We start from the raw sequence: 57402 nt of genomic DNA on the forward strand, positions 1-57402 counted from the left end.
GGGGACTTGAACCCCCACGTCCGTTAATAGGACACTAGCACCTCAAGCTAGCGCGTCTGCCATTCCGCCACTCGGACCGACGTCCACGAGGGACATGCCGGTAGCACCCGCTCCCGCGGGCGCTGAAGAAACAGTAGCGCATGCCGGGGCCGATTCCCAAAACGCCTCGACATCGCGGAGGAACGGCCGTCGGGGCCGATCGGGAGCCACGAACGGGAGCTGCCGGCCCCACGACAAAGGCCCCGAACCTTGCGGTTCGGGGCCTTCATCGTCTGTCTCAACGCAGAGTGTCCGAGGGGGGACTTGAACCCCCACGTCCGTTAATAGGACACTAGCACCTCAAGCTAGCGCGTCTGCCATTCCGCCACTCGGACTCATGCTTGCGCCCGCTCCGGCGGGTGCTGTGAAAGACTATCCCACCGAGGCGCCCGCCCCAAATCGGCACCCTCACCTGCACTGATCCAGGACCGGGGCAATGGTAGACATGCATGCATGGCCACACATCCGAGTGCTCACCGTCCCTCCCGGGCAGAGTCGGAGGTCGTCGACCTCGTCTCCCGGTTGATCCGTTTCGACACGTCCAACACCGGCGATCCCGCGACCACCCGCGGCGAGCGCGAGTGTGCCGAATGGGTGGCCTCGCTGCTCGAAGAGGTGGGGTACGAGACCGTCTACGTCGAGTCCGGTGCGCCGGGTCGCGGCAACGTCTTCGCTCGTCTCGCGGGCGCCGACCCTGCCCGCGGTGCGCTGCTGCTGCACGGGCACCTCGACGTCGTGCCGGCCGAACCCGCCGACTGGAGCGTGCACCCGTTCTCCGGTGCCGTGGAGAACGGCTACGTCTGGGGGCGCGGCGCGGTCGACATGAAAGACATGGTCGGCATGATGATCGCGGTCGCGCGGTACTTCAAAGCCGAGAACATCGTTCCTCCCCGCGATCTCGTGTTCGCCTTCCTCGCCGACGAGGAGGCCGGCGGCAAGTACGGGTCGCAGTGGCTCGTCGAACACCGGCCCGACCTGTTCGACGGCGTCACCGAGGCCGTCGGGGAAGTGGGCGGCTTCTCGCTCACCGTCCCGCGTCCCGACGGCAGCGAACGCCGCCTCTACATGGTCGAGACGGCAGAGAAGGGAATGGGCTGGCTGCGGCTGACCGCAACCGGTGTCGCGGGCCACGGTTCGTTCCTCCACGAGGACAACGCCGTCACCGTCCTCTCGCAAGCCGTCGCCCGACTGGGATCCCACACGTTCCCGCTCGTCGTCAACGATTCGGTCGCGGAGTTCCTGGCTGTGGTGGGGGAGGAGACCGGACTCGACCTCGATCCGTCGTCCCCGGACCTCGACGGCACCCTCGCGAAGCTCGGGTCGATCGCCCGGATCGTCGGCGCGACCCTGCGCGACACGGCGAACCCGACCATGCTGGACGCGGGTTACAAGGCCAACGTGATCCCCCGGACCGCGCATGCGATGGTCGACTGCCGAATTCTCCCCGGCCGCCTCGCCGAATTCGAACGCACCGTGGACGAATTGATCGGGCCGAACGTCACGCGTGAATGGATCACGAGCCTCGAGTCGTACGAAACCACCTTCGACGGCGATCTCGTGGACGCGATGAACGCTGCGATCCTCGCGCACGACCCCATCGGGCGCACCGTGCCGTACATGCTCTCCGCCGGGACCGACGCGAAGGCGTTCGCGCGACTGGGTATCCGGTGCTTCGGCTTCGCGCCTCTGCAGTTGCCGCCCGACCTGGACTTCGCTGCTCTGTTCCACGGGGTGGACGAGCGTGTCCCCGTCGACGCACTGCACTTCGGCACCCGCGTCATGGAACACTTCCTCATGCACGCCTGACCCAGTTGTATCCCGATCACGAAAGGACCGGTATGGCCTTCGATTACGACCCGTACAAGTTCCTGCCCGCGTTGCCGACGTTCGAGGTCACCAGCGAAGACTTCGCCGAGGGTGAGGAATGGAAACTTCCTCAGGCGAGCGGAGCGTTCGGGATCCCCGGCGGCGGTGACGTCTCGCCGCAGCTGTCCTGGTCCGGGTTTCCGGCGGAGACCAAGAGTTTCGTCGTCACGGTGTTCGACCCGGATGCGCCCACCGGTTCGGGATTCTGGCATTGGGCTGTCGCGAACATTCCGGTCACTGTCACCGAGTTGCCCACGGGCGCCGGGACTCCCGGAGCGCCGGGGCTGCCCGAGTCGGCTGTGACGCTCCGTCACGACGGCGGCGCGCACGGATTCATCGGCGCTGCGCCTCCGGCCGGTCACGGCTACCACCGCTACATCGTCGCGGTGCACGCACTCGACGTCGACGTTCTCGATGGTGTCACGGCCGATTCGAGCCCGGCGTTCCTCGGCTTCAACGTCTTCGGCCACGCCATCGCGCGCGGACTTCTCACCGGGACCTACGAGGTCGCCTAGATCTACAACGGCGGGTGACGTCGAGGCACGTGATGTGCTGCGATGTCACCCGCCGTGACGGTTCCGCCGGGGGCTACACCCGGGCTCCGGCGCCGACGGCATCGGCGATCGACCGGTAGCCGTGGGCACGCAGTTTGCGCGCGATGCCTTTGTTGATGCGGCGTGCCCACAGGCCGCCGCCGTAGATGAACCCGGTGTAGCCCTGCACCAGTGAGGCTCCCGCGAGGATGCGTTCCCACGCCTGCTCCGCGGTTTCGATGCCGCCGACGGACACGATCACGAGACGGTCACCGACGCGATGGTGGAGCCGTTGCAGAACCTCGAGCGAGCGAGCCGCCACCGGGGGGCCCGACAGACCGCCGGCGCCGATCTCGTCGATGCGCGCCCGGTCGGTGCGGAGACCGTCGCGGCGGATGGTGGTATTGGTGGCGACGATGCCGGCAAGTCCCAGTTCGAGCGCGAGATCGGCGACGGCGTCGATGTCGTCGTCCGACAGGTCCGGCGCGATCTTCACGAACACCGGCACCGTCACGGTCTCGAGGACGGCAGCGAGCAGTGGGCGCAGGGACGCGACGGCCTGCAGGTCGCGAAGTCCGGGAGTGTTCGGGGACGAGACGTTGACGACGAGGAAGTCGGCGAGTGGCCCGAGCAGGCGCGCGCTCTCGGTGTAGTCGGCGGTCGCGTCCTCTGCGGGCACGACCTTCGTCTTGCCGATGTTTGCGCCGATCGGGACGGTGCGGCGGCGCTGCCGGAGCCGGTTGGCGGCCTCACCTGCGCCGTGGTTGTTGAAGCCCATTCGGTTGACCAGCGCACGATCCGCGGGGAGCCGGAAGAGCCGGGGCACCGGATTGCCGGGTTGTGCCTGCGCGGTGACAGTGCCGATTTCAGCGAATCCGAAGCCCAGCGGACCCCATACGTCCACACCCGTGGCGTCCTTGTCGAAACCGGCAGCGAGCCCGAGCGGCGCCGGGAAGTCCACCCCTGCGACGGTGTTGCGCAGGATCGGGTCGTCGGTGACGAGAACCTTCGAGACGAGTGCCCGGGTGGGCGCGAACCGCGTCACCAGACGCATCGCGAAGAACGCGAGGTGGTGCGCACGTTCCGGGGGGAGAAGGAACATCAGCCGAAGAAGCAAGCGGTACACGGACAACTCCCTGCGGGCCCGGCGGCGGCCGGGGTTCGGATCAGCGGACAGTGGGGTGGGGAACAGGTTGGCCGGTCTTGCGGCGACGCAGCAACACCCGGCGACTGCCGTCGGGATAGAGCCGCAGGCGCGTCAACTCCCAGCCGTGGAACTCGGCGGAGATCGCCAGGCGAAGCGACGCACTCACCCGCGACACGTCGCGCGGGAGCCGCAGCGGTGCGTATTCGTATTCGTCGTTACTGGTGTCCCAGTCGACGGGGAGTCGGGTGAACCGGCTGAATCGCTCGTTTGCCATCTCTACCCTTCGATCGGGATCCTCTGCAGTCCGTCGCCGGTCGCCGAGGCGATCACCAGCGTCCCATCAGCCGGGTCGACGGCAACCGAATTCGGCTGTCGCACGGTCGCGAAACGATGGCGTTCCTCCGCGGTCCCGGTCGACAGATCGTAGCCCACCACCTCGTTGCTTCCGGTCAACGTCACCCATACCAGATCACGCTGTTCGTCGTAGGTAACAGCGTACGGAGCGGGGCCGACGGGGTAGCGCTGCCGCAGGATGAGCGAGTCGATGGTGTAGACGAGCAGTTCCTCGCCGGTCGTATCGGTGACGAGTACGCGCCCGTACGGATCGGTGGCCAGCTGCGTCGCGCCGCGTCCGGCCCGCAACGCCGCACCCAGATGCGCGTCCTCGATATCGACCGAGGTGAGCGAGGTCTGTCTGCGGTCGAGAGCGGCGACCGAGTCGCCGCTGACGGCGATCAGGTCGGTCGAGGCGAGTCCCGAGATGGTCTCTTCGACCTCGCCGGTGCCCGGCGCGACGACCAGGACCCGGCCGTCGGCCGTGCCCACCGCCCACCGGCCGTCGCTCAGGACCGCAGCCGAGAGTGCGTCGGCGTCCACGGAAACTTCGGTGACCGCACCGTCGGTGGTGTCGACCTGCGCCACGACGCCGGACCCGGGTGCGAGCACGGTGCCGTCCCGTCCGGCGACCACGGTCGCCGCCTCGGCAGGAAGGTCCACGACGCGGGGTTCGGCGGCGCCGTCGTCGAGCAGAAGCAGACGGGCTCCGTCGTCGGCGAGGGCGACCAACGTGCCGGTGTCGGGCTGGACGATCAGGGCATCGACCCGGTAGTCGAACGGGCGAACGTTGCCGGCGGCCTCGGGTGCCACGCTGGGGGCGGACGCGGGGGTGGCGGGTTCGATGGTCTGGATCGTGTCGGACGCATTCTCCGACGAGCAGCCGGCGAGTACCGCCACCGCGACTCCCCACACCAGCGCGGTCCCACGGATACCCGGTCTGCCCATCGTTCTCGCTCCTCGTCGTCGCGTCGCTTCACGCGCCGACACGTTCCGCGGCGGCGCGTTGCTTCCAGTGTTCCTGATCGCCGTTGCCTCGCCGCACCCGGCTCGGGGCGATCGCGGTGCCTGTGACGCCCGGCTCACATCCCGGAGGATGTGCCGGCGCGCCGCGGGAGCACGAGCGGAGTCCCGGTTTCCGGATGCTGCGTCACGCGAACCTGATAGTTGTAGACCCTCGCCAGGAGGTCTTCGGTCAGGACCGCGGCGGGTGGACCGTCGGCCGCGATCCGGCCGTTCTCGAGCACGCAGATCCGGTCCGCGTAGGCGGCTGCCAGGCCGAGGTCGTGCAGGACCACCACGACAGCGTGACCTCGGTCGGCGCGATCCCGCACGACCTGCATCACCGATTCCTGATGGCCGATGTCGAGGGCTGCCGTGGGCTCGTCGAGCAACAACGTTTCGGTGTCCTGGGCGAGTACCCGCGCGAGCGCGACCCGGGCCCGTTCGCCGCCCGAGAGCGCAGGAAAAGGCCGGTCGGCGAGGTGCGTGACGTCGCAGGTGGCGAAGGCGTCCGCGACGATCCGGTCGTCGTCGTCCTGCCGCGGGGTGCGCGACCATGCCGCACGGCCCATGCGCACCACCTGCCGGGCGGTGAACGGGAAACCGACGGCATGGTGCTGCGGCAGCACCGCGCGCCTGCGGGCAAGCGCCAGTGCAGACCAGTCGGCGAGCGGTCGTCCGTCGACCTCGATGCGTCCGCCACTGATCGGGAGGTCACCGGTCAGTGCGGCGAGCAGGGTGGATTTGCCGGCACCGTTGGGGCCGACGAGCGCGAGCACCTCACCGACCCGCACCTCGAGGTCGACGCCGCGGAGGATCTCCCGGGTGCCCCGGCTCAGCCGTACCCCGGTGGCGCGCACGGTGGTGGTGCCGGGCCCGGATCGTGCCGGTACCGCGCGGTCCTCCCGTCGGTGCAGCAGCCGGCTCATGCCCAGCCCCCCTGTTCGGCGCGGGTGCGGCGCAACATCCAGAAGAAGGCCGGACCGCCGATCAGCGCCGTGATCATCCCGAGTGGCAGGTCGGCGTTCTCGACGAGGGTGCGCGCGCCCAGGTCGGCTGCGAGGAGAACGACGGCGCCCGCCAGAACGCTCGCGCAGACGAGCACGCGATGCGCCGGGCCGAGGAGCATGCGCATCAGGTGGGGGACCACCAGACCCACGAACATGATGATTCCCGTGAAGGCGACTGCGGCGCTGACCAGCACCGCCACCACGACGATCGAGATCTGGCGGACCCGTTCGACCTCGACGCCGAGATGCCGGGCCACGTTTTCGCCGAGCGCGAGGAGGTCGAGTTTGGGAGCCAGCACGACGGCGGCCGCGACGCCCACGAGGGTCAGGGGCGCCACCACGGAGACGGTGTCCCAGGTGGCCCCGCCGAGGCTGCCGAGTTGCCAGAAGACGATCTGGTCGCGGGCGGCGGGATCGGCGACGAAGGTGAAGAAGGCGATGAGACCTCCGGCGACGGCGTTGACTGCGACCCCGGTGAGGATGACGGTGACGACCTCGGTACGTCCGTCGGAACGCGACAGCATGTAGACGAGCGCGGTGGTGACCAGACCGGAGAGCAGTGCCGCCCACGCGAGTGACCATCCGGAGGTGAACGCGCCGCCGAGCACGATGACCGCGGACGCGCCTACCGCGGCTCCGGAGGACACCCCGATCACGCCGGGTTCGGCGAGGGGATTGGCGAAGATGCCCTGCAGAAGCGCCCCGGAGCAGCCGAGCGCCGCCCCGACCAGCATGGCGAGCGCCACGCGCGGGAACCGCACCTCCCACAGCGTCACTTCGCCGGCGGGATGCGCGGGCATCGACCCGAGGTCCAGACCGATGCGGTGCAGCAGGCTTCCGACCACTTCCGCGGGACTTGTGGGCACCTGCCCGAGACATGCGGACACGACAGCGAGGATCAGCAGTGCTGCGCCGAGGCCCACGAAGACCATCGTGGTGCGTCCGATGCCTGCTTTCTCGACCGTCCCGCCGGGGGCCACCGGATCGTCGGCGGTGCCGCTGAGGGGGCCGCCGGGGCGACCCGCGGTCATGCGGTATCCGTCCGGTACAGCGCTTCGACGAGTGCCCCGAGCACTTTTCCGGTGTCGGGTCCGAAACTGAGCAACACCGAATCGTCCATGTCGACGATGTTCTGCGTCTTACCGGCGGGCGTTTGCGCCACGCCCGGAAGGGCTGCGAGACCGTCGGGGCCACCGACGGATTCGAGACTGTGCGTCATGATCAGGATGACATCGGGTGAGGACGCGATCATCGCCTCACTGGTGATGGGCACGAACTGGGATTCGAGGCCGGCGAGGATGCCGGCGTCGCGTGCGCCCGCGGCGGCGACCAGGGCATCTGCGCCCGATCCCGGTCCGCCGAGCATTTTGATCGCCGAACCCCGCAGGTACAGGAACGCGACGGTGAGATCGGGATGGTCGGACGGGACGGAGTCGCGTGCCGCGGTGATCTCGTCGAGAGTGCGCCGGGTCAGCGCCGCGCCGGCTTCGGGCACGCCGAGGGCTGCGGCGACCATCTCGATGCCGGGGGCGACGGTGTCGAGGTTGCGCTCGGGGTCGACGAACACCACCGGCACTCCGGTTGCGCGGATCTGTTCCTGCACCGCGAGCGGGCCGATGGAGGTGTCGGTGAGCACGACCGTCGGGCTCAACGCGAGGACGGCTTCCGCGTTGAGGCTGTGGCCGCCCGGCGTCACGTTGGGAATGTGTTCGCCGGCAGGGAAAATCGCGGTCGACCGCCCGACGATGTTGCCGCCGAGACCCAGTGAGTGCACGGTCTGGGCGAGGGTTCCGGAGCGGTCCGCGACGACGATCCGGGAGACGTCGGTGACGGTGACATCCACGCCGTCGGCGCCGCGCACGGTGGCGGGCAGGGTCGGCGACGGGGTTGCTCCGATCGGACGGGGGTTGCGGTCGTCGACCACGGCGGTGCGGTGACCTGTCGCATCGGAACTGGACGGGCCGTCTCCGGCGGGTGAACTACACGCACCGGCGAACGCGGTGGCGACTACGAGCAGCAGCACGGTCAGCGTCGTGCGGGGCGAGACGAGCATCGTCAGGCCCGAACCCGGTAGCGGTCGATGCGTGCAGCAAGGTCCTCGAACAGCGCACGGTTGAGGCCGTAGGCGAGGATTGTCTCGTCGATCACTGCCTGCTGCTGGTCGCTGTCGAGCGGGGCGGCATCCAGGGTGGCGCGGTAGGCGTCCTTGAACGGCTTGGGCTTGGGGATGGCGTCGAAGATGTAGAACCGCAGACCGTCCCGTTCGTAGCCGTAGGCACGCTCGAGCATCCGGCGGATGATCTGTCCGCCGGACAGGTCACCGAGGTAGCGCAGGTAATGGTGGGCGACGAACGCTTCCGGCGAGGACGCCGCTACCTGCTCGAGACGCTGGACGTACGCGGTGGTCGCGGGGAGGGGAGTGATCCGGCTGCGCCAGTCGTGGCCGATCAGGAAGTCGAGGTCGGCTTCGAGGGCAGGGATACGAAGCAGGTCGTCCGAGAGCAGCGGCCCGACGATCGGATCGGCGGTGTAGGTGCGGCCGATGCGTTCGAGCGCGTCGTAGAGGAACCACGACTGCGCGATCAATTCGGCGTGGGCTTCGGCGGTGAGCGTGCCGGCGAGCAGTTCGGAGACGAACACGGAGTTCTCGGTGTCCCGGTGCGCCTGCTGTGTATCGATCTTGATGCGCTCGGCGAATCCGGCGACCTCGATTGCGGCCATCGGCCGACCTCCCTGCATTCCGAATGATCCTACCTACGGAGAGGGTAGCCTAACCTTTGCTGATTCGGCGAGGGCGATGCAGCCGGTTATGCGCTCACATCGTCGAGCGCGGCAGCGATTGCCGGCGGCAGCGCGAGCTCTTCGGCCACGAGCACCCCGGTGAGCTGTGCCAGGTCGCGCGCACCCACCAGAGTGGATGCCACCTGCGGCCGGTCCCGGACCCACGCCAGCGCCACCGCGAGCGGCGACGTTCCCAGCCCGTCCGCTGCCGTTGCCACCGCATCGACCACGCGTACCGCGGATTCGGTGAGGTAGCGACGCACTTCCTCGGCGTGCACCTCGTCCGCGCCGCGCGAATCCGCCGGCATTCCCGATCGATACTTGCCGGTCAGCACGCCGCCGGCCAGGGGCACCGCCGCGAACACTCCGACACCGTGATGGGCCGCGGCCGGGACCAGTTCCTCCTCGACGCCGCGCGCGAGCAACGAATACTCGACCTGCGTACACACCATCGGGGCCGGTCGCCGTGCCGCCGCAGCGGCGGTCGCCAGTTGCCATCCGAGGTAACCGCGCACCCCGACATACCGGACGCGACCGCTCGCGACCGCGAACTCGAGTGCGGAGGCGACTTCTTCGATCGGAGTGTGCGGATCCCACGTCGCGACCTGCCACACATCGAGGTGGTCGGTTCCGAGTTCCCGCAGCGTCGTATCGAGCTGGGTGAGCAACCCGCCGCGCGAACAGTCGACGCGCCCGGACCCGATCTTGGTCGTGTCGATGCCCGAGCTACCGGACAATACGAGTTCGTCCCGGGGGACGACGTCGTCGAGCAGTTCCGCGAGGATGCGCTGCGACACCCCGTCGCCGTAGGCCGGAGACGTATCGACGAGCGTGCCCCCGGCGTCGACGAAAGCCGACAGCTGCGCCGCCGCCTCGTCCCCATCGGTGCCGCGACCCCACGTCAAAGTGCCCAAGCCGAGCCGCGACACGCGCAACCCGCTCGAACCGACAGTCCTGTATTCCATAGCGACCGCACTACCTCCCCGGCATCGGGATCGTGCGGTACCGCACCGCGCTCCCCGGGTGGCAAGCCTAGTGCCGAGGCGTACCGAGGGTGTTCCGGCGCGCCGAGAGCACCGTTGCCACGTAGCCTTCCGCGAGTGAGGAACCAGCGCCGCGCCCTCTCCTGCTCGGCCGGGCACACGGAGGTCTCCGCATGATCGGCGAATCGATGACCTGGCTACAGACGATCGTGCTCGGAATCGTCCAGGGGCTGACCGAGTTTCTTCCCGTGTCGTCGTCCGGTCACATGCGCATCGTCTCCGAGGTCTTCTTCGGGGAGGACGCCGGAGCATCGTTCACCGCGGTGACCCAGCTCGGCACCGAAGCCGCGGTGTTCGTGTACTTCGCCCGCGACATCTGGCGCATCGTCCGGGCCTGGTTCCGCGGGCTCGTGAACCGCGAGCGGCGCGCCGACCACGATTACAAGATGGGTTGGTACGTCATTCTCGGCACTATCCCCATCGGCATCCTCGGCATCGTCTTCAAGGACGACATCCGCACGGTTGCCCGCAACCTCTGGCTCGTCGCGACGATGCTCATCGTCTTCTCGATCGTGATCGCGGCAGCCGAGTACTTCGGCAAGCAGCGTCGCGGCGTCGAGCAGCTCACCCTCAAGGACGGTCTGATCATGGGGTCGGCGCAGGCGCTGGCGCTGATTCCCGGCGTCTCGCGCTCCGGCGGCACCATTTCGGCGGGCCTGTTCCTCGGCCTCACCCGAGAAGCCGCGGCCCGGTATTCGTTCCTGCTCGCGATTCCCGCGGTCGTCGCGTCGGGTCTGTTCAGCCTGCCCGACGCATTCGAGCCGGTCGGAGAGGGACTCAACGCATCCGGACCGCAGTTGCTCGTCGCTACCCTCATAGCGTTCGCTGTCGGTTACGCGGCCATCGCCTGGCTGCTCAGGTTCCTCGTCAACCACTCGATGTACTGGTTCGTCGGTTACCGCGTCGCGCTCGGCGTCGTGGTGCTCGGGCTACTCGGCACCGGCGTGATCTCTGCGACGTGATCGGCCGGTGACCCGCCGACTGTCTGCGGCGACGCCGCGTGGCGCGGCCTCTAGGCTGGATCCATGACGGTAATCCTGCTGCGCCACGGACGATCGACGGCCAACACCTCGCATGTCCTGGCCGGCCGTACCCCGGGTGTCGAACTCGACGAGGTCGGCCACATCCAGGCGAAGAATCTCGTCACCCGGCTGTCCGGGCTCGAGATCACCGAGATCGTGCGGTCGCCGCTGCTCCGGTGCCGGCAGACCGTGGAGCCGTTGAGCCACGACCGCGGACTGACCCCGGTGGTCGAGGATCGGCTCGCGGAGGTGGACTACGGCGGATGGACCGGCCGGGCCCTGAAGGACCTGCTGCAGGAGCCGCTGTGGAAAGTAGTTCAGCAGCACGCGTCGGCGGCGGTGTTCCCCGACGGTGAGGGCCTGGCCCAGGTGCAAGCCCGCGCGGTCGCGGCGATCCGCGAACACGACCGGCGCCTCGCCGACGCGCACGGCAAAGACGTCGTCTGGGTGGCCTGCACGCACGGCGACGTGATCAAGTCGATCCTCGCCGATGCGCTCGCCACCCACCTCGACGGATTCCAGCGGATCGTCGCGGAACCCGCGTCGATCTCCGTCGTCCGGTACACGGATACGCGACCGTTCGTGCTGCGCATCAACGACACCGGTTCGGACCTGTCCGGGCTCGCCGGGCCGTCCGCTCCCAAGTCGGTACCCGGCGGCGAGGTACCCGGCGGTGCTGCCGACGGCGACGAATCCGCAGGTGGAGAACCCGAAGGGAATACGGGCGGATAATGAGAATGTCCGGCATGGCAGAGTGGGTTGACTCGAGGAGGTGCGATGGCTCGCGCGATACACGTGTTTCGTACTCCGGACCGGTTCATCGCCGGCACCGTCGGTGAACCGGGGGACCGGGTGTTCTATCTGCAGGCCGTGCACGAGTCCCGGATTGTGAGCGTCCTGCTGGAAAAGCAGCAGGTGCAGATCCTGGCCGACAGGATGGGCCTGTTGCTCGAAGAGGTGCACCGCAGGTTCGGCACGGCGGTACCGGATGAACTGCCCGTCGACATCGATCCGCTGGTGACACCCATCGAAGCGGAATTCCGCGTGGGCACCATGGGCCTCGGCTGGGACTCCGACTCCGGGGCCGTGGTCGTGGAGTTGCTTGCCGTCACCGACACCGAACTCGACGAGTCCGTTGTCCTCGACGACACCGAGGAAGGCCCCGACGCCGTTCGGGTGTTCCTCACCCCGGTGCAGGCCCGCGAATTCGCCGCGCGCTCGGACATGGTGATCGCGGCAGGCCGCGCGCCGTGCCCGCTGTGTGGTGAGCCCATCGGCGGCGACGGCCACATCTGCATTCGCACCAACGGATACCTGCGTACTCCCGGCTTCGATCCGGCGTCCTGGTTCGGTGAGGAGAGCTGACGGTGACCCCCGTCGCCGACCTGCGCACCGTTCTGACCGAAGGTGAACTCACCGTCATCGGTCAGATCGCCCACGCCAGCAACGCGACGCTGGTGTGCGATGCGAGCTACGGCGGCACCGTCGTCCGCTGCGTCTACAAGCCCGTGCGCGGCGAACGGCCACTGTGGGATTTCCCGGACGGCACCCTCGCCGGCAGGGAGGTCGCGTCGTACCTGATCTGTGAGGCGCTCGGCTGGGGTGTCATCCCGCTCACGGTGCTTCGCGACGGTCCGTTCGGCCCGGGGATGGTGCAACGCTGGATCGACACCCGCGATCCATCCGACGGCCCGGCCGACCGGCTGGACGTGGTCGATCTCTACCCGGCCGGACCTGTGCCCGAGGGATGGCTGCCCATCCTCCGGGCCCGCGACCTCGACGGTGACGACGTCCTGCTCATCCATGCCGACGACCCGCGCCTGCACCGGATGGCGGTGCTCGATCTCGTGCTCAACAATGCCGACCGCAAGGGCGGGCACGCCCTCGAAGGTGTCGACGGCAACGTCTACGGGATCGACCACGGCATCTGCCTGCACCGCGACGACAAGCTCCGGACGGTGCTGTGGGGGTGGGCCGGCGACCCCATCGACCCCGCACTGCTCACCGACCTCGACAAACTCGCGCGCCGCCTCGAAGGTGAATTCGCCGACGTGCTGCGCGAGTACATCACCGCCGACGAGGTCGAGGCGCTGCGCCGGCGAATCGAGGCCCTCCTCGAGCATCCCGTCATGCCCCGGCCGCTCGGCGAGCGCCGGATTCCGTGGCCCGCCTTCTGAGATCCTGACCGCCGGGTGCCCCGGCAGGGGCGTCGCGCCGCTCCACTACTCTCGTATCCATGCAGTCTTGGTCCGACGTCGCGATCCCGTCCGTCCCCGGTGAGGGGCCCCCGTTGCGGTTGTTCGACACCGCGGATCGTGCGGTGCGCCCCGTCACACCCGGCGCGACCGCGACGATGTACGTCTGCGGCATCACCCCGTACGACGCCACCCACCTCGGGCACGCAGCCACCTACCTGGCCTTCGACCTCGTCAATCGCATCTGGCGCGACGCCGGACACGACGTGCATTACGTGCAGAACGTCACCGACGTCGACGATCCGCTGTTCGAACGCGCGGAGCGCGACGGCGAGGACTGGATGGTCCTCGGAATGCGCGAGACCGCGCTCTTCCGCGAAGACATGGAAGCGCTCCGGGTGCTGCCGCCCCGCGACTACATCGGCGCCGTCGAATCGGTGAACGAGGTCGTCGAACTCGTCGAGAAGCTCGTCGCATCGGGCGCCGCCTACACGGTCGACGATCCCGAGTACCCCGACGTGTACTTCCGGGTGGACGCCACCGAGCAGTTCGGCTACGAATCCGGGTACGACCACGACACGATGATGCGGTTCTTCGCCGAGCGCGGCGGCGATCCCGACCGTGCGGGCAAGCGCAATCCGCTCGACGCGCTGCTGTGGCGCGCGCAGCGGCCGGGAGAGCCGGCGTGGCCGTCACCGTTCGGTGACGGCCGCCCGGGCTGGCACATCGAGTGCGCGGCGATCGCCCTCAACCGCATCGGCAGCGGTTTCGACGTGCAGGGTGGCGGCAGCGACCTGATCTTCCCGCACCACGAGTTCTCCTCCGCACACGCCGAAGCCGTCACCGGTGATCGGCGTTTCGCGCGGCACTACGTCCACACCGGCATGATCGGTCTCGACGGCGAGAAGATGTCCAAGTCGCGCGGCAACCTCGTGTTCGTCTCCAAGCTGCGGGCGCAGGGCGTCGACCCCTCCGCGATCCGCCTCGGGCTGCTCTCCGGGCACTACCGCACCGATCGGGCCTGGACCGACGAGGTGCTTTCCGACGCGCACACCCGGCTCGCGCTGTGGCGTCAGGCGGCGGCACTGAAGTCGGCGCAGTCCGCCGACGACACGATCGCGCGGCTGCGCCAGCATCTCGCCGACGATCTCGACACCCCGAAGGCTCTTGCGGCCCTTGATGGTTGGGCTCGGTTCGCGGTCGAGCAGGGTGGCGACGATGCGTCGGCGCCCGGCCTGTTCGCGGACGCGGTCGATGCGCTGCTGGGTGTTCCTCTGCGGTAGTACCGGCATGGCCGAGCAGGGCGCGGCACACTGGGCCGATGAGGTTGTTGCTGCTGGCCGACACCCACGTCCCCGCGCGGGCACGCGGGCTCCCCGCGGTCGTGTGGGACGAGGTGGACCGCGCCGACATCGTCGTCCACGCGGGTGACTGGATCGGCGTCGGACTGCTCGATGCCCTCGAAGAACGTGCACGGCGCCTGGTCGCATGCTGGGGGAACAACGACGGACCCGCCCTGCGGGAGCGGCTTCCGGAGGTCGCGCGGGTGACGCTCGACGGGCTTCGTCTCGCGGTGGTGCACGAGACCGGCGCCTCGGCGGGCCGGGACAAGCGCATGGAGGTGGCGTATCCCGACACGGACGTGCTGGTGTTCGGTCACTCCCACATCCCATGGGACACCACAGCTCCCGGCGGTCTGCGCCTGCTCAATCCGGGCTCGCCCACGGATCGGCGCAGACAGCCGCACTGCACGTACATGACCGCGACGGTCGACGGCGGTGCGCTGGGCGACGTCGAGTTGCACCGTCTCCCGGCGAAATCGAGCGGACCGGCGGGTCGCTGATCAGTCGCGTCCGTCGGTCATGCGTCGCACGACTTCGAGGAGTTCGTCCACGTCCTCGGGCGGTGTCTCGCTCGTTTCTCCCGACATCGCAGCGTTGTAGTACAGGCCGTCGCCGATCAGCATCACCGCTCGGGCGACGGCGGGGTCCTCGAGCGCGTCGGTGAGAACGTCCAGCCAGCCCTGCCGGATGCGGTGCAGCGCCTGCCGGGCGCGTTCGTTCGCGCCCTGGCTCAGGCGGGTGGTCGCGATGATGGCTCGGTCGATGGGGGTGTCGGCGTACACCGAAGTGTGAATGTAGTACGCGGCAGGACCTTCCGGGGCTGTGCGCATGAGTTCGGCGTCGTCGGCGGCGAGCTGTTCGACATGTTCGGCAAGACCCTCGATCAGGGCCGCTTTCGACGGGAAGTGATAGAGGAGCCCGCCTTTGGAGACGCCGGCGGCGGCCGCCACCGCGTCGAGGGTGGCGGCGCGCTCACCGTGTTCGAGGAGGACCGACACGAATGCGTCCACAAGTTTGGTGCGGGCGGCAGGTGGGGGTGGCACCAGGCGATCCTACGACCTTCGTTACTATACCGTCCAGCTGGTACAGTAACGAACGTTCCGGCCTTGACTTCGAAAGCACGAGATCCATGTCCACCACCCCTGTTTCCCCGCCCGACCTCTCACCGAGCGCCAAGGCAGGTCCTCGTGAATGGGCCGCGCTCGCGGTGCTCATGCTTCCGGTGCTGCTCGTCTCCGTGGACAACACCGTCCTGGCCTTCGCGTTGCCCGAAATCTCGTCGGCACTGCAGCCCACCGGAGCGCAGCAGTTGTGGATCATCGATATCTACCCGCTGGTGCTCGCCGGTCTGCTCGTCGCGATGGGCAGCCTCGGTGACCGGATCGGGCGCCGACGCCTGTTGCTCATCGGCTCGACGGGATTCGCCGCCGTCTCCGTTGCGGCCGCCTATGCACCGTCCGCCGAACTGCTGATCGTCGCCCGCGGTGCGCTCGGTTTCTTCGGCGCGATGCTCATGCCGTCCACGCTGTCGTTGTTGCGCAACATCTTCCTCGACGGCGACCAGCGACGTTTCGCCATCGCGATCTGGGCGTCGTGCTTCGCAGCCGGCGCCGCACTGGGCCCGATCGTGGGCGGATTCCTGCTCGAGCACGCGTGGTGGGGCTCGGTGTTCCTGCTCGCCGTGCCCGTCTTGATCCCGCTGCTCGTGCTCGCACCGATGTTCGTTCCCGAGTCGAAGGACCCGAATCCCGGCCGGGTCGACGTGGTGAGCATCGGACTGTCCATGCTCGCGCTGGCACCGCTGGTCTATGCGATCAAGCGCCTCGCCGGCGACGGGATGGGTCTCGCCGCGCTCGTTCCCGCAGCAGTGGGGGTGCTCGCGCTGGTGCTCTTCGTTCGGCGGCAACTGCACCGGAGCGACCCGATGCTCGACGTCCGGCTGTTTCGGGTACCGGCCTTCTCGGGCGCCGTCATCGTCAACCTGCTGTCGGTGTTCTCGCTGGTGGGTTTCCTGTTCTTCGTCTCGCAGCACCTGCAGCTCGTCATCGGGCACAGCCCGATGCAAGCCGGGATCGCTCTCGTTCCGGGACTGGCCGTCATGGTCGTCGCCGGGATGTCGGTGGTGCTGCTGGTGCGGTGGATCCGGCCGTCGACGATCATCGTCGCGGCCCTTCTGCTGTCCGCAATCGGTTACGGGCTCGTGTTCCTGACGGCCTCGCCGTCTGCCGTCACACCGATCATCGTCGCGTTCGCCGTGCTCGGTGCGGGCATCGGTGCGGCGGAGACGCTTTCGAACGACCTGATCGTCTCGAGCGTGCCTCCGACGAAGGCCGGCGCGGCCTCGGCGGTGTCGGAAACCGCGTACGAGATGGGTGCCGTGCTCGGAACCGCCGTACTCGGCTCGATTCTCACGGCGTCGTACACGTCCCACTTCACCGTCCCGGCCGGGATCGATGCGGCGCAGGCGGCGGCCGCGCAACAGACGCTCGGCGGCGCGCACGCAGTGGCCGAGACACTGCCCGCGGTGCAGGCCGACGCCCTCCTGGCCGCCGCCGGATCCGCGTTCGACAGTGGGGTGACGATTACGTCGGCGATCGGAGCCGCGCTGATGGTCGTGTCCGCGCTCGTCGCCTGGCGCATGCTGCGTCCGCGGCAGGACGGGCACGTCCCGGGACCGGCTTCCCACGTATGAACCCGTAGGCGCCGAACGCTCGAGGTTACTTATTACTCCGCGTCACGTTAATCTGGGCGCCATGCGTACTTCCAGTGCTGCGCGACATCGGGGGAGAACATGAACAGTCGTGTCGTCACCAACGGACCGACCCGGCTTCACGTCGTGGAGGAAGGCAACCCGGACGGGCCGACTCTCGTCCTCGTCCACGGCTGGCCCGATACGCACGCTCTATGGGATCGGGTGACGCCGCTGCTCGCCGACACCTTCCGGATCGTGCGCTTCGACAATCGCGGCGCCGGGAAGTCCACCGTCCCCGATGCGGTGGAGGACTACCGGCTCGAGCACCTCGCCGCCGACCTGTTCGCGGTGATCGACGCGGTCAGCCCGGACGAACCGGTCCACCTGCTCGGTCACGACTGGGGTGCGGTCCTGTGCTGGGAAGCCGTGTGCGAGCCGATCGCCACCGGACGGATCGCGTCGTACACCTCGGTATCGGGGCCGAACCTGGACCATCTGGGCCTGTGGATGCGCCGGCGGGCAGGGGAGTTGCGGCTCCTCGGACCCGGCGAGCAGGCGCTGGCCTCGTCCTACACCCTGTTGTTCCAGATCCCCGGAGTGCCGGCGCTCGTGCTGCGGGCAGGGTTCGCCCGGCGCTGGCCTGCCTTCGTCGGATTCTTCGACCGGACGGACCCGGCGGCGATCGGGCCGGTCGCGCCGACCCTGCCCGACGACATGGCGCACGGACTGAAGTTGTATCGCGCCAATCTGCGCCGGCGGCTCGCCGGTCCGCGTGAGCGACGGACCGAGGTTCCCGTCCAGCTGGTCCTGAATCTGCGGGACCGGGCGGTGCGGCCGGTCGGGTACGAAGACACCGACAGATGGGTGACCGATCTGCGCGTGCACCCGCTGGATGCGGGCCACTGGTCACCTCGTTCGCATCCCGCGGAACTCGCCGACGCGACCACCCGGTTCGTGCGGGACGTCGAGGCCGCTGTCCGTCCGTAGCGGCCAGGACCCGGACGCTCAGGGTCCGACGGGATAACCGCTGGTGATCGCCACCCGGTTCCACGCGTTCATCACGACCGCGAGCCAGCCGACTGCGGACGCCTGCGCGGGCGTGAGCGACCCGTCGTCCCAGGTGTGTGCGTCCGGCACCGGCAACCGCGTGACCTGTTCGGCCAGCGCGAGGGCCGCGCGCTCCTGGGATGTGAAGTACTGCGACTCCCACCACGCGGCCACCACCGCCAGCCGGTCGCCGGTCTCGCCCTTCTCGACGGCGTCGCGGGTATGCATGCGCAGACAGAACGCGCACCCGTTGATCTGTGAAATCCGGATCTTGACCAGTTCTGCGAGCAACGGGTCCAGCTCGGCCTGCCGGACTGCTTCTTCGGCCTGCTCGTTGAGACTCACCAGTTGCTTGTATGCGGCGGGGTGTTGCTTCCCGAGGTTGACGACGCTCATCCGGCTTCCCTTCGAAGGTTGGAGGCAGAACAAGTCTGTCAACGACGGTCGCGTTCCATCAGGGATCGGCGCGTTCCGGTGCTCGTCGTTTGCGCGCCGGTCCGAGCGCAGTGTCGGGGTCTCACCCAGTGTCGGGGTAGGTCACGACACCGTCGGCACCGACCTTCGGTACAGCCCCCCACCCGCCGAGGACGTGGTGCCTCGGTGCCGCGCCGGTCATCAGGTGCACCACCGTCCATCCCCGCGCGGTCAACGTGTTGGCGATCAGAAGGCGGTGGCAACGCCACGGCATGGGCTCGGCGCACATGATCGCGACCCGGTGGTCGTGGGCGAGGTCGCTCAGATGCGCCAGCCCCGTCTCGAACGCGGGGGTGAGCGTGTAGTCGGCGTAGTTCTTGAAACTCGTGTTCCGCCACCCGGCGTTGATCTGCGGGGCGATGTCCTTCTGTTTCGGTCGCCGGCCACCGAGTTCGGTCAGGTGCAGGTATCCGATCTCGGCATCGCCGAGCCATGACGTCATCGCGTCGGCGTCGACGTGCGGACTGCGGCGCGAACCGGGCATCTTGCGTACGTCGACCACCAGGTCGATGTCCGCGGTCGCAAGCGTGTCGAGCAGGACGGCGGGTGGGCATGTCCAGTGCCCGATCGTCCACAGGGTGCCGGGTTCGCCGCTCATGGCCGGTTCCCTAGGCCTGGTGTGAACCCGGGGCCAGGAGTTCGGCGAGACTCAGCGGCGCAGCGCCGGTCAGCTGCTCGACCGCGTCGGTCACCGCGGCGAGCTCACCGGCGGCGATCGCGGTGTACGTCGAGACCCACGCGTCGAGTTGCCACGCGGGGGCCTTGTACTTGCGACGCGAGGCGTACGCCTGCTCGACCGTTTCCTCCTCGTACGTGGTCGCCCGCCCCGTCACGTCGGTGATCGTGCGCGCGACCTCGCTCAGCGTCATCGCTTCCGGACCGGTCAGGTCATAGGTCCGGCCGGCATGAGCATCGACCCCCGCGAGCACGGCGGCGGCGCTGCGCGCGATGTCCGCTCGTGCCACAGCGCCCACCCGGCCGTCCCCGGCCGGGCCGCGAATCACTCCGTCCTCGTCTGCGAGCGTGGGCAGGAAGTCGAGGTAGAGGGAGTCCCGCAGAAATGTCCATGCCATCCCGGACTCGCGCAGGTACTGCTCGGTGGCCCAATGGTCGCGGGCGAGCGTGAAGGTCGCGTCGGGGGCGGCCCCGAGATACGACGTGTAGACCACGTGCCGCACCCCGGCGGCAGCCGCGGCGTCGACGAAGGTGCGGTGCTGTGTGAGACGGTCCGCGCTCTCGGATGCCGAGACCATGAACAGCACGTCCGCCCCGCGTAACGCGGCGGTCGCGGCCTCGAGGTCGCCGTAGGACGCCTGCACGACGTCGCGGGCTCCGGTCGGCGCGCGCGCAGGATCGCGTACCACCAGACGCATGCGGGTCCCGGTCTCGTCGAGGTGGGCGGCGACAGCGCGGCCGATGTTGCCGGTGGATCCGGTAACCGCGATACGGGTGCTGGCCATGGCAGTGTCCTCTCGCGCCGCAGTCCTCTCGCGCCGCATTGTCCGAGACAGGGGCCGGGGCGTGGCCTTCGGCGGGTGAGCCGGCGATCTCTCCCGCAACCGTCACACACTGCGAGCCGGCAGGAGGTGCTTACGGAGAGCGAATGCTCATCCTTCGGCCCGGGACGGTGTTAGCTTGACGGCATGTCGTTGCCCGAACCACGGTCGCAGGGGGGCGAGCCGGGAGGCCACAAGGGCGCAGAACCCCACGGCGGCTCCTTGGCGGGCAAACTCAACTGGCTGCGCGCAGGTGTACTGGGCGCGAACGACGGCATCGTGTCGACCGCAGGCCTGGTCGTCGGCGTCGCGGCAGCTACGACGACGGAACAGACCATTCTGACCGCCGGTGTCGCCGGTCTCGCGGCGGGAGCCGTGTCGATGGCACTCGGTGAATACGTCTCGGTGAGCACTCAGCGCGACACCGAACAGGCCGCATTGGTCGCGGAACGGCGCGAGCTCGAGGTGATGCCGGAAGCCGAACTGGCCGAGCTGGAGGATCTGCTCGAGAGTTGGGGGCTCTCGGAGAGCACGGCCCGGACCGCGGCCGAGGAGATGACCGCCCGGGATCCGCTCGCTGCGCACGCGCAGGTGGAACTGAGGATCGACCCGACCGAACTGGCCAATCCGTGGCTCGCCGCGCTGTCGTCGGCGGTGTCGTTCACGCTCGGGGCGCTCGTGCCGCTGCTGGTCATCGTGCTCGCGCCGGACGGGGTGCGGATTCCGGTGACGTTCGCGTCCGTGCTCGTCGCGCTGGCGATCACCGGGACGACGAGTGCGTGGCTCGGGGGAGCCCGGCGCGGACGAGCCGTGGTGCGCGTCGTGCTCGGGGGCGCACTGGCAATGGTGGTGACGTACGCAATCGGGCAGATCTTCGACGTAGCGGTCTAGGCCCGACGAAAACGATCCGGCCCGCCCTGCAAAAGGGCGGGCCGGATCGGCCGGGTGGTCCAGGACCGGGAGTCCTGTGAGGTTACGGCCGCAGCAGCACGTTCAGGCCGCGCTCGAAGTCGGCGATCCGCCGATCCAGGGCGTGGTGCCCACCGTTGACGAGTTCGGAGACCCGAACGATTCCGGCCGTGTCCGCGACCTCGTTGAGGTTGCGCGAGGTCCAGTACCAGGCAGCGGTGGTGAAAGCGTTTTCCCCGGTAGCCAGCAGCTCGGGGTGCGAAACGAAGTCCACCCCGGTGTGCTCACTCAACTTCTGGTAGTTGTGGCGACCCGTGACCTGGATGGCGCCGCGACCCTTGTACCGCTCGCCGTCTCCCGGCTGGGTATTGCCGAGGTCGGCGCGGCCCTCGTAGGCGCGACCGGATGCGTACTCCTCGAACGTGCGGAACGAATCGGACTCGACGGCGAGCTGTGCGATGAACGCCGCCTGACGAACCGGGTTGTCGATACCGTGGCGAACCATCGCATCGTTCAACGGGGCGATGACTTCGTTGATCTTCTCGGGCGGGATGCCCGGCACGATGCGCGCCAGCTCGTCGGGGGTGACCACAGGCGCCGGGGCGGGCTCGGCCACAGGCTCGACGGCTTGCTCGGTTTCCTCGGAGGATTCCTCGGGTTCGACGGTGGTGTTGTCCACCTTCGACCATCCCGAGCCGGTGAGCGCGTCGATGTCGAGCGCCTTGAGCAGGTTGCCGGGCTCCTGGTAGCGGGTGGCCGCAGAGGTGACCGGATTGGCGTTGGCGGTGGCGGTACCGAATCCGACGCCGGCGGTGATGACGGCTGCGGCGGCGATGGCGCAATGGATACGGCGCGAGGGTGAAACAGGCATGAGTCGTGCTCCAAGATTCGGCCGAAAGCTGGGGCTCGGCCCTTTCAAAACGGGACCGCTGGCGTTACCGAAAGGAGATGTTTAAATTCCGTTCCAGCGGTTTTTATGTCACAACCAGGTAACGCCGCAGCTAGGGCGCGTTTCAAGGCATCGTGCCGAAGGCCATTTCAGCCCCGGGGACGTGACAGCCGTCGCAGCCGACCGCGATTCGTCGCCGCCGGAACCGCCCGGAGCGGCCGCTCGAGGTTGCCGCCGCAACGCCGAACCCGTCGTGTTGGGCGCTCCTGGGCAGACCGCGCTTTCGATCCTAATCCGTTCTGCCGCAACATAATTCGGTAGGAGCCCATCGACGTCCGAGCGCCCGGTTCGGTTCGTTCGCAGACTGCGCCTCGACGCGCTTGGTGCTGCCTCCCCGCCCTGCCCGGAATCGGGTGCGGAAGCCGCTTTCCATGGGGCGGCCGTGACCTTTTCGTGCCCGAGGACACAGCGGCGTGAAGGGGGGCCGTGACCTGCGGTTGATCTTCGCAGGTGCGTTGCCGGACGCATTCGACGCACCCGTGCGGGTTCGTTGGTCCGGGTGTTTTTCGGGGACCGGCCAGGACGGTGGCGGCGCCGTCTTGTTGCTAGCCTACCGTCCGGTAGGTAGGCTGATGTGCATGCGCAGTTCCCTTGCACTCGAAATAGCCGACCTGACCAAGTCCTACGGCGCTCGGAGGAACCGATGACCGACGGAACCGACACCCGCACGCAGATCATGGCCGCTTTCGCCGACCAGCTTGCCGGCACCGGCTACGCCGGGATCTCCCTCGTCGGCGTGGCCGGCACCGTCGGAATCAGGAAGCCGTCGATCTACCATCACTTCCCCGGTGGGAAGCAAGACCTGTATCGGGCGGTCGCCCGCGAATTCATCGGCAACCTGCACCTCCGTATCCGGAAGGCAGTCGACACCGAGGGATCTCTGGACGACCGTCTGACCGCACTCGCGGTCGCCTGTTCGGAAGACCACGGGTCCTCCATCTCGTTCGAACAGCGCATCTACGATGCCCTCGACCAGGTGAGCGACACGACTCGCGACGAGATCTCCGCGCTCTACGTCCGCGAGGTGCTCAGTCCCGTGGTCGTACTGTTCGAGGGGGCCGTGACCGGAGACGAACTCACCGGCGACCCGCAGTTCCTGATGAATGCGTTCCTCCATCTGGCCCGCGCGACGGACTTGGCCGGAGGAACCGACAATGCACGCCGGATCACGGAGTTGTTCCTCAACGGCGCGCGACCCCGCGCCCGCCCCATGTAAGAGCCCTGTCGGTGTGCGCGCGAGGTGGCTGCGCACGGGGAGCCGAACGCGGAGGTGGTGCGGACACGTCGTTCGGACGGCCCGGTCGTCCCCTGACGGTTCGCCGGTGAGTGGACCGAGAGCTGGGAGGAAGTATCAGGAGATCGGTGCGGGACACTGGCCCGTCTGCTCGCCGATCGAGTTGATTTCGGCGTTGGAACGAGGATCGCCCGCATAGTTGATCTGATTCGTGCAGCGGTCGTCGGGCACAGCGTTGGGGTCGGGTGCGATCTCACCCGACGGGTATCGGCACACGATTCCGTCGCAGACCGGCGCATTCGCGGCGCGTTCACCTTCGAGCACACGGTCGTGTACCGACTGGCAGTAGTCGGTGTATCCGGTGACGGTGCCGTCCGACCAATAGGTTTCGATCGGGCCGAGACCGGTCTGACAATCGACGATGTAGGCCTCCGTGTCGGACACCGGTGGTTCCGATGCGGGCGCCGGCACCTGCGTCGACGGTTCGGCCGTGTCCCACACCGGAGTGGAGGTGGCTGGCGGGGCCGACGGCGGTCGGGGATCGACCGTTGTGGCGACGTCGACGCTCGTGGTGCGCGAAGTGGCCGGTTGCGGCGGATTCGCGGCGTCGTCGGCACCGCAACCCGCAAGTACGGCACAAACGCAGGCGATTACCGCCAGACGCGCAGTGTTCGACATACCACCTACGTCGCCCCGGCCGAAAGAGCCGTTACCACGTTGGCTCGGCGGTCATCCCACCGAGCTGCTTCGGACACGACCCCGGAGGCAGCATCGCGATGAAAAGGCGTCTCCCTCTCCACGGATCCGGGATTCGGGGACGCAGCAGCGTCCCGGCGACGCGGCAGCCGAGAATGTATCTGCTGAGTGCGCACAGCTACCCGAACCGACCCTCCCGGTTGGCTCGTCGAGTAATGGTTACTCTCGGAAGATGGCTGCGAACCCGGATTTCACCCTCAGCGGCGCGAGCACGGCGGTGCCCGGTCTCGCGAGCACCTTCGCCGACGAGTTCGGCGACCTCACGGTGCCGTGGAAGGGTGCACAGGCTCCTGACCCCGCACTGCTTGTGCTCAACGAGCAACTGGCAGCCGAACTTCGGCTCGACGCCGTGGTGCTGCGCAGCGAAGAGGGCGTCGGTGTGCTGTCCGGATCGGCTGTTCCCGACAGAGCCGCGCCGGTGGCGATGGCATACGCGGGTCACCAGTTCGGCGGCTATGCCCCGCTCCTCGGAGACGGACGCGCCCTGCTGCTCGGTGAACTCGCGGGCCAAGGCGGACGGCGAGTCGATCTGCATCTCAAGGGCTCGGGGCCGACTCCGTTCTCCCGCGGCGGTGACGGGTTCGCCGTCGTCAGCCCGATGCTGCGCGAGTACCTGGTCAGCGAGGCGATGTACGCGCTCGGCATTCCCACGACGCGAGCTCTCTCTGTGGTTGCCACCGGCACACACGTGCCCCGAAACGGACTCGAGCCCGGGGCTGTGCTCGCCCGGATCGCCGCGAGCCACCTCAGGGTCGGGACCTTCGAGTTCGCCGTGCGTCGGGGCGAGGTGCTGCCGCGCCTCGCCGAGTACGCGATCGGCCGCCATTATCCGGAGCTCACCGAACGGCCCGCGACGGGCGACGACAACCGCTATCTGCGGTTTTTCGAGGCCGTGGTCGAGGCGCAGGCGTCACTGGTGGCGAAGTGGATGCTCACCGGTTTCGTGCACGGAGTGATGAACACCGACAACACGACTATCTCCGGGGAGACGATCGATTACGGTCCGTGCGCTTTTCTCGACGCGTTCGACCCGGCCGCGGTGTTCAGTTCGATCGATCATGCGGGCCGCTATGCGTTCGGTAACCAGCCCGCGGTCCTGAAATGGAATCTGGCGCGGTTCGCCGAAACGCTGCTGCCCTTGATGGCGTCCACCCCGGACGATGCGATTACCGCCGCGACGGGCGTGCTCGACACCTTCGACGAGCGTTACGACGCCCACTACACGGCGGGGATCGCAGCGAAACTCGGCGTCGCCGGCACCCACATCGACCGGGCGCTGGTCGACGACCTGCTGTCGTTGATGGAAGAATCGGGCGCCGACTGGACGGGGACCTTCCGTGCTCTCGCCGAAGAACTGCGCGGGCACTCCGCGTCTCTCGACGGCCTCCTGCCCCGGACGGCAATCGGCCCCTGGCTGGAACGCTGGAACGAGGTCGTGGCGCAACAGGGTAGGGGACCGGCGGCCACCGCGGACGCGATGGACGAGGTCAATCCGCTCTACATCCCCCGAAATCACCAGGTCGATGCTGCTCTCCGCGCCGCCACCGACGGAGACCTCTCGCCCTTCACGACATTGCTCGAGGTCGTGACGCATCCGTTCGGCCGGCGCGACGAATGGTCGGACTACGCCGCTCCCGCGCCACGGCAGTTCACCGAGTCTTTTCAGACATTCTGCGGGACCTGATACGGCAGCTTTCGGGGCGCACGGCGGTCAGCTTTCGACGACGGTGCCGCAGATACCGCATTCCTCGAACTCCCGGCGATTCCACCGCGCGACCGGGATGAAGAACAGGGTGAACTGCTTGCACACGCGCAGCCTTCTCCACTGAGTTGTGTTGTGGCACCGCGGGCACGTGCGAGTGTGCCCCTCGCCGAGGTACTGCCGTTTGGTGCCGTAGCCGAAGAGAAAGAACATCGCGTCAGCATAGGCCGATACACTCCCTCTGCGACCGAGGCGACGACCTACAAGTCCGACCCGATCTACCCCTGGGACTGGTAAAGCATTCGGCAGACCCTTCCGACAACGCCGACATCCGGAATACCGTCGCCCGAGATGCCGTGTCAGCGGGGTTTCGCGATGACGCGGTTCAGGGCGGTGGTCACCGGCTTCGGTGTCACGGTAGTGAGTGCTGCGAGCGACTTCGTCAGCAGCGATCCCGCGACCACACTGCGGTCGCCTCTCATCAGCGCCTCGTACCCGTCTTTCGCGACGACGGAGGGGTCGTCCTTGGGAGCCTTGCCCATCACGGTGTCGAGCAGACCCGCGCGGGCGAAGAACTGGGTGTCGGTGGCTCCGGGCAGCATCGCCGTGACGGTCACACCGCTGTCGCGCAGTTCGTTGCGCACTCCCTCCGCGAAGGACTGCACGAATGCTTTCGACGCGTTGTACACCGCCTGGTACGGACCGGGCATCTTCGACACCAGCGACGAGGTGATCAGAACACGACCCTCCCCGGCGCGCACCATGTCGGCCAGCACCAGACGCGCGAGATGCACTGTCGAGCGCACGTCCAGGTCGACCACCGACAGCAGATCCTCGAGGTCCGCGTCCACGAATGCGCCCCCCACCCCGGCCCCCGCGTTGAGTGCTGCGGCCGACAGCGGCCGCCCGTCGGCGACGACCGCATCGTAGAGCGCGCGCACTCCGTCCTCGGTGCGCAGATCGACCTGGACCGGGTTCACCGAGACGCCCCGCCTCCGCAATTCGCCGGCGGCGTCGTGGATCGCTTCCGACGAGGCGGCGACCGTCAGGTCGTAACCGCTCTCGGCAAACAGATTCGCCAGCTCGAATCCGATACCTCGCGAAGCGCCGGTCACCAGCGCCAACGGACGAGTTCCAGCCATGACTTCCTCCTCGAGTCGTGACGTGCTGTGCACGTGTGATGCGGTCGGGTACCCCTGAACCGCGTCCTCGAACGACTGCGATTCTCCGAAGACGGCCGTTTGCGCCGGGGTGCTCGGGGTAGGCCGGGTTTGCCCCATCCCGTGGACAGCCCCTACCCCGCAGACAGGAGCCTTCGTGTCCGTGAACTCCTCTTCGACGAGCGATCCCCGCGACAGGTTGGAGGACGCCGCCCGGCGCGTGTTCGGATGGGAGACACTGCACCCCGAACAACTCGACGCGATGGTGCCGCTCCTCGACGGTCGTGATGTTCTCGCGGTGCTGGCCACGGGTTACGGCAAGTCCGCGATCTACCAGATCCCGTCGTTGCTGCTTCCGGGAGTGACCGTGATCGTGTCTCCGCTGATCGCGTTGCAGAACGATCAGATCGCCTTCCTGGACTCCACGAGCGCCCCGAAGGCAATGGCGATCAATTCCAAGCAACGTGCGGCGGAGAACGAGTCCAACTGGCAGGCGGTGAGCCGGCACGAAGCGGGTTACGTCTTCGTCTCGCCCGAGCAACTCGCGAAGGACGAGGTGATCGAGCGCCTCGGCGACGTGCGCGTCGCACTGATGGTGGTCGACGAAGCGCACTGTGTCTCCGTGTGGGGCAGCGACTTCCGGCCGGACTATCTGCGGCTCGCCGATGCGCTCGAGCGTCTCGGACGACCGCCCGTGGCGGCCCTCACCGCCACGGCCTCGCCCCCGGTCCGCGACGACATCGTCGGTGCGCTGCGCTTGCGCGACCCGGTCGTGGTGGCCGGCGGATTCGACAGACCGAACCTCGATATCGCGGTGCACCGCCACATCGAGGACGCGGAGAAACGTCGCGCGGTCATCGACGAGGTGGTGTCCCTCGAGGGGCCAGGCATCGTGTACGCGGCTACGCGCAAGGACACCGAGCGCTACGCGGAGACTCTCGCCGAACGCGGCATCCGCGCCTGTGCCTATCACGCCGGCATGCCCGCGCAGCAGCGCCACGACGTGCACGAACGATTCCTCGACGGCACCTGCGAGGTGGTGGTGGCGACCTCTGCGTTCGGCATGGGGATCGACAAGCCTGACGTTCGGTTCGTCGTCCACGCGTCCGTGCCCGACTCGATCGACTCCTACTACCAGCAGATCGGACGTGCGGGCCGGGACGGGGAGCGAGCGACCGTCTCGATGTTCTACCGGACGGAGGATCTTTCCCTCGCCACCTTCTTCACCACGCACTCGCCGGACGACGACTTGATCTCGCGGGTGTTCGCCGTGGTTCGCGCATCGGGCCCTGTGCGGCTCGGACGGATACGCGAGGAACTCGGTGACCGAGGGCGGCGGCTCGCGAACGCGGCGAACCTCCTGGAGCGGGCCGGTGTGATCGTCGGAGGTCGCCGTGGGTTCATCGCTGCCGATCTCACTGCGCGCCGGGCACTCGAGCGTGCGAGGGACGCCGCGGAAGCCGGCGAACGCTTCGACCGGTCACGTGTCGAGATGATGCGTGGCTACGCGGAGACACGTGGTTGCCGTCGGCAATTCCTGCTGGGCTACTTCGGCGAGACAATCCCCGACCCCTGCGGTACGTGTGACAACTGCGTGGCCGGGGTCGTGCCGGACCTTGCACCGGACGCCGGATCGACCATCGCCGGCGAACCGCTCTCGCCGGAGACGCCCGTCGTCCATGAGCACTGGGGCCGGGGCGTGGTGCTGAGTGCCCAGCACGACCGCGTCACCGTTCTGTTCGACACCGAGGGATACCGCACGTTGTCGCTGGATGTGGTGGACGAATCCGGAGTGCTGACGGTCGCCGAACCGTGAGCACCCCGAAACTCACGGGCCGGGGCGCGTACGGGTGTCAGGCTCCGGGCTCCACCCCGCGATCGGGTGCGCTCATGTCGCCGGTTTCCGGTGTGCCGTCGGCGAGTTCGTAGCGCAGATAGACGGTGCCCTTCGGATCGGCGACCGGTGGCGCGAGGAGGGTGAGGTTCGTGGGCACCCCGCCGCCGTCGAACAGCTTCTTCCCGACCCCCAGCACGATCGGGTGCACCCAGAGGTCGAGGCGGTCGTAGAGTTTTTCGCGCAGGAGGGTATGCACCAGATTCAGGCTTCCGACGACCTTGATGTGCTCGTGCCGGTCGCGGACCTCGCGCACCGCGGCGACCAGATCGGGCCCAAGCTTCGTGGACCCCGCCCACGACAGGTCGGGGTTGCCGCGGGAAGCCACATACTTCGGAACCGAATTGAACAAGGTGGCGATCTCGCTGTCCTCACCGCCTTTCTGGTGGGGCCAGTATGCGGCGAACACGTCATAGGTTCGACGACCGAGAAGGAGTGCGTCCGTGCCCTCGTACGCGGCACCGATCTGCGCTCCGGTCACCGCGTCGAGCAGGGGTGCTTGCCAGCCGCCGAACGGGAATCCTTCCGGGTCCTCCTCGGGGCCGCCGGGCGCTTGCCCGACGAGGTCGAGCGTGGTGAACAGTTCGATCTCGATGAGGCCCATGCCCCCACCTCCCCGTCGTAGTTCCTCGGTCGAAGAAGTAGACCGTGCCGGGCAGGCATACTCATCGCACACTCGGCATCTTCTTCTATCGGTGCAGCCGAAGCGCCGGAACGGCACTTGCCTCTCACGTATTCTCGGCCGATGGGACTACTCCGGTACTCCATCAACATCACTCTGGACGGATGCTGCGATCATCGCGCGGTGCCTGCGGAGGAAGAGTTGCAGGGGTTGCACCGCCACCACACCGCGAACCTCGAGCGGGCCGACGCGCTGCTCTTCGGCCGCGTGACGTACGAACTCATGGAGTCGGCGTGGCGATTGTCGCCGTCGTCGGCAGAGAATCCCGAATGGACGGACCCGTTCGCCCGGACGATCGACGCAGCGAAGAAGTACGTCGTGTCGAGCACGCTCCCGAGTGTCGACTGGAACGCGGAACTCGTCCAGGGGGACATGGCCGAGGCGGTGCGGAAACTCAAGCAGGAAGCGCCCAACGGTCTGTTCGTCGGAGGCGTGCGACTCCCGCTGGCGTTGGCCGAACTGGGGCTGATCGACGAGTACGAGTTCGTGGTGCAGCCCAGGGTCGCCGGCCACGGACCGACGTTGTTCGCGGGGTTGTCGAAGCCCCTCGAATTGCGCTTCCTGGACCGGCACGAATTCGGTGCGGGCACCGTGGCAATGCGGTACGAACCGCGCCGGTAACCCTCGAGGGGTGCATTGCTCGACACAACCTGCGATCCTGTGCCGTGACCCGTTCGAGTTGCTCGGGTCGTCCGGCGAACAACCCTGATTGCGGTGAACGATGGCGAACGATCATGACGACACGGCCCGGGCAGCACGAGGGCGTGCCGCCGCGATCGCGATCTGGCTGGCAACATTCGGAGCGGTGCTCGCGATAGGTGGCGTGGTCGTCGCTTTTCGTCCGGACATTCCCACGACTGTGGGCGGCTCGATGATCGCTGCAGGACTGGTCTCGGTGGTGTTCTTCGGTTATCGCGCCCGGCTGAACAACCCGTAGGACGTGTCGGCGCTAGTCGGCTTTCTTCCGCTTCTTCTTCCGCTGCTTGCGGGAGCGCGCGCGTGACGGACGCCGGGCGGGTGTTTTCGGTTTCTCGGCCTTGTCGGTGGCGCCGTCCGGCGCGGTGGTCGAGTGTTCTTCGAGAAGCGAACGCGCCATCTCCTTGCGGAGACTGTCCATGAGTTCGGGTGAGCGGAGGAGAAACGTGGCCTCCTGCAGCGCGAGATATCGCTTCTTCGAGATCAGCACTGCCTCATGGTGTTTCCCGGCAATCTCGACCGCGACGGTGTCGTCGTTGACTTCGCGCACCAGCGCACCCAACCGCTCGCGAGCGAACTTGACCGTGGTTGCTCGCACTCCCGCCGACTCCATTCCCCTGCTCGACCGACCCCCGGCACCCTCGTGCCCCGGACCGGAAACAGTCCGGAGACACGACGCGGCGCATCACACCGTTGCAGGGCCACTGTATAGACCCGGGACGAATGCGCGGATCGGGCGCGCTCATGCCGCCGGGGAGAGTCAGGGAGCGACGAAACCTCCGATACCGGGGAGCGACGGTTGTCCGGCATTGGGGTAGCCCTCGGCCCCGACGATGGCGACGGTGATGGCGACGGGTCCCGATCCGGTGTCGACCGTGGGCGCATCGGGCAGTGAACCGTATGGCGTGCAGGGCCGCAAGCTCGTGGAGCCGCTGGTGCCGTTCGCCAGATTCACATAGTTGATGCGGACGAGCGTGAGCGCAGCGCTGGTCCAGCACGGGGCGTCGCTCACGGGCAGGGTGAAGGTCGTCCGGCCCTTTCCGGGAGACGAGGCGTTCACAGAGGAGAAGAGCAGATCCGGAAGTCCGAGTCCGGTGATCTGCACGCCGACAGCGGGAATTTGGTAAACGGAGATCGGAGCAGAGGTCAGCGTGGGGCCGATTGGGTCGGCTGCGGCGGCGGGCGCTCCCGCTACCGCCACACCGGCGGCGGCGAGCGCCGTACCGGTCAGAATCGAAAGCCGTGTGGAGACGCGCATGGTGTTTCCTTTCGGTTCGGTGAGATTCGATCCGGAATAGGAGAGCGGGTGTTCGGTGATGCCCCGACGAGGCCGGTGGGTATTGCGGAGACCGATCCGTGCGGGTGTGTCATGCCCCGATCATCGTGGGAAATTCGATGTTCATTACACAATCGGCGAAAATAGCCGGGGTTTTCTTTGGCCCGGAAGGGGTTTCGGATAATGAGCCGGCTTCGGTAGTGAATCGTGGAATCCACGCCGGCACATTTGCGATGTTCGCGAAACTAATTGCGTACCTGCTTCGGTCGCCGAATTCGCACTCGCCGCACGGAGATCGGTTCGCTGGGCCTGCTGTACCAGGGGCGATCCGATCTCCGTGCGGTGACTGTGGAACCGGGCCCGCCGCCTGCACGTGGCTAGACGAATTCGAGTGACCCCTCCACCGGCTGCGCCACCTTCCGGGTACCGGGGGATCCCAACGCAATTGCGAGGTCCGAGCCGTCGTGCTCGGCCAGCAGTTCCCCGCCCGACCACACCAGCAGCGTCGCGGCAACGGTGTGCTCGGCGACCGAATGCGACAGGTCGTAGTGCGCGCAACCGGGAACACCGGCGTACGTGATCCACAGGTCGAATCCGGTCATGAACAAGTCCAGGTCGAACTGCACACACAGACTGAGCAACTCGCTTCGCCCCGTGTCGTCGACGCCCGCGAACGCTTCGTCCAACGCCAGCAACCGCGGCGCATGCGGATCCGCGGAATCGAGCATCACGTGCGCCGCCGCGAACAACGGCAGATGCAGCGACACCGACTGCTCACCGCCCGACAACGCCGAATGCCGCGCAGGTGTGAGTTTGTCGTCGCTCCCGTCCGCGCCGATGAGACTGAACGAGAACACCCGCCAACGGCGGTAATCGAGGGTCGTGGCAAGGATTTCCGGGTAGGAGCGCTCCGGATGCGCGGCTCGTTCCGCACGGATCCGGGATGCGAAGTGCGCCCGGATGCCGGCGAGGTCGTCCGCCGACAGCGCCGCAGCGTCGCGGTCGAGCAGTTTGCAGACCGCGCGCGCCGGGTCGTCCAGATCGTCCGCGAGCACCCAGTGCACGCCGATCGTGTTGCCCGAGGACATGTGCCGCTGCCGCATCTCGGCACCCATGCGTGCGATCAGGTCTCGTGCGTCGACGGTGCGTTCGTGGATCTGCTGGGACAGAGCCGCCAGCAGGGCATCTTCGAGGATGCGGCGCTCGGAGTCGGTCAGCAGCAACTCCTGCTCGCGACGAGCGTGCGCGATACGCACCGCGAACTGCCCGACCGACGAGTACCCCTGTTCGTCCTGCACCTGCACCACGGTCAGCCCGTCGGGCGCATCCCACTGCAACCGGTAGTCCTGACTACGCGCGAGTTCCGTATCGAACTCCTGCACGGCAGCGGCGAGCGCGGTGCGCGTGGACTTGCGAGCCGATTCACTGGCGGTGACCGTTGCCGTCGCCGCTGCCAGCGAACGGAAGAGCGCCTGCACCTCGGACGGGAAGACCGGAACGTCGGCGTCGGGTTCCGCGTGCTGAATCCGGTACAGCAGTTGGTCGGTGTCCAGCCACGCCGCGGTGCTCGCCGGCCACGCGTGCGGGTGCTCGATCCCGAGGAGCGCCAGCAGGTCCGGCCGCGCGAAAGGCGCCAGCCGCTCGGCGTCGGCGCGGGATTCCGCCAGCGCCGAACGCAGGGTGTCCTCGGCGGCGGTATGCGCGGCCTCCGACTTGCCGATCCGCTCGATGGCCGCTTCATACGCTTTGCGCGCGGCACGCTGGGAGGTCTTCGCAGACTCGATCCGGGCCCGAGCCTGTTCGAGTTGCACGTCGATCCGGTCGGCGCCGGCACCGAGCGCGTCGCGCAGTGTTTCGAGTTTCTGTCGCTGGGCGGTGAACGACTCTTCGGAGATGGCCGATTGTTCGGCGGCTTCGTCGGCGACGCGGCGTGCCTCGTCGAGCCGCACCCGCGCTTCTCGTACCCGCTCGCCGGTGGCGGCGTGCTCTCGCAACGCCCGCAGCAGGGCCTGTCCCTGCGAGCGGAAGTGCCGCACCGCAGCGTCCAGGCTGTCGAGTTCCTGCGGGAGGTGGGGCGCGCGATGTCGTGCGGCGATCGAGCGCAGGTGCTGCTGCCGGGTAGCGAATTCCGCCAGCGCCTGATCGAGATCGCGGTCGGCGGCCGCAGCCGCCTCGGTGGACGTCCGCAGTGCACCCGCGCACTCGGTGACCTTCCGCAAAGCGGCAAGCACCGACCCGGTGCGGGGCACCGCGGCGGCGGCTTCGTCGAGCCCGGTCAGCCGGTCCCCGAGGAGGCGATGCTGCTCGCGCAACGACTCCGCCGTCGAACGTGCTTCGGCGACCGCACGTTCGAGTTCCGTGACTCGTCGTTGTCGCCGGCGTGCGCGGGCCGTCGCCCCGATGAACTCGGCGTGTGTCTTGACGTGCCGGCCCACCTGAGTGCCCTGCCGGAAACCGCCCGTGACGTCCACCGACACTGCGACCCCGCCGGCCGGTGTGGACGTCAGCGCGATCGACTCGAGCACGGCGGCGACATCGCGCTCGGGAACCTCCGTATCGGGTTCGGGCACCAGCACATCGGCCAGCGTCGGCCCCGACGGCCGATGCGGCGCCGGCACCGCGACGAGGAACTGTTCCGACTCGGTGGCCGGCAACTCGCCGTTCCCCGCCCAGATCCACCCGTCGAGCACGTTCGCGGCCTGCAAGGCCGCCTCGATTCCGGCTGCGTCCGCTGCGGTGACGTCGTCGCGGAATCGCACCAGACGCCACAACGGAGCGCCCGGCAGCGACTCCCGGCTTCCCGTCCGCGCCGGGAACGGCGGGGGAGCGTCGTCGTGTTCGGCGTCCACTTCGGTCCGCTCAACGTCGTACTCCGCGATCCGCACCCCGAGTGTTTCGATCTCCGAGGTGAGCGCGCGTCGCCGGAACCGGAGTTCCTCGAGCGCGGGGGCCGTGTGGATGCCGAGCACAGAGGCGGGTGTCGCGGCGTCGTCCTGCCCGGCGGTCGCGATCGCGGAGTCCAATGCGTCGAGCAGATCCGGCGAAATGCCCTCTACCGCATATCGTTCCGCATGCTCTGTCCACCATGTCCGCAGGTCGGTGGCCGTCTCCGCTCGCGTCAGTGCGACCACTGTTTCCGCCGCGTCCACCGCAGCGGCGGCCGACTCGCGTTGCGCGCGACTGCGCGTCGCCGCTGCCTCCGCACGCGTGCGCGCTGCCGCAGCGGCGTCCACGCTTCCGGTGGCCGCCCGCACCGCCCGCACGTCGGCGTCGCGTTCTTCCGCGTGTGCGTCGAGCGCGGCGACGAGCCGATCGGTTCGATCGAGATGTTCGGCACCGTGCCAGTCGATGCCCGCGTCTTCGGCGGCCTCGTGAAGTGCATCCTCGCAGCGGGTCCGCGTCGACAGTGCTGCGGCGAGGGCGGACTCGGCCCGCTCGAGTTCGTCGGCGCGCTGCGCGACCGCGCTCTGAGCCCGCTCTGCCTGCTCGGCCTGCACCGCGGTGGTGCGTTCGAGGTTCGCGACCGCCTGCGCAAGGTCGTCGAGTTGTTGTTTGCCCTCGTATGCGCCGGAGCGTTGCAGGGCGTCGAGATTGGCGCGGGCCTGTTCGAGGTCGCGCTCGGCCACGGCGAGGGTTTCCTCGGCCTGTGCGCGGGCGGCGGCGGCTCCTTCTCTGTCGGCGACGGCAGAGCGCAACGCCTCGACTGCGGCCCGGACCGTCGCGAGACGCATCCCCACCTGGTCGACCTCCGAGCGTGCCTGCTGCCGCAGATAGTTCGAGTACACGGCGACGAAACTCTGCGCCGCGTCGTCGGCCGCGGCCAGCGATTCGAGCGTCCGCGACACCTCCTCCATGTCGGAGAACGACCGGGCCGCCTCGACCAGCAGTTGATCGTCGAGTGGGCGGAGACCGTCGGTCAGCGCCTGGGACAACCCCTTGGGATCGAGGTTCTTCGCCAGCTGCGGGCGTCGCAACGTGAGGATCAGGTTGATCAATTGGTCGTATCGCTGCGCCCCCAGCCCGAACATGCGCGCATCGATGGCCGCCCGGTACTCCACCGGCCGGTCGGTGACCGCGTCGGCGCCGACTTCCTCGATCAGCTGCTTCCGGGTCAGCGGCCGGTCTTCGGTGTCGAGCAACGAGAAGTCGACACCCACGCGTCCGTCGACGACGAAATACCAGCGCGTGACCTTGTCGTTTCCCCGCGTGGCGCGCATGCCGACCCCGACCGTGACGGCCTCCGGGTCCTCGGCCCGGCCGCGGCAGAACTCCATCCACACGTAGGAGTACGCGCTGTCCTGCCCCTGGTACAGCAGGTTCGAGCGCATCGTGCGCTCTTCGCCCGCGAACGGGTTGAGCCGGCGCGGTTCGATGCGCCCGTCGAGCACGAACGGGAACAGCACCTCGAGGGCCTTGGTCTTACCCGACCCGTTGGGGCCACGGAGCACCAGGCGCCCGTCCGCGAACGAGAACTCTTGATCCCGGTAGTCCCACAGATTGATGATTCCGGCGCGGGTGGGCCGGAAACGGGCACTACTCATGACTCTCCGTCTCGCTTGTCTCGTCCGGGAACAGGTCGATCTGCGGATCTCGTTTACGCACACTGACGGTCGCGCCCCGGAACCGCGCCGACGCGGGCAGCGCGAGCACGCCACCGGGCACCCGGGCGACGAGGTCCAGCTTCGCGAGCAGAGCCACCGCCGCGTCCGTGAGGCCCGCCGGATCCGCCTGCCATTGCGCCGCGAAGGTGCGGCCGTAGGTGTCGACGAGCCCGCGGATGGTGCTCGCCAGCCACGCATCGTCGACCATCGGGTGCTCGGGCCGGACGCGCTCTCCGGAGAGATCGTCTCCGTCCGCGCGGTCGGGTGGGCCGGTCACCGCCAACGCGGTGAACACCCCCGAGCGTGGAATCGCTGCGTCCACCGCCGCGACGAGAGCGTCGTGCTCGTCGGCGGGGAGGGGAAGTCGCAGCGGTGCAGGCAGATCCGGGTCGAGCACCCGGTCGCAGATCTCTCCGGCCAGCAACAGTGCCACCTGCGCGACGGTGCCGGTGCCGGGGAACCGCACGTCCGACAGGCGTCCGGAGGTGTCCACCAGGGCCACGCCCTCCGCGCGCCGCTCCGCCACCAGTCCGGTGAGCACTTCCAGGTCGGCGGTGGTGCGCGGCAGCGCGAGCTGCACTGCCTCGGCGTCGTCGAGTCCCTCGGCGTAGACGACGGGACGCTGGATCAGGGCGCGACGAACCCGTCGCGTCGCCTCGGCGGAACGCCGCCCGTCGGACACGTGGGCGCCGTCGGCCGGGTTCGCGAGCAGACCGCGCACCGAGTTCAGGTGCTGCAGCGCCAGCGGCGGACGGAACAACGCCGCTACGACCGACCGGTCGATGTCGTAGAGGGCTTCGCCGCTGTCGGGATCGCTCGCCCATCCACCCGCATCACCGTCGGCGAGGGAAATCGCCCCGCGCGCCGCGAGCCAGGCCACCGCGTCGACGAAGGCGTCGCGGTCCGTCGCCCTGTCGGTGGCCAGATCCACTCCGTCGATCCGGGAGGCATCGGCGGCTACGTGGCCGGCCAGTTCGGACAGGCTGATCTGTCCACCTGCGCGGCCGAGCGCCGCAACGGCCAGTGCGAGGTAGGCATACCGCCGCCGGTCGAAGGGCCGGTCGGTGTGGGTGGCGGTACCAGCCCCCGGGTCGAGCCGGTCCAGCACGGTGAACAACCTGGCCGTCGTTTCGGTCACCTCGAGCCGGTAGCCGAGTGTGTCGAGCAGGTCGTCACGTAATTCGGTGGCCCACCGCCGCAGCAACGGCAGGGCGGTGCGGTCGGGGAACGTCGAGGTCACCAGGTGGTGGGTGAGGATCAGGCGGGCCGCGCGCTGGTACGAATCGAGGTCGAGCGGCGCGATGGTGCGTGCTCTCACTGCACGTCCACGGTGAGAGCGTCCAGATACAACCGTCCGCGTGCGGTGCGCACCACCGTTGATTCGGTGCTGGGCCGCAACGTGAGTTTCACGCCGTTCTGCGTGCCGGACGTTCCGTCGGCGCGGACGCGTCCGCTCACCGGTACACGCGCGGACAGCGCCGCGTCGATGAGGCTGAGCAGCACCTCGGTCTCCGGTTCGGTGAGTTCACGGTCCCGCACGCCGCCGGAGGCGAGGGACCGCGCCGCGTCGGCACGGCGTCGCTGGTTCTCCCACTGCACTTCACGCAACCGCCGCACGGCTGCGTCGTTGCGGTGCACTCGGCCGGGCGCACCGGCAGACGGTGTCCGGCCCGTTTCGGCCAGCGTGCGCGAGATCTCGACCGGCGGTGCGTCCCACCACGACCGGTTGGCGGGCACCACGTCGGCGTCGGAATGCGGCACCGAGAAATGCCGGGGACGGCCGAGGTCGAACACCGCCCCGAACAGTGCGTGCGCGGCGTCCTCGCTGGGCGCGGCGGCGAACCATCCCGCCAGGTGCCGCAACTGCGATTCCCGGCTCACCCCGCCTCGGCGGGTCTCGGTGAGGCGGCGCAGCAGCGCCAGCACCGCCGCGATCGCACTCATCGTGCCCTCCCGCAACCGCTCGGATTCGCTCGGCGCCGACCCCATGCCCGCGAACCAGTGTTCGAGCCCGCGCCAGCGCTGGCGCCAGTCGGCTTCGCGTTCCTCGTAGGAGAGCAGGACCCTCTCGTCGTGAGCCGCCGCGAGGGCAGGTAGCCGCGCGGCGCCGGTGGCCTGGACCCGCGCAAGGGCGGCGGTGAGCTTCGGCGCATACCGGGCGAGGTCGGAACTGAACTCCCGCATGTGCGAGAGCAGTGCGTCTTTGTGGGTGAGAAACACTTCGGGGGTGATCTCGGTGGTGCGCACCAGGTCACCCAGGACGAGGTAGAACCGCGCGGCCCGCTCCGCCATGTCCGACAGGGTCGCATCGAGGCGGTTGAGTTTCCGGTACACGAGTTCGCCGTCCCCGGCGTCGTTGGCATCGGCGAGTTCGGTCAGATCGGCGAGGAGATCGGCCAGCGCCAACCGGGACAGCGCGACATCGTGCCCGCGACCGGTCAGGACGTCGTCGACGGCACGGAAGGCATAGAACCCTTCCTGCCCGAACTGGTAGACGAAGTGCCGGTTGCGGTACTCGGCGAGGGTGGCTGCGCGGGTTCCGTCGTAGCTGCGTTCGAGCACGCCCCACGCGTGCAACTGCTCGAGCAGGGGAGCGATCTCCGACGAGGTCAGCGCTGCCGCCGGATCGTCACCGCTGATGCGGCCGAGCACCGCTTCGACGTCGGCTGCGTGCAGCAGCACGACGTAGTTGGCGCGGGCATGATCGAACGCCCGGAGTACCCACAGATATTCGGTGCGTTTCTCGGCGGTCGCGAAGGAGAACAGCCGGAGCCGGCCGTCCCGCACCGTCGGGTCCTCGACCGTCCGGGTGCCGGATCGACCTGTTTCGTTCACCGTGACAGGGTAGGCGGACGGGCGCCCGGAGCCCGCATCACCCGACGCCCGTGTCGGCGCGTTTCCTTATTCTGGTCGTGCGACAACGTGCGACCGTAGGAGGGGAGATGCCGGATCCCGGGGCCGGTTCGGGTGCCACGACGTGGGACGACATGGCGCAATGGCTCGTCGCGTCGCTCACCGGCAGGCCGGCCGGATTCGTCCTCGAGATCGGCCCGCGCGACTATGTGCCGTCCGAGGACGACCCCGAGGTCGTGTGCGCGCAGATCCATGTGCTCGCCGACGGTGTGCTCATGCTCCGCCGCTCACGTATCGAGCTGTCGCACCTGCTGCTCGGAGACCACACCCCGAACGGGCTGGTCCTGGACCTGTGGCACTTCGACGGCCACTTCGAGGACTGCACCGACGGCTATCTGTTCTCCCGCGACGTCCGCCTCGTCGCCGACACCTGTGTCGCCTGGTTCCGGGACGGCTGGAGCACCGCGTCGGCCGACGAACTGGGATGCAGCCTCCGGTTCCCCGACGAACTGCCCCGTACCGATACGACGATGCCGTAGCCCGCTGCGGATACACCCGCCCGCACGCACCGTGAACGGCGATCGATACCGAAGTGGTGTCTCGTTCCTCCCACGAGGAACGCCGTCGCCCTGTTGACTCTGCACTCAGCGGCCCTGACTCCCAGCACCGACACCGCATCGGCGCAGAGGCGGTTCCCTCATGACGAGTTCACCGACATCGCCACCGGTCTCGGACGGAGGTTTCTCCGTCACGGACCCGCAGGAGTCGCTCGACCGCCTCTTGCGGGATCTGCGTACCCGCACCGAGGGCCTCTCGGCCAGAGAGGCCGAACGGCGTTTGGCCCAGGTGGGCGCGAACGACCTGGTCCGGCAGAAGGGCGAGCCGGCCTGGCGCGAGCTGCTGCGCCAGCTCGTCCATCCGCTGGCGTTGTTGCTGTGGGTGGCGGCTCTCCTCGCCTGGGTCTCCGGTTCGGGGCCGCTGGCCGTCGCGATCGTCGTCGTCATCTGCCTCAACGCAGGATTTGCCTTCGTGCAGGAGCGTCACGCCGAACAAGCCGTGGAAGCGCTGTCGGCCTACCTGCCGCCGCACGCGCGGGTGCTGCGCGACGGACAAGAGACTCAGGTCGAGGCGCACCTGCTGGTGCCGGGTGATGTCGTGGTCGTCTCCGAGGGCGACCGCATCTCTGCGGATGCTCGGCTGTTGTCGGGGGCGGTGGACATCGATACGTCGACACTGACCGGTGAATCCGCGCCGGTCGAGGTACGCGTCGACGCCGGCAGCACCGATGTGCCCCTCATCAGGGCACGAGACGTGGTGTTCAGTGGAACCTCCTGCACGGCGGGCGAGGCCACCGCAGTGGTGTTCGCGACGGGCATGCGCACCGAACTCGGCCGGATCGCCGCCCTGTCGCAGCGAGTGGGGCACGAGGAGAGCCCGCTCGAGAAGCAGGTCAAGCGGGTGGCGCAGCTCATCGCGCTGGTGGCGGTCGGGATGGGGATCGCCTTCATTCCGCTGGGCACCATCTTCGCGGGCTTGTCGCTCTCACAAGCCGCCGATTTCGCGATCGGGTTGCTCGTCGCGAACGTCCCCGAGGGACTGTTGCCGACGATCACGCTCGCCCTGGCGGTCGGGGTGCGGATCCTCGCCCGGCGGGGCGCCCTGGTCAAACGGATCTCCGCGGTGGAAACACTCGGTTCGACGAGCGTGATCTGCACGGACAAGACCGGCACGCTCACGCTCAACGAGATGAGCGTGGTGGAAATGTGGACTGCTGCCGGCGTCCTCGACTTCGACGGGTCGCCGGAGCGCCCGGCACCCGACACGCCGCCTGCTCGCCTCGCCTGGGCTGCGGTGTGCTGCAGCAATGCGACGATCCGCCGCAAGGACACATCCGGTGACGATCAAGGCACCGGGGACCAGACCGAATTGGCGCTGCTCCGTGCGGCCGAGGCGATGGGTGTCGACGTACCCGCCGAGCATCCCGGTCGCCTGGCGCTCTACTCGTTCGACTCCGTGCTGCGCCGCATGTCCACGGTCGATGACGGTCCCGGCGGTGCCTGGGTGCACACCAAAGGTGCGCCGGAGGTCGTGCTCGCCCGCTGTACACGGATCGCGGTCGGCGTGGGCGGCGACCGCGAACTGACGGACGCCGACCGCCTCGAGGTCGAGGGTGTCGTCGATTCGTGGGCACGACAGGGACGACGCGTCCTCGCGCTTGCCGAACGCCCTCTCGATCCCTCAGCGGGGTCGCTGCCCGAACGCGACGACGCCGAACACGACCTGGTGTTGCTCGGTGTCGCCGCCATGATCGATCCGCCCCGCGCAGAGGTGCCCGACGCGGTCGCGCGATGCCACGACGCCGGGATACGCCTGATCGTGGTCACCGGCGATCACGCGCTGACCGCCCGAGGTGTCGGCGAGAGCGTCGGTATCGGGCGGGGCGGACTGACCGTGCTCGGGGGTGACGAGGTCGACCGCATGTCCGACCGCGAACTCGACGCGGTCCTCGCGACTCCTGGCGAATTGATCTTCGCGCGCAGTTCGCCGGAGTCCAAGCTGCGGATCACCGACGCGTTGCAGGGTGCCGGCTACATCGTGGCCATGACCGGCGACGGCGTGAACGACGCTCCGGCGTTGCGCCGCGCCGATATCGGTATCGCGATGGGCAAGTCGGGTACCGATGTGGCGCGCGAAGCGGCCACGATGGTTCTCACGGACGACAACTTCGCGACCATCGTGACTGCGGTCGAGGCCGGCCGCAGGGTCTACGACAACGTCCGCAAGTTCATCGTCTACATCTTCGCGCACACCACCCCGGAGGTCGTGCCGTTCCTGTTGTACGCGTTGAGTGGCGGGGCCATACCTCTGCCGTTGACCGTGATGCAGATTCTGGCGATCGACCTCGGGACGGAGACGGTGCCCGCTCTGGCGCTGGGACGTGAACGCGCGGAGCCGGGACTCATGGAACGCGCACCCAGGACGCGGGCCCAGTCGGTCATCGACCGATCCATGATGGTCCGTGCCTGGCTGGTGCTCGGCGGTGTCTCGACGGTGCTGGTGCTGGCGCTGTTCCTCGGCACGCTGGTGGCCGGGGGATGGTCGCTCGGCGCCGACGTCGACTCCGGTCCGCTGCACCACACCTGGCAGCAGGCGACCACCATGACGTTCCTGGCGATCGTCGCGTGCCAGATAGGCACCGCCACGGCGGCCCGCACGCAGCGTGCATCGCTCGCCGACATCGGGTTGTTCACCAACCCGTTGTTGCTGTGGGGCATCGCATTCGAGGTGTTCTTCGCGGCAGTGATCGTGACGGTGCCGGTACTCCGGGAAGTGTTCGGTACTGCGGTGCCCGAGTGGTGGCAGCTCGCGCTGTTGCTGCCGCTTCCGGTCGTGGTGTGGGGATGCGACGAACTCCTGCGCAGAAGAGCCCGCCGCCACGCCCGATGAGCGGCCCTGCGAGGGTTCGCGCCCCGTCAGCTCAGCGCAACAGTGCACCCGGGCTGCAAAGTGGCTGTCCGGTCGCGGCACATCACCTCGATCGGGCGGTGGTCTCCGGGCCCGGCGGTGACCTCCACCTTCCGGCCGTGGACCGATACCTGGAGGTTGTGTCCGCGGTAGCGCATCGGGAACTCCAGCGCACCGAGGCTTTCCGGCCACTGCGGGTTCAAGATGAGGTGGTCGCCTCGTGTCTCGAGTCCGGTGAAGCACCGCTGCAGCAGGTCGATGCTTCCCGCCATCGCCGCAAGATGGATGCCCTCGCGGGTGGTGCCACCCTGAATATCGGTGACATCCGAGACGAGAACTCTCTCGAAGTACTCCACGGCCTCGTCGCGATGACCGCGTGCGAGGACCCACGAGTGCACCACGGCGCTCAGGGTCGACCCGTGGGACGTGCGCGCGAGGTAGTAGTCGATGGTGCGGGGGATCGCGGCCGGTTCGAACCGGTAACCCGCACGTCCGAGCAGATCTCGCAGTTCGTCGGCCGAGAGCACGTAGAACAGCATCACCACGTCGGCTTGTTTCGAGGCGCGGTACCGGTTCACATCGTCGCCTTCCGCCTCGAGGATCCGGTCCAGCCGCTGAATGTTTCCGTACCGCTCGCGATAACCGTCCCAGTCGAGTTCGGCCAGATCGGCGTATCCCTCGAACTGGCTCAATACCCCGTCGTGGAACGGAACGAACATCCGCCGGGTGACGTCGGTCCACCGGGCGAGTTCGTCCGCGTCGAGGTGCAGACTGTGCATCAGGTCGGTCCGGTCCGGATCAGGAAGTGTGGCAAGCGCTTCCATCGCACGAAGAATGACCCATATCGCCATCACGTTGGTGTAGGCGTTGTTGTCGATGCCGTCGTACGGAGCTTCGGGGGACCCGGAGTGGAACTCGTCCGGTCCCACGACCCCGCGGATCACGTATCGGGACCGGGTGCTGTCGTAGGTGGCGAGACTCGCGAAGAACCGTGCGATCTCGACCAGCATCTCGGCGCCGTACTCACCGAGGAACGCGAGATCTCCGGTGACCTGGTAGTACTGCCACACGTTGAAGGCCACGGCAATGCCGATGTGATGCTGCCGCGCACTGGGGTCCGGCAGCCACCGCCCGGACCGCGGATTGAGGTGCCACTGCTGGCTCTCTTCCCGTCCGTCGCTTCCGGATTGCCACGGGAACATCGCGCCCTGGTAACCGGCGGCACGGGCCGCGCGGCGTGCCTCCGGCAGCCTGCGGTACCGGTACATCAGCAGGGACCGGGTCAGCGACGGTTTCCTCAGGTTGAGCACCGGGAAGACGAACAACTCGTCCCAGAAGATGTGTCCGCGGTAGGCCTCGCCGTGCAGGCCGCGGGCCGGGACACCCGCATCGAGATCGGCGGTGTTCCGCGACAGGGTCTGGAGGAGATGGAGCATGTGCAGTCGCAGAATCCGGGACTCATCCGGCCGATCATGGAGAGTGATCCGGGTCCGGTCCCACAGGAGTTCCCACGCCCGCACGTGACCGTCGAGGATCTCGTCGAACGTGCCCGACGCCGACAACAGGCGGGTGGCCGCGTCGGCAGGATCGGAGACCGCACGGTCGCGACCGGTGAACACGGTGGCCAATTTGTCCACCGTGACGGTTCGACCCTCGTCGACGCGGACAGCGACGATATGGCCGATGCTGCCGTCATTCTCGAACAACTGACAGGTGCTGTCGTGCCGTTCGCCGTTGGACCGGACGGTGGTGCGTGCTGCCGTCGCCACCGGGACATGCGACTGGTTCGTCCGCATGCTCAGCATCACCGAACCGGGCGACACCTCGCGCGCGTCCATCGGGACGAGATGTCGATCGGCCAGGTCACGGTATCGGTCGACGAGCGCGTTGCGGACCGAACCGTCGAGCGAAGATCTGAACTCCACGAGGCCCGACCAATCGTGCGCCACCACCGTGGTCTGGAGCGCGCCGATATGCGCCAGATGCATCGCGACGAACCGTCGCTGGACCACTGTGGTCGTCCGCCCGGCGGCGTCGCGATACTGCACCCGGCGGGTGAGAACCGCCCGGCGCAGGTCGAGGTACTGGCGGTAATCGAGCAGTTCGACCGCGTCCACGTCGAACCACGGTCCACCGTCGATCCGGAACGTCAGCGGCAGCCAGTTGGGCGTGTTCACCAGGCTTTCGTTGACGAGCGTCATGCCCGGACGGTCGTCCTGCAACCGGTTGAACAGGCCGGCGACGTACGTGCCCGGATAGTGGGTCGGACCGGCGACTGCTTCGGGCGCACACCCGCGCGTGGCGAAGAACCCGTTTCCCACGGTGCAGAGTGATTCCCGGAGTTTCTCGGAATCAGGGTCGTAGTCGTCGTAGAACAGCGTCCACGCACCGGCCCGGGACGCATCCGGCGGGTTGCGCTCGAGCATGTCGCCGACCAGATCCAGCAGCTCCTGCACCCCGGCCGCGCCGTTCACCGCGAACCGGGCGGCGCTCCGTCGATCCTCGCCGGCCTCGTGCCGGACCACGACCCCGATCCCGCCGCGGGGCAGCGCATCGAATGCGTCCTCGTCGGTGCGATCGCCTCCGATGTATACGGGCAGCACCGACTTCCCCTGGGCGATGTGTTCGAGCACCCAGTGCAGTGCTGTGCCCTTGTCCCGCCCAGGCGCGGGACTGATTTCCCCGCCATCCGGGTGACCGGATGCTCGGTCGGCACCGGTCCCCGTCGCGAGTACGGCAGGGTGTTCGTACTTCTCGCCGGCCGGTCCGGCGAGTTCGAACCCGTGTCGGCCCGCGTACCACAGACCGGGTATCCCGAGCCGGTCCTGCAGGCCCGTCAGGTCTCGTTCGCTCAGCACCACGACGATGCATGTTTCCGCCAGCCTCGCCAGAGCGCTCCGAAGGTTTTCGGTCGGCTCGGTATCCGCCGTGGCGGTGTCGAGGTCGAGTAGCAGGACCGGTTCGTGGAGCCGCAGGAACGCCGCCAGTTCCGCGTCGGACGCGGCGGCGTCGGGGATGTCCGAGAGGGGGCGATCATCTGCCCGCAGTCCGATCTCGCCGAGATCCCGGACCACCACGTGTGTGCCCGCGACGGTCGGATCCCGCTCGCGTCCCTCCCGGTCGACTTCGATGACCAGGGCGAACCCGGCACGATGCCCGGGGTGCACCTCGTGCTCGCCGCGGGCTGTGACGAGCACGGCGGACGACGGCCTGGCGCCCAGGCGTGCCGCGGCCCCCTCGGGTGTCGTCTCGTTCACCGCGACGGACAGCGGCCCGCTGAGGCCCGCGGTCTCCAACGCTTCCTTCGCGTGTCCGCTGGGGGAGAACACCGCCATCCCCACACCGGCACTGTCCAGTCGGCGCAGCAGTGCCGTCACCGGGTCTGCTCGTCCCTCGGTTTCGTCGGGACGGGACGTTCCGGTGCCCTCGGCACCGGAAACCGACGCGAAATCCGGAAGGACCCCGAGATCGACGACGACCGCGCTGTGATGCCGCAGGTCGATGAGCGGCCGGTCAGCGGTGTCACCCTCGTCGTTCTGCACAGTGCCTCCCGGACGGAACGAGAACAGTCTTCCCACCTTCCACTCCGGACAGTAGCCCGGTGGTGTGGGCGCGAGTTCGAAAAGGACGAGACCTGTCGATACTGCGGAATCGAGCGTCCGGCACCCGGGAGAGGACACGGCGCGGTATCGGAGTTGCGTCGGGTGGGTCTCGACTCGCGGAATCGTTAACGCCCGTGGGCGTCCCTGCGACATGTCATACGTCGGGGTACCCACCTATTCGGTCATCGAATTGAGGCACCCACCATGCGAAAAGCATCTCCATTCCTCGCCGCGCTGTTCGGAACGACACTGCTCGTGGCTGTGGCCGGCGGAGCCGGCGCTCAGATCCCGGGCGATACCGGAGAGTCCGCGCCGACGGCGGCAACGGCCCAAACGACACCGCCGCCGACACCGCCGCCTACGACGACTCCACCACCGACGACCACGCCGCCGCCTACGACGACTCCACCACCGACGACGAAACCACCGACGACGACACCACCGACCACGAAACCACCGACGACCACACCACCGCCCACGAAACCACCGACGACCACACCACCGCCCACGAAACCGCCGTCATCGACGACGCCGCAACCGACGCACCCGCACAGCACCGTGCCGCCGCATGCCCCGGTTCCGGATAGTCCGAGTACGCCGCCGGTCCATCGCGATCCCGATGCGCGGGTGCCGGTGCAATCCATCCCTGCCGGATCGATTTACGGTCGTTGACATGCGGGCACGACCGAGCATCACCGTTGTGTGCGCAGCCGCCCTTGTATTTCTGGGCGGCTGCGCCACCACCTCCGATCCGGATACCGCCTCCGTCCCGGCGTCGGTGACGGAGGGCAAGAAGGACATGCCGCCACCGGTCGCGGCGATCGCCGACGACCCGGCAGCACCGGTGTCCCTGACGCTCGACGGCGTCACCGCGCCGACCGACCCGGTCGCCACCGACGGAAGCGGCACATTGCTTCCCCCGCAAGATGTTTCGCGTCTCGGCTGGTGGGTGGACTCTGCGATGCCCGGCGGGGGGAGCGGTGCGATCGTGGTGACCGGACACGTCGACGACGTCGATCAAGGGGACGGGTTCGCGGCACGATTCGCCGACGTGCGCGAAGGTGACGAATTGACCGTGTCGACCGGTGACGGGCGCGCACGCGAGTACCGCGTGGACCGGTTGCTGAGCGTGGGCAAGGAGGGAAACCTCCCGCTCGACGAAATCAACCGGCTCGACGGTCCTGAAACGCTGCTGCTCATCACCTGCGGCGGGGAATTCGTCGGACCGCCGCTCGGTTATGCGAACAACGACTTCGTGTTCGCGGTGCCGACCGGTCCCGCCGCGGAGGTACCTGCCCCGTAGCGTGCGGCAGCAACGGCTCAGGCGGCCGAAAGGAATACGGAGCCCCGTCCGCAACGGCCGGCCGTCACTTCTGTGGTTCGACGCCTGCCGAATCGTCGCGCGGGTGCTTCACCGAATCCGCCGTCATTCGTGCTCGCACGAGTTCCGTGCGCGCGGCATCGAGTTCTGCCCGGCACCGGACGACTTCGGTGCGCAGATCGTTCAACTCGGCCCGCAGCTCGTCGCTGCGCTCGCGGGAGGCCGTCTCCGCGGCGCGGGAGGTGGCGGCCGAGACCCGGGCCTGCTCGAGGTGATCCCGAAGCTCGGCGTTCCGGTCGCGTTCGGCGCCGAACTCGGACTCGAGGCGGGCGACGGTTGCAGACTCGCGTTCGAGCGCGGCCCGAACCCGACCGAGTTCGTCGCGTGTCTCGGAGAGTTCGGTGCGGATGCGATCTCGTTCGGCGGCGGTGTCGTCGAGCGCGCGACGGCACCCGGTGAGGTCGGCCTCGAGTTCCTCGATGGTCTCCCGGTATTCGGCGGCGACCCGGTGGTGCTCGGACTCGGCATCGGCGAGCCGGCCCTGAAGATGTTGCAGCGTGTCGGCATGGTCGTCACTCACCCGGGTGAGTTCTTCCTCATGGGACTGCTGGAGCCGACGGACCTGTTCGGCGTGGGCGGCCCGCGCGTCCGCGAGTTCGGCGTCGACAGCGACGACCGCCGCATCGGCGTTCTCGCGATCCTCGGTGGCCTGCGCGAGCTGTTCGCGCAGTCGCGCGATCTTGGCGTCGGCGTCGGCGCGGACCTTGGCCAGTTCGGTCGCAGCTCTGGTCATCTGCGCTTCGACAGCCTCTGCGTCGGTCAGCTTGTCGACCGCTTCGGTGATACGGGTCGCGATTGCTGCGTACTGCTCGAGTGTCGTCGCGGTGAGAGTCCGCAACGCCGTCGTGGTTGTAGCCAGGGTGGAAATCGCGTCGTCGGGTGTGGATGCCTGCGCAGCGGCGGGGGAGAGCGCCGCTTGTTTCTTGGCACGTTCGCGCTCGCGGTGGGCACGTACCCGGTCGGCGGCCGACGCGTACTTGCGGGGCCGGCCCACGCGCGCGGGTGCACCTTCAGGCTGCCCGGACGGATCCCCGCCGTGGTCGTTTTCCGGGCGGGAGGTATCGGGGGAAGGGGTGCTCATGGAGTCCTCGTGTCTGGGATGCGCGTCCGACGCCGCTTATCGGGCTATGCACGACCCTAATCTATATTTCATATCCGTACAAGAACGAAATGAATTACGAAACGTAATGAAATGAAACGGACTGAACAGGGAATACGCCGACATCGGAAGATACGAAACTAATAAGTAACGAAGTCGATCCGTCAGAGGCGACGTGATGGGCGTCCCGAACGCGCTCGCGGGAGCCTAGTGTCTGATCGTCATAATTCCCTCTTATGGTGAGTTACTCGCCGAGGGGTGCGAAAAACTGTGCACCCCCTTCCTGGCGCCTACGAGGCCCGCGGACGGCGAGTCTCGGGGGAGGAAAAAGTGGGCAGCCGTGCCGGGTGGGAGTGTCGACGTACCTCGACCTGCGCGGGAGTTACCGCGAACCCGGAACCGACGCTCAGTGATCCGAACGAGTGTGCGTGTCCTCGCCGAACAACTCGCGCACCATCCCCGCAGCTTCCGGCGGTGCCTCGACCTCGAGAACCACCCGGCTACCACTCAGACGCAGGGTGAACTCGAAGAACGGGCAGCACTGCTGCTCTGCGGCGGCGAGTTCGGCGAGAGCACCTGCTCGGTCGACGGGCAGCCGCAACCGGACCCCTGCCGTGCTCGGTTCCCGGACGGCGCCGATGAGCAGCCGGCGCCATTGTTGCGCGCGAGTGCGATGGTCGGCGCCGCCGAGGGAGCAGGCGATCGGCGTCGCGGACCCGCCGTTGTCCGCGACGCGGGATGGGGTGAGAGGCAGATGGTGTGCCCGACTGCGAGTGTCCGGTGCATGCACGACGCAGGTGGCATCGCACGGCTCGGCGCGTTCGGGCATGTCGTCGAGCCAGCTAAGTGCCCGTCGAAGTGTGTCGGCGAATGCGATGAGCTCCGCAGTCCGCGCATCGGTGTCGTCCAGGCGTGCAGCCGTCTTCGGCCGTAGCCGAGCACGCACCGCGGCGCAGGAACCGTGCTCCCACACCGCGAGCAATTCACGGATCTCACCGAGAGTGAGTCCGAGATGCTTGGTCGCCTGAATGAACCCGACCCGGTCGAGATCACGCTCCCGGTAGACGCGATATCCGCTGTCGGTTCGACCCGCCGGGACCAGCCCTGCGGATTCGTAGTACCGCAGGGTGGTCGCCGGGACGCCGGTGTGTTCGGCGAACTGGGAAATCAGCATCGTGCCCACACGTCGACGGTAAACCTTCGACCCGACTCGAAGGTCAAGCTCCGAACCCCCGATCCCTTATCCGCGGTAGTCCATCTGCCGGGCCACGCGGCGGGCGAGATCGTCGTCGACGAGGGACACCAGGTGCAGGGCGAGATCGATGCCTGCCGAAATACCGGCGGAGGTGTAGATGCCGCGATCGTGCACCCAGCGCGGCCCGTCCAGCACCGTCAACCCGGGAAAGCGGCGCGCGAGTTCAGCCAGGTCGTCCCAGTGCGTGGTGACGCGGTGGTCGGTCAGCACACCCGCGACGGCGAGTAGGAACGCTCCGGTACACACCGAGGCGACGATCGGGGTCGACGATCGCGCGGCGATCCAGGCACGCAGGTCCGGATCGCTCTCGGCGACCTGCGTGACACCGCCCGGTACGAGCAGCACATCGAATTCCGGTGCGGTGGCAATCGATACGTCGGTACACACCCGCAGACCGCCGCGGGCGGTGACGATCGACCGATCCGGATATGCAGACACGAGTGTCGCACCGGCGCTTCCACGGGGACTACCTGCCGAAAGGCGCGCGGCCACCGAAAACACCTCGAACGGCCCGAACGCGTCGAGCACCTCGACGTCGTCGTAGACGAGGATGCCGTACCGAGTCGCTGCCACGGCGCGATCGTATCGTCGCTGCCGCGCGGTGAGTGCGCGCGGCCGGCGGGGAGCTTCAGCGGGCGGGGGCGCCGAACCACCGTGTGAGGCGACTTTCCGCATCCCGCTGGTCCTCGCCTACCCATGCCACGTGGCCGTCCGGGCGCAGCAACAGCGCTGGTACGTCCAGTTCTTCGCAGGGATCGACGATGTGGTCGACGCGGTCGGCCCAGCCCGCCACCGACAGGCGACCGGTGCGGTCGAGCAACAGTCCTCGGCCGGCGTGCAGCTGCTCGTAGAGCCGCCCGCGTTCCAGGCGTACATCCCGGATGCGCCTGCCGACCAGGTCGTGCGGGTCGCCGAGGTCGTAGCGGACTCCGATCGCGGTGATTTTCTCGACCAGGTAGCGGTTCACCACGTCGAAATCCATCAGTTGCGTCATCAGGCGGCGCACAGAGTGCGGGCCCGGTTCGACGGACATCAACTCCATCATCGCGCGGGTGGTGTCGAGTACGTCGGCGGCGACCGGGTGCCGCTCGGCGTGGTAGCTGTCCAGCAGTGCCTCCGGCGCCCACCCGCACACGGCGCCGGCCAGCTTCCAGCCGAGATTGAATGCGTCCTGGACACCGAGATTGAGCCCCTGCCCACCGGTCGGTGGATGAATGTGCGCGGCATCGCCGGCCAGCAGCACCCGGCCGACGCGGTAACGCTCTGCCAACCGGGTGCCGTTGCCGAACCGGGACAGCCAACGCGGGGAATGTGCGCCGAAATCCGTACCCGACACACTCCGCATCCGGCTCTGCAGTTCGTCGAGAGTCGGTGGGACCCTGCGGTCTTCGGCCACCCCGGCAGCGGGCGCGATCACGCGATAGCGCCCGTCACCGAGAGGCATCGCGCCGAATCGCAGCTGCGTCTTCCGGACTTCGGCGCTCACGGCGGCGATCGTCTCCGGCGGCGCGGTCAGTTCCACCTCGCCCAGCAACGTGTCCACCGTGGACGGTTCGCCGGGGAACGCAACCCCGAGCAGCGTGCGCACCGTGCTGCGACCACCGTCGCAGCCCACCAGATATCGGGAGCGCAGCCGCGTTCCGTCCGTCAGCACAGCGGTGACGCCGTCGTCGTCCTGCTCGAGTCCGACGACCGTGCAGCCGCGCCGGATCGACGCGCCCAGTTCGGATGCGCGTTCGGTCAGCAGACGATCGGTGACGGGCTGGGGGATGCCGAGGACGTACGGGTGTGTGGTGTCCAGACCCTGCGGGGCCGGTGCGGGAATGCCCGCGAAGAAACCGCCCACCGCGTGCTTCTTTCCGTGCCAGAGGAACCGCTCGAGCAGTCCGCGCTGGTCCATCACCTCGAGGCTGCGTGCGTGCAGCCCGAGCGAGCGCACGACCGGGGTCGGCTCCGTGTCCTGTTCCGGTACGACCACCTGCAATCCGTGCAACCGAAGTTCGGCCGCCAGCATCATGCCGGTCGGCCCGCCCCCGACCACGATGACGTCGATCATGAGAACCCCCATTCGTCCGAAGTGGATCCGGTGCGCCGGCCAGGCGGCGATGCGGCGTGGATGCCGCGCAACCCTGCATGTGTGCAGGTCCTGGCCTCGAACGGCGATTGTGCAGGACGCCGGGGGTCTTGCCGCAAGACCGGGGGTGAGCTATACCTTGAAAGGGGCAGGGAGCGCACGACTCCTTGCCTTCGTCGTTTCCGACGTCCCTCCTGCAGCCCGATCCGTCCGGCCGCACCCGCCGAACCGCATCTGGGCACGCGCGGGCCGTGGCCCCCGAATGGGTGACATCGGGCATCTGCGTCGAGTTGTGGTTACCGTTGTGAGGGTGATCACATGCTGACCCGTCTGATCGTCGCGTACCTGTCGCGTTATCGCGCGTACGTCGTCGCGGTGGTAGCACTGCAGTCCGTCGCGACGGCTGGGATGCTCTACCTGCCGACGCTCAACGCCGACATCATCGACAACGGCGTCGCGAAAGGTGACACCGGATACATCATGCGCATCGGCGGGTGGATGCTCGTGGTGGTGCTGCTGCAGGTGATCTGCACCGTCTCCGGTCAGTACTTCGGTGCCCGCGGCGCGCTCGCCGCCGGCCGCGACATCCGGCACGATCTCCTGCACCGGGTGAACACCTTCTCCGCGCGGGAGGTCGGCACGTTCGGCGCTCCGTCGTTGATCACCAGGAACACCAACGACGTTCAGCAGATCCAGCTTCTCCTGGTGATGAGTTCGTTCGTTCTGGTCACCGCGCCGATCATGTGCATCGGCGGCATCGTTCTGGGCATGCGCGTCGCGCCGGGGCTGGCCTGGCTGCTGGTGGTGGCGGTGCCCGTCCTCGGTCTGACGATGAGCCTGATCATCCGGGTGACGATCCCCGGGTTCCGCTCCATGCAGGCGTTTCTCGACAGCGTGAATCGCGTCCTGCGCGAACAGATCACGGGCATCCGGGTCGTGCGCGCCTTCGTTCGGGAACACCACGAGATGGAACGCTTCGGGGTCGCCAACGACAAACTGGCCGACGCGACCCTACGGGTCGGACGAATGATGGCACTGATGTTTCCGGCGGTCATGTTCATCACCAACGTGACGACCGTGGGGATCATCTGGTTCGGTGGCCACGCCGTGTCCGACGGGAGCGTGGAGATCGGCGCGCTGAGCGCGATGATCACCTACGTCGTGCAGATCATGATCTCGGTGATGATGGCGTCGTTCCTGGCGATGATGGCCCCGAGGGCGGCCGTTTGTGCGGACCGGATCGGGGATGTTCTCGCCACCGAAACGTCGGTGGTGCGGCCGGCCGACCCGGCCGGGTTCGCCGCGGATCCGGCGACCGTCGACTTTCGCGCCGCCGAGTTCCGATACCCGGGTGCCGACCAGCCGGTACTGCACGACCTCACCTTCCTCGTCGCGCCCGGCACGACCACGGCCGTCGTAGGGTCGACCGGCTCGGGGAAGACCACCCTGGTGGGGCTGGTGCCGCGCCTGATCGATGCGACGGCCGGGTCGGTGCTCGTCGGCGGCACCGACGTCAGGCGACTCGATCCCGACACGCTGCGATCGGTGATCGGATTGGTCCCGCAACGGGCGTACCTGTTCTCCGGCACCATCGCCTCGAATGTGCGGCACGGAAAGCGTGATGCGACGGACGAGGAGATCTGGGAGGCGCTACGTATCGCGCAGGCCGACGAGTTCGTCCGTGCGATGCCGCTGGGCCTCGACACTCCCGTGGCCCAGGGCGGCACCACGGTCTCGGGTGGGCAGCGCCAGCGTCTGGCGATCGCCCGGGCGCTCGTCCGAAGACCCGCCGTCTACGTGTTCGACGACGCGTTCTCCGCGCTCGACCTGTCGACCGACGCGCGCCTGCGGTCCGCGCTGCGGCCGGTCACCATGTCCGCTGCGGTGATCATCGTTGCCCAGCGCGTATCGACCATCATCGACGCCGACCAGATCGTGGTACTCGATCGTGGACGGATCGTCGGACTGGGCCGGCACGACGAGCTGGTGGAGACCTGTCCGACCTACGCGGAGATCGTCGGGTCGCAGCTCGCGGTCGAGGAGCAGGTGTGACGGGCCCCGCCGCACGGCACGCGGCCACCGCACCGATCCAGAAGCCCCGGTCGTTCGGACCGTCGGTGAAACGGTTGATGCACCGGCTGGTGTCCTACCGCGGTTTCGTGGTCACGGTGCTGCTGGCCACCGTCGGATCGGTGATCCTGTCCGCGATCGCGCCCCGGGTTCTCGGGCACGCCACCGACTTGATCTTCAACGGCGTGGTCGGGCGGATGCTTCCGGCCGGTGCCACGAAGGACGAGGCCGTCGACGGGCTTCGCGCGCAGGGGCAGGACACCTTCGCGGACATGGTGGCGTCGATGGACCTCACCCCCGGTGTGGGCGTCGACTTTTCGGCCGTCGGTCGAGTGCTGATGATCGTGCTCGGGCTGTATCTAGGCACCGCGCTGCTGTCGTGGATCGGCGCCTATCTGCTCAACATCGTCGTCGTCGGCACGATCCGGCGGTTGCGCTCGGATGTGGAAGCGAAGCTGCACCGGTTGCCGTTGCGCTATTACGACACCATGCCGCGCGGCGATCTGCTCAGTCGCGTCACCAACGACCTCGACAATCTGTCCCAGAGCCTGCAACAGACCATCTCGCAGGCACTCAACTCGGTCCTCACCGTCGTCGCGATCCTGTTGATGATGTTCTGGATCTCGCCGCTGCTCGCACTCATCGCGCTCGTGACCGTCCCGTTGGCGCTCGGAGCAACGGCCCTGATCGCCCGCAGGTCCAAACCGCATTTTTCCGCGCAGTGGTCCTCTACGGGAAAACTCAACGCCCAGGTGGAGGAAGCCTTCACCGGTCACGACATCGTGCAGGTGTTCGGACTGCAGGCCGAGGTCGAGCAGGAGTTCGACACCCGCAACGACAAGCTCTACAACTCGAGCTGGCGGGCCCAGTTCATCTCGGGCCTGGTGCAACCGGCCATCATGTTCATGGGCAACCTGAATTTCGTGGCGGTCGCCGTCGTCGGCGGACTACAGGTCGCCTCGGGGTCACTGAGCTTGGGGTCGGTGCAGGCCTTCATCCAGTACTCACGCCAGTTCACTCAGCCGCTCACCCAGATCGGTGCGATGTTCAACCTCCTCCAGAGCGGAGTCGCCTCCGCCGAACGCATCTTCGACATCCTCGACGCCGACGAGCAGACCCCCGATCCCGCCCGGCCGCAGAGCCCGTCGACCGACAACGGGCGCATCGAATTCGACGACGTGTCGTTCCGGTACGTGCCGGACAAGCCGCTCATCGAGAACTTGTCGCTGGTGGCCGAGCCCGGCCACATGGTGGCCATCGTCGGCCCCACCGGCGCGGGCAAGACGACCCTGGTCAACCTCATCATGCGGTTCTACGACGTCGACTCGGGAACGATCCGCGTCGACGGTGTGGATTCGACCGCCATGACCCGCGACGACCTGCGAGAACGCACCGGGATGGTCCTGCAGGACTCCTGGCTCTTCGGCGGCACCATCTACGACAACATCGCATACGGCGACCCGTCCGCGTCCCCGGAGCAAGTGCGCGAAGCCGCCGAGCTGAGCCACGTCGACCATTTCGTGCGTTCCCTGCCCGCCGGGTACGACACGCTGCTGGACGAGGAAGGCGGCGGGGTCAGCGCCGGTGAACGGCAGCTGATCACCATCGCGCGCGCATTCCTCGCGAAGCCGGTCGTCCTCATCCTCGACGAGGCGACGAGTTCCGTGGACACCCGCACCGAACTGCTGATCCAGCAGGCGATGGCGACCCTGCGCACGGATCGCACGAGTTTCGTGATCGCGCACCGGTTGTCGACGATCCGCGACGCCGACGTCATCGTGGTCATGGAGGACGGGCGCATCGTCGAGCAGGGCAACCACGAGGAGTTGCTCGCCGCCCGCGGCGCGTACTACGAGCTGTACCTCAGCCAGTTCACCGGCCCGGCGGACTCGGCGGTGGGCGCCGGGCCGGCGTCGACCGTCGAGCATGCGTGACGACCGCACCCCGACAACGCCGACGCGCGGCCCGACGCCACGAATTCGGCGTCACAGTGGCAGGATCGAGCCCGTGAGTTCCGCGAACCTGACCCGATCCGAAACCGCTGCACGCGCCCGTGCCGTCGACGTGCACTCGTACGAAGTCGAACTCGACCTGCGCGGCGCGGTGGACCCGCAACGCACGAACTTCCCGGTGGTGACGACGATCGAGTTCACGTCCTCGACCGACGAGACCTGGATCGATTTCCTCGGCGACTCGGTCGAGTCCGTCACCGTCAACGGCGAATCCGTCCCCGTGGTGTACGACGGAGCGCGCATCACCATCGGCGGTCTGCGCGAAATCAACGTGGTGAGTGTCGCGGCGACCGGACGATACAGCCGCTCGGGGGAGGGCCTGCACCGGTTCGTCGACCCCGTCGACGGGGAAACCTACCTCTACACCCAGTACGAACCGGCCGACGCCCGCCGGGTGTTCGCGTGCTTCGAACAACCGGATCTCAAGGCACCGTTCACGTTTGTGGTGGCCGCCCCCGAACACTGGCAGGTGCTCTCCAACCAGGTCGCCGAGCGACAGCGGTCCACCGAGGGCGCACAGACGGTCACCTTCGCGCCCACCCTGCCGATCTCGACGTACATCACCGCGATCGTCGCCGGTCCCTACCATCGCGTCGACGCGATCTGGACCAGGGACGACCTCGAGGTGCCGCTCGGTGTGTTGTGCCGCGCCTCCCTCGCCGAGTATCTCGACGCCGACGAGATACTCGAGATCACCGCGCAGGGGATGGACTACTACGCCGATCACTTCGAGTTCCCGTATCCCTTCACCAAGTACGACCAGGTGTTCGTCCCCGAGTACAACCTCGGCGCGATGGAGAACCCGGGATGTGTCACCTTCACCGAGGCCTATGTGTTCCGGGGGGTGGCCACCGACGCGCAACGTCAAGGTCGGGCCAACACGATCCTGCACGAGATGGCGCACATGTGGTTCGGCGATCTCGTCACGATGAAATGGTGGGACGATCTGTGGCTCAAGGAGTCCTTCGCCGACTACATGGGAGCGCTGGTCAGCGCCGAGGCGACCGAGTTCCGTGACGCCTGGGTCTCGTTCGCGAACCGGCGCAAAGCGTGGGCGTACCTGCAGGACCAACTGCCCACCACCCATCCGATCGTCGCCGACATCGTCGACCTCGAAGCCGCCAAACTCAACTTCGACGGCATCACCTACGCGAAGGGCGCCAGCGTCCTGAAACAGCTGGTCGCGTACGTCGGCCGCGACGCGTTCTTCGACGGCATCCGCCGCTACTTCCGCGCACACGCCTTCGGCAACACCACCCTCGGCGACCTGCTGTCCGAACTGTCCGCGGCGTCCGGACGCGACCTGGCCGAATGGGCCCGGCACTGGCTGCAGACCACCGGCGTGACCGCACTGAGCCTGGAACGGGCCGGCGACCGCTGCGAGATCGTGCAGTCCACACCCCGCCCGCACCGTCTCGCGGTCGGCATCTACGACTTCGACGATGCCGGCGACCTCGTCCGTACCGAACGCCGGGAACTCGATGTCGCCGAGAGCCGGACCCGCATCGACCTGCCCGACGCACCGCTGACACTGCTCAACGACGACGACCTCACCTACGCGAAGATCCGGCTCGACGAGCACTCGCTCGCCACCGTCGACGAGTCCCTCGACCGGGTCCGGGACCCGCTCGCACGCGGGCTGGTGTGGTCGGCACTGTGGAACGCCACCCGCGACGGAGAACTCGCCGCGGCGCGGTACGTGTCGATGG

At 68.0% G+C, this 57402-nt stretch carries 50 protein-coding genes and 1 tRNA gene (1 of these 51 only partly in view); 22 read left to right on the forward strand and 29 right to left on the reverse strand.

What is annotated here, in order from left to right:
* Window positions 1-288: 288 nt before the first annotated feature.
* Window positions 289-374: transfer RNA gene (locus tag HF877_RS16065), tRNA-Leu, on the reverse strand.
* 118 nt (window positions 375-492) lie between these two features.
* Between HF877_RS16065 and HF877_RS16070 the strand changes: the two genes are divergently transcribed.
* On the forward strand, window positions 493-1845 hold the full coding sequence (locus HF877_RS16070; protein WP_169622205.1) for a M20/M25/M40 family metallo-hydrolase: 1353 nt from the start codon (window positions 493-495) through the stop codon (window positions 1843-1845).
* Between the two features lie 32 nt (window positions 1846-1877).
* A complete protein-coding gene (locus HF877_RS16075; RefSeq protein ID WP_169622206.1) occupies window positions 1878-2420 on the forward strand; it encodes a YbhB/YbcL family Raf kinase inhibitor-like protein in 543 nt (180 codons plus the stop codon).
* Between the two features lie 73 nt (window positions 2421-2493).
* On the opposite strand, the gene HF877_RS16080 is transcribed toward HF877_RS16075, so the two are convergent.
* The 8 genes from HF877_RS16080 to HF877_RS16115 all read right to left on the reverse strand — a co-directional run bounded on the left by HF877_RS16080 (window position 2494) and on the right by HF877_RS16115 (window position 9676).
* Window positions 2494-3564 (reverse strand): quinone-dependent dihydroorotate dehydrogenase, encoded by a 1071-nt coding sequence (locus tag HF877_RS16080; protein ID WP_169622207.1) that lies wholly within the window; start codon window positions 3562-3564, stop codon window positions 2494-2496.
* Window positions 3565-3604: 40 nt separating this feature from the next.
* Window positions 3605-3859: a DUF5703 family protein gene (locus HF877_RS16085; protein WP_169622208.1), complete on the reverse strand. Its 255-nt coding sequence runs from the start codon at window positions 3857-3859 to the stop codon at window positions 3605-3607.
* Window positions 3860-3861: 2 nt separating this feature from the next.
* On the reverse strand, window positions 3862-4866 hold the full coding sequence (locus HF877_RS16090) for a hypothetical protein (protein WP_169622209.1): 1005 nt from the start codon (window positions 4864-4866) through the stop codon (window positions 3862-3864).
* Between the two features lie 134 nt (window positions 4867-5000).
* Window positions 5001-5849: a heme ABC transporter ATP-binding protein gene (locus tag HF877_RS16095; protein WP_169622210.1), complete on the reverse strand. Its 849-nt coding sequence runs from the start codon at window positions 5847-5849 to the stop codon at window positions 5001-5003.
* Window positions 5846-6862, reverse strand: a complete 1017-nt coding sequence (locus tag HF877_RS16100; protein ID WP_169622367.1) for an iron ABC transporter permease — start codon at window positions 6860-6862, stop codon at window positions 5846-5848. The genes HF877_RS16095 and HF877_RS16100 overlap by 4 nt, the downstream gene beginning before the upstream one ends.
* Before the next feature lie 95 nt (window positions 6863-6957).
* On the reverse strand, window positions 6958-7983 hold the full coding sequence (locus HF877_RS16105) for an ABC transporter substrate-binding protein (protein WP_169622211.1): 1026 nt from the start codon (window positions 7981-7983) through the stop codon (window positions 6958-6960).
* A 2-nt stretch (window positions 7984-7985) separates the two neighbouring features.
* Window positions 7986-8651 carry a biliverdin-producing heme oxygenase gene (locus HF877_RS16110; RefSeq protein WP_169622212.1) on the reverse strand — a complete coding sequence of 222 codons (666 nt, stop codon included), beginning with the start codon at window positions 8649-8651 and terminating at the stop codon, window positions 7986-7988.
* Between the two features lie 86 nt (window positions 8652-8737).
* The gene (locus tag HF877_RS16115) at window positions 8738-9676 is read right to left on the reverse strand and encodes an aldo/keto reductase (RefSeq protein ID WP_169622213.1); all 939 of its coding nucleotides are present in this window, start codon (window positions 9674-9676) and stop codon (window positions 8738-8740) included.
* Between the two features lie 194 nt (window positions 9677-9870).
* Between HF877_RS16115 and HF877_RS16120 the strand changes: the two genes are divergently transcribed.
* The 6 genes from HF877_RS16120 to HF877_RS16145 all read left to right on the forward strand — a co-directional run bounded on the left by HF877_RS16120 (window position 9871) and on the right by HF877_RS16145 (window position 14814).
* Window positions 9871-10716, forward strand: a complete 846-nt coding sequence (locus HF877_RS16120) for an undecaprenyl-diphosphate phosphatase (RefSeq protein WP_296550160.1) — start codon at window positions 9871-9873, stop codon at window positions 10714-10716.
* A 63-nt stretch (window positions 10717-10779) separates the two neighbouring features.
* Window positions 10780-11508: a histidine phosphatase family protein gene (locus HF877_RS16125; protein WP_169622215.1), complete on the forward strand. Its 729-nt coding sequence runs from the start codon at window positions 10780-10782 to the stop codon at window positions 11506-11508.
* A gap of 45 nt (window positions 11509-11553) precedes the next feature.
* Window positions 11554-12141: a DUF3090 domain-containing protein gene (locus HF877_RS16130; RefSeq protein WP_169622216.1), complete on the forward strand. Its 588-nt coding sequence runs from the start codon at window positions 11554-11556 to the stop codon at window positions 12139-12141.
* A gap of 2 nt (window positions 12142-12143) precedes the next feature.
* Entirely contained in the window at window positions 12144-12953 is an 810-nt protein-coding gene (locus HF877_RS16135) for an SCO1664 family protein (protein ID WP_169622217.1), read from the forward strand.
* A 59-nt stretch (window positions 12954-13012) separates the two neighbouring features.
* Complete coding sequence (mshC, locus tag HF877_RS16140) at window positions 13013-14254, forward strand: cysteine--1-D-myo-inosityl 2-amino-2-deoxy-alpha-D-glucopyranoside ligase (protein WP_169622218.1); 1242 nt, start codon at window positions 13013-13015, stop codon at window positions 14252-14254.
* A gap of 38 nt (window positions 14255-14292) precedes the next feature.
* A complete protein-coding gene (locus HF877_RS16145; protein WP_169622219.1) occupies window positions 14293-14814 on the forward strand; it encodes a metallophosphoesterase in 522 nt (173 codons plus the stop codon).
* Here HF877_RS16145 and HF877_RS16150 read toward each other — a convergent pair whose 3' ends face one another.
* On the reverse strand, window positions 14815-15357 hold the full coding sequence (locus HF877_RS16150; protein ID WP_169622220.1) for a TetR/AcrR family transcriptional regulator: 543 nt from the start codon (window positions 15355-15357) through the stop codon (window positions 14815-14817).
* A gap of 86 nt (window positions 15358-15443) precedes the next feature.
* Here HF877_RS16150 and HF877_RS16155 point away from each other — a divergent pair, with 86 nt between their 5' ends.
* On the forward strand, window positions 15444-17006 hold the full coding sequence (locus HF877_RS16155) for an MFS transporter (protein WP_169622221.1): 1563 nt from the start codon (window positions 15444-15446) through the stop codon (window positions 17004-17006).
* A gap of 99 nt (window positions 17007-17105) precedes the next feature.
* Window positions 17106-17993 carry an alpha/beta fold hydrolase gene (locus tag HF877_RS16160; RefSeq protein ID WP_169622222.1) on the forward strand — a complete coding sequence of 296 codons (888 nt, stop codon included), beginning with the start codon at window positions 17106-17108 and terminating at the stop codon, window positions 17991-17993.
* Window positions 17994-18011: 18 nt separating this feature from the next.
* Here HF877_RS16160 and HF877_RS16165 read toward each other — a convergent pair whose 3' ends face one another.
* From HF877_RS16165 to HF877_RS16175, 3 genes are all read right to left on the reverse strand, one after another.
* Entirely contained in the window at window positions 18012-18449 is a 438-nt protein-coding gene (locus tag HF877_RS16165; protein ID WP_169622223.1) for a carboxymuconolactone decarboxylase family protein, read from the reverse strand.
* 121 nt (window positions 18450-18570) lie between these two features.
* On the reverse strand, window positions 18571-19125 hold the full coding sequence (locus HF877_RS16170) for a DUF488 domain-containing protein (RefSeq protein ID WP_169622224.1): 555 nt from the start codon (window positions 19123-19125) through the stop codon (window positions 18571-18573).
* A 10-nt stretch (window positions 19126-19135) separates the two neighbouring features.
* Window positions 19136-19987, reverse strand: a complete 852-nt coding sequence (locus HF877_RS16175) for an SDR family oxidoreductase (protein ID WP_169622225.1) — start codon at window positions 19985-19987, stop codon at window positions 19136-19138.
* A 183-nt stretch (window positions 19988-20170) separates the two neighbouring features.
* On the opposite strand from HF877_RS16175, the gene HF877_RS16180 reads away from it, so the two are divergent.
* Window positions 20171-20914 carry a VIT family protein gene (locus HF877_RS16180; protein WP_169622226.1) on the forward strand — a complete coding sequence of 248 codons (744 nt, stop codon included), beginning with the start codon at window positions 20171-20173 and terminating at the stop codon, window positions 20912-20914.
* An 82-nt stretch (window positions 20915-20996) separates the two neighbouring features.
* Here HF877_RS16180 and HF877_RS16185 read toward each other — a convergent pair whose 3' ends face one another.
* Window positions 20997-21803, reverse strand: a complete 807-nt coding sequence (locus HF877_RS16185) for a glycoside hydrolase family 19 protein (protein WP_169622227.1) — start codon at window positions 21801-21803, stop codon at window positions 20997-20999.
* 721 nt (window positions 21804-22524) lie between these two features.
* On the opposite strand from HF877_RS16185, the gene HF877_RS16190 reads away from it, so the two are divergent.
* Window positions 22525-23097 (forward strand): TetR/AcrR family transcriptional regulator, encoded by a 573-nt coding sequence (locus tag HF877_RS16190; protein ID WP_169622228.1) that lies wholly within the window; start codon window positions 22525-22527, stop codon window positions 23095-23097.
* 135 nt (window positions 23098-23232) lie between these two features.
* On the opposite strand, the gene HF877_RS16195 is transcribed toward HF877_RS16190, so the two are convergent.
* Complete coding sequence (locus HF877_RS16195; RefSeq protein WP_169622204.1) at window positions 23233-23559, reverse strand: hypothetical protein; 327 nt, start codon at window positions 23557-23559, stop codon at window positions 23233-23235.
* A 484-nt stretch (window positions 23560-24043) separates the two neighbouring features.
* Here HF877_RS16195 and HF877_RS16200 point away from each other — a divergent pair, with 484 nt between their 5' ends.
* Window positions 24044-25555, forward strand: a complete 1512-nt coding sequence (locus tag HF877_RS16200; protein ID WP_169622229.1) for a protein adenylyltransferase SelO — start codon at window positions 24044-24046, stop codon at window positions 25553-25555.
* A gap of 27 nt (window positions 25556-25582) precedes the next feature.
* On the opposite strand, the gene HF877_RS16205 is transcribed toward HF877_RS16200, so the two are convergent.
* Entirely contained in the window at window positions 25583-25786 is a 204-nt protein-coding gene (locus HF877_RS16205) for a zinc-ribbon domain-containing protein (protein WP_169622230.1), read from the reverse strand.
* Between the two features lie 146 nt (window positions 25787-25932).
* On the reverse strand, window positions 25933-26715 hold the full coding sequence (locus tag HF877_RS16210; protein ID WP_169622231.1) for an SDR family NAD(P)-dependent oxidoreductase: 783 nt from the start codon (window positions 26713-26715) through the stop codon (window positions 25933-25935).
* Window positions 26716-26896: 181 nt separating this feature from the next.
* Here HF877_RS16210 and HF877_RS16215 point away from each other — a divergent pair, with 181 nt between their 5' ends.
* Entirely contained in the window at window positions 26897-28549 is a 1653-nt protein-coding gene (locus HF877_RS16215; RefSeq protein ID WP_169622232.1) for a RecQ family ATP-dependent DNA helicase, read from the forward strand.
* 37 nt (window positions 28550-28586) lie between these two features.
* Here HF877_RS16215 and HF877_RS16220 read toward each other — a convergent pair whose 3' ends face one another.
* Entirely contained in the window at window positions 28587-29231 is a 645-nt protein-coding gene (locus tag HF877_RS16220; protein ID WP_169622233.1) for a dihydrofolate reductase family protein, read from the reverse strand.
* Window positions 29232-29372: 141 nt separating this feature from the next.
* On the opposite strand from HF877_RS16220, the gene HF877_RS16225 reads away from it, so the two are divergent.
* Together HF877_RS16225 and HF877_RS16230 are read left to right on the forward strand one after the other, a co-directional pair.
* Window positions 29373-29930, forward strand: a complete 558-nt coding sequence (locus HF877_RS16225; protein ID WP_169622234.1) for a dihydrofolate reductase family protein — start codon at window positions 29373-29375, stop codon at window positions 29928-29930.
* A 100-nt stretch (window positions 29931-30030) separates the two neighbouring features.
* A complete protein-coding gene (locus HF877_RS16230; protein WP_169622235.1) occupies window positions 30031-30246 on the forward strand; it encodes a hypothetical protein in 216 nt (71 codons plus the stop codon).
* Between the two features lie 12 nt (window positions 30247-30258).
* On the opposite strand, the gene HF877_RS16235 is transcribed toward HF877_RS16230, so the two are convergent.
* The 5 genes from HF877_RS16235 to HF877_RS16255 all read right to left on the reverse strand — a co-directional run bounded on the left by HF877_RS16235 (window position 30259) and on the right by HF877_RS16255 (window position 38669).
* Window positions 30259-30603, reverse strand: a complete 345-nt coding sequence (locus HF877_RS16235) for a prevent-host-death family protein (RefSeq protein WP_346765196.1) — start codon at window positions 30601-30603, stop codon at window positions 30259-30261.
* Window positions 30604-30765: 162 nt separating this feature from the next.
* Window positions 30766-31263: a hypothetical protein gene (locus HF877_RS16240; RefSeq protein WP_240952574.1), complete on the reverse strand. Its 498-nt coding sequence runs from the start codon at window positions 31261-31263 to the stop codon at window positions 30766-30768.
* A 395-nt stretch (window positions 31264-31658) separates the two neighbouring features.
* Window positions 31659-35822: a TIGR02680 family protein gene (locus HF877_RS16245; RefSeq protein ID WP_169622237.1), complete on the reverse strand. Its 4164-nt coding sequence runs from the start codon at window positions 35820-35822 to the stop codon at window positions 31659-31661.
* Window positions 35815-37200 (reverse strand): TIGR02678 family protein, encoded by a 1386-nt coding sequence (locus HF877_RS16250; protein WP_169622238.1) that lies wholly within the window; start codon window positions 37198-37200, stop codon window positions 35815-35817. Before HF877_RS16250 ends, HF877_RS16245 begins: the two co-directional genes overlap by 8 nt.
* Window positions 37197-38669, reverse strand: coding sequence for a TIGR02677 family protein (locus tag HF877_RS16255; RefSeq protein ID WP_346765209.1), 1473 nt, complete (start codon window positions 38667-38669; stop codon window positions 37197-37199). The genes HF877_RS16250 and HF877_RS16255 overlap by 4 nt, the downstream gene beginning before the upstream one ends.
* Window positions 38670-38824: 155 nt before the next feature.
* Here HF877_RS16255 and HF877_RS16260 point away from each other — a divergent pair, with 155 nt between their 5' ends.
* Together HF877_RS16260 and HF877_RS16265 are read left to right on the forward strand one after the other, a co-directional pair.
* Entirely contained in the window at window positions 38825-39274 is a 450-nt protein-coding gene (locus HF877_RS16260) for a hypothetical protein (RefSeq protein ID WP_169622240.1), read from the forward strand.
* Between the two features lie 160 nt (window positions 39275-39434).
* Window positions 39435-42182, forward strand: a complete 2748-nt coding sequence (locus HF877_RS16265) for a cation-transporting P-type ATPase (protein WP_169622241.1) — start codon at window positions 39435-39437, stop codon at window positions 42180-42182.
* A gap of 26 nt (window positions 42183-42208) precedes the next feature.
* Here the strand turns inward: HF877_RS16265 and HF877_RS16270 are convergent, their stop codons facing one another.
* Window positions 42209-45742, reverse strand: coding sequence for a trehalose-phosphatase (locus HF877_RS16270; RefSeq protein WP_346765197.1), 3534 nt, complete (start codon window positions 45740-45742; stop codon window positions 42209-42211).
* A 341-nt stretch (window positions 45743-46083) separates the two neighbouring features.
* Window positions 46084-46446: a hypothetical protein gene (locus tag HF877_RS16275; RefSeq protein WP_169622242.1), complete on the reverse strand. Its 363-nt coding sequence runs from the start codon at window positions 46444-46446 to the stop codon at window positions 46084-46086.
* Between the two features lie 29 nt (window positions 46447-46475).
* Between HF877_RS16275 and HF877_RS16280 the strand changes: the two genes are divergently transcribed.
* Complete coding sequence (locus HF877_RS16280) at window positions 46476-47105, forward strand: class F sortase (protein ID WP_169622243.1); 630 nt, start codon at window positions 46476-46478, stop codon at window positions 47103-47105.
* A gap of 64 nt (window positions 47106-47169) precedes the next feature.
* Here HF877_RS16280 and HF877_RS16285 read toward each other — a convergent pair whose 3' ends face one another.
* From HF877_RS16285 to rox, 4 genes are all read right to left on the reverse strand, one after another.
* Window positions 47170-48264: a hypothetical protein gene (locus HF877_RS16285; protein ID WP_206037216.1), complete on the reverse strand. Its 1095-nt coding sequence runs from the start codon at window positions 48262-48264 to the stop codon at window positions 47170-47172.
* 424 nt (window positions 48265-48688) lie between these two features.
* Window positions 48689-49456 (reverse strand): MerR family transcriptional regulator, encoded by a 768-nt coding sequence (locus HF877_RS16290; RefSeq protein ID WP_206037230.1) that lies wholly within the window; start codon window positions 49454-49456, stop codon window positions 48689-48691.
* A 66-nt stretch (window positions 49457-49522) separates the two neighbouring features.
* Window positions 49523-50110 carry a DJ-1/PfpI family protein gene (locus HF877_RS16295; protein ID WP_346765198.1) on the reverse strand — a complete coding sequence of 196 codons (588 nt, stop codon included), beginning with the start codon at window positions 50108-50110 and terminating at the stop codon, window positions 49523-49525.
* 55 nt (window positions 50111-50165) lie between these two features.
* Complete coding sequence (gene rox, locus HF877_RS16300) at window positions 50166-51593, reverse strand: rifampin monooxygenase (protein ID WP_169622246.1); 1428 nt, start codon at window positions 51591-51593, stop codon at window positions 50166-50168.
* Window positions 51594-51929: 336 nt separating this feature from the next.
* Here rox and HF877_RS16305 point away from each other — a divergent pair, with 336 nt between their 5' ends.
* The 3 genes from HF877_RS16305 to pepN form a co-directional block, all read left to right on the forward strand.
* Complete coding sequence (locus tag HF877_RS16305) at window positions 51930-53663, forward strand: ABC transporter ATP-binding protein (protein ID WP_169622247.1); 1734 nt, start codon at window positions 51930-51932, stop codon at window positions 53661-53663.
* 77 nt (window positions 53664-53740) lie between these two features.
* Window positions 53741-55615 (forward strand): ABC transporter ATP-binding protein, encoded by a 1875-nt coding sequence (locus HF877_RS16310; protein ID WP_169622370.1) that lies wholly within the window; start codon window positions 53741-53743, stop codon window positions 55613-55615.
* 73 nt (window positions 55616-55688) lie between these two features.
* Window positions 55689-57402: the 5' portion of an aminopeptidase N gene (gene pepN / locus HF877_RS16315; protein WP_169622248.1), read on the forward strand. The gene runs 776 nt beyond the window's last position; only the first 1714 of its 2490 coding nucleotides appear in the window; its start codon is at window positions 55689-55691; its stop codon lies off the right edge, out of view.

Source organism: Rhodococcus sp. BL-253-APC-6A1W (assembly GCF_012843405.1).
Taxonomy (GTDB): Bacteria; Actinomycetota; Actinomycetes; order Mycobacteriales; family Mycobacteriaceae; genus Rhodococcus.

Bases quoted from the DNA above. Each gene is read 5' to 3' on its own strand.
- HF877_RS16290 (WP_206037230.1), bottom strand. From the start codon at position 49,456: ATGCTGATTTCCCAGTTCGCCGAACACACCGGCGTCCCGGCGACCACC.
- HF877_RS16230 (WP_169622235.1), top strand. From the start codon at position 30,031: ATGGCGAACGATCATGACGACACGGCCCGGGCAGCACGAGGGCGTGCC.
- HF877_RS16175 (WP_169622225.1), bottom strand. From the start codon at position 19,987: ATGGCCAGCACCCGTATCGCGGTTACCGGATCCACCGGCAACATCGGC.
- HF877_RS16095 (WP_169622210.1), bottom strand. From the start codon at position 5,849: ATGAGCCGGCTGCTGCACCGACGGGAGGACCGCGCGGTACCGGCACGA.
- HF877_RS16305 (WP_169622247.1), top strand. From the start codon at position 51,930: ATGCTGACCCGTCTGATCGTCGCGTACCTGTCGCGTTATCGCGCGTAC.
- HF877_RS16165 (WP_169622223.1), bottom strand. From the start codon at position 18,449: ATGAGCGTCGTCAACCTCGGGAAGCAACACCCCGCCGCATACAAGCAA.
- HF877_RS16155 (WP_169622221.1), top strand. From the start codon at position 15,444: ATGTCCACCACCCCTGTTTCCCCGCCCGACCTCTCACCGAGCGCCAAG.
- HF877_RS16180 (WP_169622226.1), top strand. From the start codon at position 20,171: ATGTCGTTGCCCGAACCACGGTCGCAGGGGGGCGAGCCGGGAGGCCAC.
- HF877_RS16085 (WP_169622208.1), bottom strand. From the start codon at position 3,859: ATGGCAAACGAGCGATTCAGCCGGTTCACCCGACTCCCCGTCGACTGG.
- HF877_RS16260 (WP_169622240.1), top strand. From the start codon at position 38,825: ATGCCGGATCCCGGGGCCGGTTCGGGTGCCACGACGTGGGACGACATG.
- HF877_RS16090 (WP_169622209.1), bottom strand. From the start codon at position 4,866: ATGGGCAGACCGGGTATCCGTGGGACCGCGCTGGTGTGGGGAGTCGCG.
- HF877_RS16110 (WP_169622212.1), bottom strand. From the start codon at position 8,651: ATGGCCGCAATCGAGGTCGCCGGATTCGCCGAGCGCATCAAGATCGAT.
- HF877_RS16205 (WP_169622230.1), bottom strand. From the start codon at position 25,786: ATGTTCTTTCTCTTCGGCTACGGCACCAAACGGCAGTACCTCGGCGAG.
- HF877_RS16280 (WP_169622243.1), top strand. From the start codon at position 46,476: ATGCGGGCACGACCGAGCATCACCGTTGTGTGCGCAGCCGCCCTTGTA.
- HF877_RS16160 (WP_169622222.1), top strand. From the start codon at position 17,106: ATGAACAGTCGTGTCGTCACCAACGGACCGACCCGGCTTCACGTCGTG.
- HF877_RS16220 (WP_169622233.1), bottom strand. From the start codon at position 29,231: ATGGGCCTCATCGAGATCGAACTGTTCACCACGCTCGACCTCGTCGGG.
- HF877_RS16130 (WP_169622216.1), top strand. From the start codon at position 11,554: ATGGCTCGCGCGATACACGTGTTTCGTACTCCGGACCGGTTCATCGCC.
- HF877_RS16310 (WP_169622370.1), top strand. From the start codon at position 53,741: ATGCACCGGCTGGTGTCCTACCGCGGTTTCGTGGTCACGGTGCTGCTG.
- HF877_RS16200 (WP_169622229.1), top strand. From the start codon at position 24,044: ATGGCTGCGAACCCGGATTTCACCCTCAGCGGCGCGAGCACGGCGGTG.
- mshC (WP_169622218.1), top strand. From the start codon at position 13,013: ATGCAGTCTTGGTCCGACGTCGCGATCCCGTCCGTCCCCGGTGAGGGG.
- HF877_RS16070 (WP_169622205.1), top strand. From the start codon at position 493: ATGGCCACACATCCGAGTGCTCACCGTCCCTCCCGGGCAGAGTCGGAG.
- HF877_RS16115 (WP_169622213.1), bottom strand. From the start codon at position 9,676: ATGGAATACAGGACTGTCGGTTCGAGCGGGTTGCGCGTGTCGCGGCTC.
- HF877_RS16240 (WP_240952574.1), bottom strand. From the start codon at position 31,263: ATGCGCGTCTCCACACGGCTTTCGATTCTGACCGGTACGGCGCTCGCC.
- HF877_RS16170 (WP_169622224.1), bottom strand. From the start codon at position 19,125: ATGAGCGGCGAACCCGGCACCCTGTGGACGATCGGGCACTGGACATGC.
- HF877_RS16125 (WP_169622215.1), top strand. From the start codon at position 10,780: ATGACGGTAATCCTGCTGCGCCACGGACGATCGACGGCCAACACCTCG.
- HF877_RS16105 (WP_169622211.1), bottom strand. From the start codon at position 7,983: ATGCTCGTCTCGCCCCGCACGACGCTGACCGTGCTGCTGCTCGTAGTC.
- HF877_RS16210 (WP_169622231.1), bottom strand. From the start codon at position 26,715: ATGGCTGGAACTCGTCCGTTGGCGCTGGTGACCGGCGCTTCGCGAGGT.
- HF877_RS16285 (WP_206037216.1), bottom strand. From the start codon at position 48,264: ATGAGCACCCCTTCCCCCGATACCTCCCGCCCGGAAAACGACCACGGC.
- HF877_RS16275 (WP_169622242.1), bottom strand. From the start codon at position 46,446: ATGGATTGCACCGGCACCCGCGCATCGGGATCGCGATGGACCGGCGGC.
- HF877_RS16245 (WP_169622237.1), bottom strand. From the start codon at position 35,822: ATGAGTAGTGCCCGTTTCCGGCCCACCCGCGCCGGAATCATCAATCTG.
- HF877_RS16190 (WP_169622228.1), top strand. From the start codon at position 22,525: ATGACCGACGGAACCGACACCCGCACGCAGATCATGGCCGCTTTCGCC.
- HF877_RS16225 (WP_169622234.1), top strand. From the start codon at position 29,373: ATGGGACTACTCCGGTACTCCATCAACATCACTCTGGACGGATGCTGC.
- HF877_RS16185 (WP_169622227.1), bottom strand. From the start codon at position 21,803: ATGCCTGTTTCACCCTCGCGCCGTATCCATTGCGCCATCGCCGCCGCA.
- HF877_RS16075 (WP_169622206.1), top strand. From the start codon at position 1,878: ATGGCCTTCGATTACGACCCGTACAAGTTCCTGCCCGCGTTGCCGACG.
- HF877_RS16145 (WP_169622219.1), top strand. From the start codon at position 14,293: ATGAGGTTGTTGCTGCTGGCCGACACCCACGTCCCCGCGCGGGCACGC.
- HF877_RS16100 (WP_169622367.1), bottom strand. From the start codon at position 6,862: ATGGTCTTCGTGGGCCTCGGCGCAGCACTGCTGATCCTCGCTGTCGTG.
- rox (WP_169622246.1), bottom strand. From the start codon at position 51,593: ATGATCGACGTCATCGTGGTCGGGGGCGGGCCGACCGGCATGATGCTG.
- HF877_RS16265 (WP_169622241.1), top strand. From the start codon at position 39,435: ATGACGAGTTCACCGACATCGCCACCGGTCTCGGACGGAGGTTTCTCC.